Consider the following 57,671-nt stretch of genomic DNA (forward strand, 5'->3'; position numbering starts at 1 on the left):
CTAGCACATAGCTGTTCTCGTATGCGCCTGGTGTATTAATACCATAGTTTGGCGTGATGGTACCGCGGTATTCTTCACGATCCTTGCCATCTGGAACAGGCAGCCATTCTTTTTCACCCGTTGCTTTATCCTTGTATTTGAACATCGTTCCTTCAGGTCCATACGTCCAGAAGGAATACCCTTCTTCGCTAAATTGGTAATCAATCCAACGCATACTTGCCTCAGGATTCGGATTCGTATTTGAAATCGCGAAACCGCCGATTGTATTAATACCAGGATGCTTGCCATATACAGGTGTTCCAGCAATATCACTAGATACAGGCTGCATCATCGGGTTATCTTCACTCGGTTCACCACCAAGCGTGAAGTATGGGAAATAATCGGAGAATAAGGCCACTTGATTATTTTTACCTTTCGCTACCTTCTGATCATTGGTTTGTGAGAATGTCTCATGATCCAGTAACTTCTCGTTCCACAAGCGATTCAAGAAAGTTAAGTATTCTTTGTAGCCTGGTTCAGCTTGTGGAAAGTGTACTTTATTATCCTTATCTGTGTAGATATCCTCATTGTACATGCCCCAAAATCCGAAGAAGAACATCCGTAAATCATCTAATTTCACAGAGGCTAGAGGGATCTCATCATCTTTACCGTTACCGTTCGCATCTTCCTCTTTTACCTTCTTCAAATAGGTGTATAGCTCTTCTGTTGTCTGTGGCAATTTGTTCTCCATACCGAATTTCTTCAAGAACTTGCCGTTATACCACATCGGTCCACGGTACCATACTGCAGATGGTTGAATATTACGTAATGCATAGATATGTCCATCCGGTGTTGTCATTGATTTGCGAATATCCGGATTAGCATCAAGAATTTTTTTCAAATTTGGTGCAAAGCCCTCATCAATGTATTTTTCTAAAGGCAGCAACAATCCTTGACTTCCGTAAGTAACTTGATCCGATCCTTTTAGATCCGCCGCATAGAAAATATCGGGAAGCGTACCGCTTGCAAATACTAAATTCTTTTTCGTCTCAAAGCTGTCTTGTGGGGCGTTTTGAAGCTTTAACTTGATATTCGTCATCTTCTCGTATTCCTGAATAACAGGCATCTTGTTCCAATCCTGACGTCCTATATCCGGTGCCATAATGGATAGCTCAATCGGTTTATCCACGATAGGAAAGCCCGTCTTATGAACCTCTGCGGCTGTGTCTGAGCCTTCTGTGCTTGCTGTCCCCTTATCGCTACTTGATCCACATGCAGTAAGAATAGACATTGACATGGAAAGAACTAACAACATGAGTCCAGCTTTACGATAAATCGTCATACAAAAACCTCCCCTTTGTTATTTGTATCTTAAGATCAACCCTTAACAGAGCCAATCATGACACCTTGCACGAAATAACGTTGTAAGAATGGATAGACAACAATAATCGGAAGCGTAGATACGATAATGACCCCATACTTGACAAGTGAAGCAATTTCTGCCTTGTTGTTCTGGGCTGCAGCAGCTGTCGCATCGATAATGCCACCTACTTGAGATTGCATTTCCTGAAGCACGAGAATCTGACGAAGCACAAGCTGCAATGGATACTTCGCATCATCATTCAAGTAGATCATGGCGCCGAAATAGCTGTTCCAATGCCCTACACCGTAGAATAAGGCCATAACTGCGATAATTGGCATCGATAACGGGAGAACAATCCGCAGGAATAAGCGAATATTCGTCGCGCCATCGATTTGAGCCGCATCTTGAAGCTCAGCTGGAATGGAGTTCGCGAAGAAGGTACGAGAGACAATAATATTCCAGATTGACGCTGCGCCAGGAAGTACTAGTGCCCACATCGTGTTGACCATGCCTAGCCCTTTTACCAACATGTATGTAGGGACGAGACCCCCTCCAATGAACATCGTTACCATGAACATCCCCATGAAAAACCCACGGCCTACAAAGTCCTTACGACTGAGTGCATATGCCGCTGGCATCGTAACGACCAAGTTAATCGTTGTGCCTAGCAATGTATACAAAATCGTATTTCCATACCCCGTCCAAATCTTCGAGTTCTGAAATACAATTTCATACCCCTTAAAGGTAATACCTTTTGGAAGAAGCCACATTTCACCGGAAGCAACCATCTTCGGATCACTGATGGATGCGCTAATAATATATAAGATGGGATATGCGACTAACAACAATGCAATTGTCACATACGTATAGGTGCAAATTAGAAATATTCGATCTCGCTTAGATAGCTTTATACCTGATACCATAAATTCCAACCTCCTTCTACCATAGACTGTTCTCGCTCGTACGGCGGACAATTTGATTCACCGTAATAAGCAGGATGCAATTCACAATGGAGTTAAATAAACCAACAGCTGTTGAGAAGCTATATTGCGCATCGACAAGACCAGATCGATAGACAAAGGTTGAAATTACGTCAGAGCTTGACATATTCAATGAATTTTGCAGAAGTAATATTTTCTCAAAACCTACACTTAACAAGCCACCCATATTTAGAATTAATAGAATGGTCATGGTCGGTATAAGCGTTGGAATATTGATGTGGCGAACACGCTGGAAGCGAGAGGCTCCGTCAATAATTGCCGCTTCATGCAAGCCTGGGTCTACACCCGAGAGTGCCGCCAAATAAATAATCGTCCCCCACCCCGCACTCTGCCACACGCCTGAGAATACATACATCGTCTTAAACCAACCAGGGCTTGTCAGAAACTGCGGTGCACTAAAGCCTAAGCCTTCAATGGCATGAATAATCATTCCGTTCGATGGAGACAAGAAGGTAATAATCATCCCCGCCATAACAACGACAGAAATGAAATGAGGAGCATAAGTAACGGTCTGAACAAGTCGCTTGAAGAAGCCATCCTTCACTTCGTTAAACGCAAGCGCCAGAATAATTGGGATTGGGAATCCAATGGCTAATTCATACAAGCTAATACTAAGCGTGTTCCACAGCAAATCCCAGAAATAATACGAGTTAAAAAATCGAATGAAATGATCAAAGCCTACCCACTCACTGCCAAAATAGCCTTTTGACGGTATGTAATTCTTAAAAGCAATCTGAATCCCATACATCGGTCCATAGCTGAAAATGAGGAAGTAAAAAAATGCGGGTGCGATAAAAATGTAAAGCTCCCAATTCTGCCAAATCTTCTTCCATGTCTCGTTTCTTCCCTTACGCTTTTCTTTCGGTTCTGAATTCACAGTTCGCATGTGTACGCTTTCCGTTTCATGCATCGCGACATCCCCTCCTTGTAGGTAATGATGAGAACACCCAGATCATCGAGTGAGCATCATTATCTGTTGCATTGTTATCTATCGCATTGTTGTTAGCGCTTACATTTACAATATAAACAATTGACCCAATCGTAAATATGTCATTCTCGCTTGTCAAAAATTACGTGTTGTAGTGCGGGAATAACCGCGTCACAACGCTATGTGGGCATCATAACAGTATGTCATTCTTGTGCTTTCTCGTTGATCATTTCGTTGTATTACCATGCTCACCTGCACACAGGGCAATGTATGTAAATCTCCACAACATGTGTTTTTTTTGCGTAGTACAACTCAATTCACACATAATCTAACGTTTGTTGACTAATAAATCATGTTTGTTATCTGGATGATAATCGCATTGCTCTTATACAATGAACTTGCGTAAAGCGGTTTCAAGAGCGTGTGAATTTACAAATGACTTACATGAAGGAGTGAACGAGATGAGCGCAAAACCTGAACAACTGAAGCGTAGAAAGCGCTTTACTTGGAGGAAACAAGATTTTGAATTAACACTATTAGCCATTCCCACAACGATTTGGTACATTCTGTTCTGTTACTTACCCATGTTCGGCATTATCATCGCTTTCAAGCAGTTCAAAATTTCTGGGGGCTTTATTAGCAATGTAGTAAATAGTCCTTGGGTCGGTTTTAAAAACTTCGAATTTTTATTTAAATCCAATGATGCCTGGATTATTATCCGCAATACGATTGGGTATAACATCATTTTTATTATTACGGGCATCGTACTCCCAGTGTTGTTCGCGATCATGATTGGATTACTCCATAATCGCAAAGCCAGCAAAGTGTATCAAACGATGATGTTCCTCCCTTATTTCCTCTCTTGGGTCGTCATCTCTGCAGTCGGTTGGGCATTCTTCAGCTTTGACAAAGGGATCCTGAATCAATTTCTCGGTAACATCGGACATGATCCCGTGAATTGGTACATGCAGCCTGAGTATTGGCCTTACATTCTCGTTCTATTAAATATATGGAAAGGTATCGGCTATGGCATGATTATCTATCTCGCTACCATTACAGCGATCGATAGTTCGTATTATGAAGCCGCTGTCATTGATGGAGCCTCAATTTGGCAACAGACTCGCTTCATCACACTACCTTTACTCAAACTGGTGATCGTGATGATGTTCATCCTGTCGGTCGGACGGATATTCTATACCGACTTCGGTCTCTTCTTCCAGGTCACGCGTGATTCTAACTCCTTATATAATGTGGCCACGACCGTTGATGTCCTCGTCTATAAGCAACTGAAAAGCGCAACGATCGGTATGGCATCTGCTGCTGCATTTGTTCAATCCGTTTTGGGATGTATTACGATTCTGTCCGCCAACTGGATTGTGAAGAAGGTTGATCCAGATAGCGCAATGATTTAGGAGGTAAGAACATGGCAACAAAAACCTATGAATCCGGGCTTGATAAGTTTAATCGAACAAGTAAAGGAATTAACATCCTATTTAACTCCATTTTTCTGGTCATCGCACTTGCCTGTGTTGTGCCCGTTATCGTCGTATTATCGATTTCATTAACCAATGAATCTTATATCCGAGACGTTGGCTACAGTATCTTTCCAGCCGATTTTTCTTTTGAAGCTTACAGTTTTATTGCCAAGCAAGGAACGATGATTCTACGTGCTCTAGGCACCTCGACCCTTGTCACTGTAGTAGGTACTGTACTTGGCGTCCTTCTTACAACATCGATGGGTTATGTTATTTCACGCCCGTCATACAAGTTAAAAAGCTTTCTGACTTGGATCGTATTCATTCCGATGGTTTTCAATGGTGGTCTCGTATCCAGTTATTTCATCAATGCAAACTTACTAGGGCTGAAGGATAGTTTCTGGGCTCTGATCTTACCGCTTGCAGTCTCATCCTTTAACGTCATTATTTGTAAAACCTTTTTCACAAGCACGATTCCAGATGGTGTAATCGAATCGGCAGAAATTGATGGTGCTAATCAAATTAGGATCTTCTTCTCGATCATAATGCCTATATCGCTACCTGTTCTCGCAACGATAGGATTGTTCCTATGCTTCAGCTATTGGAACGACTGGTTCCAATCCATGTTGTATATTGATAACCCGAATCTCTACTCGTTACAGGCGTTGCTAAACAATCTAATGACCAATGCCGATGCACTTGCCAGAAATGCTTCAAGTATGGGCGTTAGTTCTGCAGAGCTCATCGCGAAAATGCCTAAAGAGTCCGCGCGTATGGCGGTCGCCATCCTCATCATCTTGCCTGTTGCTTGTGCATATCCATTCTTCCAGAGATATTTCATTTCTGGTCTGACAGTCGGCGCAGTCAAAGGCTAAATTACGAAGTAAGCCAAATTTATACTGGTTTATGATATAGCAAACAACCAATCCATAGGGGGAGTTAAAGTGAAGAAAATCTTCAAGATTGCCTCAACACTCTGTATTCTGACATTAATGGGATCCGCCTTAGCAGCATGCGGTAGTTCCAACAACTCGGCTTCATCGACGAATGAACCAACAAACAACTCTACATCAACAGAAGCAGCAGGTAAAAAGGATATTCCGACCCTGGTATGGTGGCAGATCGGTAATACGCCACTTCCTGCGAACTATAGTAAAGCGATTGACAAGATGAATGAATATACTGCGGAGAAAATCGGGGTAAAAGTTGATCTTCGCGTAGCCAGCTGGGGCGAATGGGATACGAAGATGAACACCATTGTGAACACAGGTGAACCATTCGACATGATGTTCACGAATAACACGAAGTACAGTAAACAAGTCGCGATGGGCGCTCTTACGGACATCACGGATTTAGTCCAAAGCGAAGCCCCTGATCTGTACAAATCCATTCCGTCCGAAGTATGGGATGGCACAAAAGTTGGCGGGAAATACTACGCAGTACCAACCTATAAAGACTCATCTGTTTCTCAATATTGGAGCTATGATGACAAGCTCGTACAGAAATACAACATCGATTACCAGAACATTACATCGATGCAAGATTTAGATAAGCCACTTCATGATATAAAAGCTGGTGAAGGAAAAAGCTTCTACCCACTACGACTTATTCAAAGTGAAGCCTTCTCCGGAATGTTCAATAACTATGATGATTTAACGCTAGGATTCTTCCCTGTAGGTGTAAAAGTAGATGATCCTTCTCGCAAGGTGATCTCCGTTTTTGAACAGCCTGATGTCATGGCAAATTTGAAATTGCTTCATAAATGGTATCAGGATGGAATCATCAACCCAGATGCTCCAACCAAAACAGAAAAAGAAAAATATAACCCATTTGGTACGCAACAAGCCTTCCCAGGTGCAGAGATCGCGATGCAAATCAATGCGGGCGTAGAAAAATTTGTTATGAACAAAACATTTGGTCCTCTTTATACGACAAGTACAATTCAAGGCTCCTTAAACGCAATCTCTGCGAATTCCAAGTACAAAAATGAAGCTTTGAAATATCTGCAATTAGTAAACACAGATTCAAAGCTCCGTAATATGCTAGCATTTGGTGAAGAAGGCGTTGATTTCAAATATGTAGATGGTAAAGATAACGTTATCGAGCGCACATCGGATACATGGCCGCTAGCTGCTTACTCACAAGGTACCTTCTTCAATATGGCTATAACCAAAGGCGCACCTGAAGATCAATGGGACCAAGTGAAGAAATTAAATGAACAAGCTGTAGCCTCCACTGTTCTAGGCTTCGCACTCGATATCAGCGAAATTCAGACAGAAGTTGCGAACGCACAATCTACATTTGATAAATATAAATACGAATTGCTAACAGGTGCTTCTGACCCAGAGAAGATTGTACCAAAAATGTTAGACGAATTGAAAAAAGCCGGACTGGATAAAATAATTCAAAAAGCGCAGGAAGAAATCGATAATTATTTCAAGTAAGCCATACACCAATACGACACATGGTATAGTTTGACAACTATACCATGTGCTTTTGTTGTAGAATAGGCAAGTTGTAATTGATTATATAGATCCTTTTGTACTATATTCAATTACAACCAACATGTATTGAGGTGCCACATGAATACGTTTCTGCGCATTAAAATTTATCGTAGTAAATTTTGGACCTATGTGATATTCATTCTGTTAATCGGACTGACGTTAGGGGCACTAACCAGTGCCATCGTCATCAATCAGTCCGTTGGTAATGCCCGCATCGAGGCTGCAAATGCCTTTTCTCGCACAGAGAACAACTTACAGAATGACGCAGATCGTATTGAAGCTTATATGCAGCGTATTTATTCAAATCAAGATTTGATGAACGATGCTAGCTATTTTCTGAGTCCAACCATTGATGAGTATCTTACTAAACGATTAAAGAACAGTACATTCAATCAACGACCGCTTATCTCTTTTCCTGAAGATGTGAAAACTTATCTGTACAATTGGGCGCAAGGAGATATTACACAAATTAGTGTTCATACAGTGAAGCAAGGCAATGTTATAGACTTTAATAGTAATGGCATTCCCCACTTCCAGTTTGGTCTATCCAATGATGATCTTATGTTTACTGAGAATAATCAACGGGGGTTTGTATATCGCAAAAAATTGCTTCAGCTTGCGGAGGGTTCCGCCGAAATTCGCTTTCAAATTAGCAGTGAGCGAATTTTTAGCATCGTTAATAATTATCAGCTTGGCCATGCAGCAGCGATTAATGAATCAGGAGAAGTGTATCTGATCGGCAACGACAATCCAATGTCTGAGCAGATTATTCAGCAGGCCATTGCCAATAAAAATACGCATGGTGTAATACTAAAAAACTGGATGTCTCCCATTTTCTATGTCACTTTCCCATCTACCAAATTTAATTATAAGTTTGTTAGCACCATTGAATTAAAGGTATTGGTTCAGCAGCATGCGTCTACGCTTATTTTATTATTTCTAGTTATTTTAACAGCCATGATCTGTGTTCTTTTACTCGTTGTCTATAACCTGCGAGATGACGCACGATTCCTGCACCGTATTATTCAGTCTATAAAACGCGTGAAGACAGCGAACTTCACTCCAAACAAACCTGCACGCTATCGTCGAAATGAATATGGTATGATTGCACGTGAAGTGGATGACATGATTCACAAGTTAGATAAACATATTCGTAATGAATATTTGCTAAAATTGAAACAGCAAGAAGCTGAAATGAAAGCGCTACAGCATCAAATTAATCCTCATTTTCTATATAACACCTTGGAGGTCATTCGTTCTACCGCATTAGTCAATCAAGATGCGCATACAGCCGATGCGATTGCTACCTTAGGTGCCCTTTATCGTGAAATGGTAAAAAAAGAGAACATTATCTCTATTGGAAGCGAGTTAGAGCTACTCGAAAAATATTTAAAAATTATGGAGTTCAAGTATCCTGACCACTTTTATTACCAGATTGATATGGAAGATTCGTTACTCCATGTACCCACCATTAAGTTTTGGATGCAGCCTTTGGCGGAGAACTTTTTCATTCATGGCTTTGACAAAGAGAAAGAATTTAATTTATTTGTCGTCAAGGGTAGCGAAGATGAGCATTACTACAGATTGGAATTTATTGATAACGGGGTGTGGATTGAGGAAGAACGCTTAGCCGATATACGACGAATACTGTCTAGTAAACATGAAATATCGACCAAGAGTATTGGTTTATATAATGTTTATGCAAGATTGAACTTTTACTATGATGAAGGTTTTTCAATGCACATTGAGAATAATGATGAAGCAGGCGTAAGGATTTCTGTACAGATTTCTAAAGAGGTGACTAGAGATGTACAAACTTTTAATCGTTGATGACGAGCCACAAATTTTAGAAGGCATGAAACGAATTCTAGATTGGAAGCACTATGGATTTGATTATGTCGAAACCTGTGTTTCGACGGATGCTGCTGTATCCAGAGCCGTACAATTAATTCCTGATATCGCTATTTTTGATGTATGTATTGGTAAAAATCTTGGTTATGATGCCATTCGACAACTCAATGAAGTTCAACTTCCTACGAAATATATAATTATGAGCGGGTATAGTGATTTTAGCTACGCTCAACAGGCTATCCGATGTGGGGTCAAAGATTATTTATTAAAGCCATTAGAGAAAGAAAAGCTCCAGCAAGTTATCGAGAAAATAATTGTTGACGATCTTCATGGTAGCATTGGGGATCCACAGACGAGCACTGCCCACTTGGATCCAGTCATGGGTGTTCCTTACGATTCGTTATCGAAGCTAGTAAATCGCATTTTGCTCATGGTCAGAGAAGATTTTAATCAGAATATTACCTTAAAATCTGTCGCCGATCGTTTTCAAATGAATAGCACCTATCTCGGGCAATTGTTCATTAAAGAAACGAATATGAAGCTTTCCGAATATTTAATGCTGTATCGCATGCAACGTGCTAAAGAGCTTATCCAGACCACGAATGAGAAAATCCATTGGATCGCATGTTCAGTCGGATATAATAATATGAATTATTTCTACACACATTTCCATAGCTATTACGGAAAATCTCCTTCCGATCTGCGCTAAAAAAGTTAGACAACGATTTGCTACCAAGAACGAGTCAAGGAGATGCATGTCATGTATAAACGTTGGTTTATCTTTGGCCTTTTTCTATTACTAATCATTCAATTAATCGGTTGCACCAAACATACAGAGGCTCCAATATCTAATAATGAAACGCCCGTTAACCTTATTTATTATACGATCGGCGAGCCGGACAATGATCTACGTAAGGTGAATGACAAAATAAATGAAGTCCTTTTGCGTAAAATCGGCATTACGATCACCTATAACAAAATTGGCTGGCAAGAATACGATAGCCGATTAAATACAATTATTTCATCCGATACCCCCTTTGATATTGCCTTTGCGCCGGATTACTCTACGTATGCAAAACAGGGAAAGTGGTTGAAGCTGAATGACTATTTAATGAACCAAGGCAAGGACATGTATAATGCAATTGATCCAATCTTCTGGAAAGGTGTCCGTTTACCTGATGGCAGCATTTACGGCATACCGACGAATAAAGAATTAGCCGTAGTTGAGCATTGGATGTATCCCGCTGACCTTGTAAAGAAATATCACATTGATATTACGAAATACAACACGCTAGAATCGCTAGAGCCACTGTTACGTATGATTCAAATAAATGAGCCCGATTACTTGCCCATGGAATTTAACCGGGATGCTCATAATTTCTTTAAGATGTATGGATATGAATATATAACGAACTATAAAATTCCATTAATGATTCAATCGACACAATCAAATGCTTCGATCGTCAATATTTTCGAAACGGATGTAGCCAAACAAATTTTAAAGACCGTTCGACGATACTATCAACTTGGTTTCATTAATAAAGATGCTGCGCTGCGTGAACCAAGTTCACTTCAACGCGGGTTGAAAGTTTTCTGGAAATCCGCAAGCGGAGGCCCGCTATCCGAGAGTGTTTGGAGTAAGGATCTGGGCTATCAAGTGGTCGCTCATCCGGTAACACAAGAAGTGGCAACGACAGAATCCGTTCTTGGCGGCATGATGACTGTAAATGCAAATACGAAGCATCCGGAGGAAAGTATTAAATTTCTAAATTTATTAAATACCGATCCCGAATTACGTAATTTATTCAACTATGGGATCGAAGGAGTCCATTACAATTTAAACAAAGTGGGCCAGGTTATCCTCATTTCACCAAATTATACTGGGATACAGTATACACAAGGCAATTGGTTTATCTTAAAAACACTTGGTGGAAAATATCCTGATCCGCTAGATAAATGGGAACAATACAGAGCGTACAATGCTAAAGTGGTGGAATCTAAAGTACTCGGCTTTAATCCAGACCTTTCCTCGCTATCTGAGCAAGTCGATGAGATCGAAATCGTCTGGAATAAATATTATCCGATTCTCATGACCGGCAGTGTCGATGTCGATACCTTTCTGCCTAAATTCAATCAAGAGTTACACGAAGCAGGTATTGACGACGTACGCAAAGCCATTCAAGCGCAGTTAAATACTTGGCAGAAGCATCAATCCAAGTAAGGTGAGGTTAGCATCTTTAACCGATGCTGAAGAACTTTCTAGACTAACGAATTGGTTGCCGTAGCAGAGATAAGTGGTAAAATCAATAGTATGAAGGTTCTGACTGGTAGAAGGAATAACGCTGCGATTAAAAAGTGTGAACAGTGCAATTATGTTAAAGACGATGAACAGATGTTAAAGAAAAGGTTGGAGGATTAAATTAAATAAAAATCGCTCCTTTGAAAATGGTTGGGTGGTACCTCCATTTTACCAAAACGAGCGATTTTTTTGTTAGGTTTTTTAGATTGAAGAGACTATTTCCGCTTAAACAGTGAAGAGAACGGACTGATTGTGGAAAAGCGGAGCGATGACGTTAATCCTAGTTAAAATCAAAGCTGTCCCAAGTAGCCATTTCTATGGCTTTTGGGACAGCCTCTTTTTCACATCCATATTCATCAAATACTCTACGGATACAGGACCATTCCACCATCAGCAAATATCGTAACTCCCGTCACATAGCTTGCTTCTTGAGACAGTAACCAAGCTACAGGTGCAGCAATTTGTTCCGGTGTTCCAATTTGACGTGAAGGAATTTTGTTCAATATTTGTTCAGTAATCTGCGGATCACTGAGTAATTTACCGTTCATAGGCGTATCAATCGCTCCAGGAGCAACGGCATTAATCCGAATTCCTCGATCGGCATATTCACGTGCTAATGATTCCGTTAATAGCTTTAACCCACCTTTGGACGAAGCATAATGTACATATTGAGACTTAGGAATCTGTTGATGCACGCTCGTTACATTCACAATACTTCCCTGCATATCTTTCTTCAGTAGATATTTGATCGTTTCTTGGCACCCTAGGAATGTTCCGCGCAGATTCACATCCATGATCCGATTCCACTCATCTATAGGTAATCGCTCTGATGGATATTGAGACTGTACCCCTGCATTATTAACAATTCCATGTAATGTTCCGAAATGACCTACCGCCACATCAACTAATTTATTGGCGGTATCCACTTGTCCTACATCACCTTGGCACGCAACAGCTTGCCCGCCTGAGGCTTCAATGAGCGCAATCGCTTCCTCGGCTAAAGCTTTACTTTGATCACTCGTAAAATTGATAACGACTTTACATTTTTCTTTGCCCAAGCGAAGCGCGATCCCTCTACCAATGCCTTGCGCTGCACCTGTGACAATAAATACCTTTCCCTGTAAATCGTCAAACATAGGAACATCTCCTTACACTACGTCGTATGACTTCCATTCATCGAGCTACTCCATGATAATTTCAATGCAAATGTCTTTGTCTGCTGCGCCTTGATCTCAATGGCTTCACCACGTTGGATCGATTCCTGTAACCCCGCTTCATGTGAAGCCGAATTTGGTTCTACACCCATGACATAACAGGCCCCGTAGAATGGATAGTCTTGAAGACCATTAAATTCTTGCCACAACCACAGGTTTGGCATCGTGTCTACATCCCATTTTACACGAACACGTAAATCCATTTTATCATTTATAATCGTATAGCATCCCATCGTCAACTCTTTTAGAATCGCAAAATCTGTAGCCTTTCCTGAAGGAACATGTCCTAGATCACAACTCATATCTTCGATCGGCCATGAAAATACACCTTTTTTCAAACGAGATAATTCCGAATCCCGCTCATACGATTCGACCGATCTCGCAGGTGCTTCAAGCCGTGTTCCAGGTCCAATGAATGGCGCACCGAACGCGATATGCTGTCCCCATTCGGCATACAAAGCTTGCTGCCCCTGATTCGTAACGGATTCCTTCAACTCAATGCACTGCTCTACTTCGTCTATCGTTACAATTCGCTCCATCGCAAAAGGTGATTTATAGAGTAGTGTGGAGAATATAATCTGAACCTTTGTATCCGTTACTTCTCCGAGCTTATATGTCCAGGGTACCTGACAAGCCTCGCCGTGAAAATTATGCATAACTCCATAGTTATAGCTATCATCCCCTGCATTGGGGAATAAAATTTGCCAGCCCCCCGGGTAGCTTTGTAACCAGCGCTCCTTGGACGTATGACAGAAATCGATGCGATTCCCTAGCTTGGAGATTCCCCAAGGGCTTTCCCATAATATATTCGTACGATCAATACAAATTTTATAGATATCTCCACCTTTCTCTGGCAGAAACTCTACAATTAATCCGTCTCCCACGACCTGTAACACGTCCATGTGACCAGGGTTTGAAATGGTCCGAATGTCCATATTACAGGATCCCGAACTTCTCAAATACCTCGGATACTTTCATCCCCTTCAAAATATGCTCACGAACCATATTCTCTCCGTTCACCTTCTCGAATGCTTTTGCAATGACTTCATCCTCGACATCCTTCGGAACGACAACAATACCATCTATATCTCCGAAAATAAGATCACCTGGCTGTATCTGTACGTCACCAATTTTGATCGGTACATCAAAATCAATCACCTCATTGCGGGCATAAGAATCGGTTGGACGCGTCCCTTTTACAAACACAGGGAAGCCTAGTTGTTTGATTTTCTTTACATCACGGCACAGGCCATCAATAACAGCACCTCTACCTCCAGCCACCTTCGTAGCTGCGGACATTAACTCACCGAAGAAGGCAGAGCGCTCGGAACCCCCGACATCACCAACAAAAACTTCACCAGGCTGCATACCATCTAGCACTTCAATTTGCTTTTTATAGGCTTGAGCCGGTTTTCGATAGACGTCTGCTACTTGGACTGTTTTGGCGTAACCGCATACGACCATATCCGGGTCTAGGGGACGAATATGCTGTGGTAATGCCTGATTACGTAGCTCTAGACTATCCAAAATATCAGATATGACGGCAGAATATAGTTTTTCTTGCAATTGATCTAAATAGGCTTGATTTTTCATAAGATTCATCCCTTTTCTATAATATTTATGCTCTTATTCTTGTTCAACTTGACGCATAATGGCACGCATATAACCTAACGCATACGCCATCCCCGCATGCCAAGGCGCATCACAAGTCATTAGTGGCGTATGGTCGGGTATAAGTACACCTGTAAACTGATGCTTCTTCAATACACGTAATGCTTTCAACATATCAATATCACCTTCATCGACAAAAACCTCTGTGTAATGAGGCACCTTCCCTTTAACATTACGAAAATGAACATATGAAATTTTATCCTGTGAAGCATATTGATCAATCGCTTCATACACATCTCCACTCACCATTTCTTGAATAGAGCCCATACAGAACTCAATCGAATTACTTTGGCTAGGAACAAGGTCTATCATTTTCTGATATTTATCAGGCTCATTCACTAATCGAGCATGCTGACGGATTTGCGGCATCGGCGGATCATCTGGATGTAATGCTAATTTAACCCCAGCTTCTTCCGCAACAGGTAGAACACGTTCTAGAAAATAGGCCAAACGATCCCATATTTCTTGCTCCGAGGTTGGTGAGAGATATCCCTTATCTAACAAACTCGCGTCATACGTCATATTCCATACCTGACCCAGTGGGATTGGATGATTTAACTCATTGCTGTCAGGATGAAACGTCGATGTTAGCGCTCCTCCTCGTGCAGATGGCTTTTGAATATGTCCCCACACACCAGCAATACTGAAGTTATATCCAATTACAGGAATCCCTGCTCGACCTACATTCCGGATGATCTGCTTAATCTGTTCAATTTGTTCTTCTCGTTTTGGGCCAGCAAGTAACACATCATACCAATCCGATGGATTAAAATTTTCAATCGCTGCGAATTCAAGTCCTTCTTGATTGAGCTCTTCTTTTAATTTCACAAGATTCTCATATTCCCAGATTGGGTCATTTAAGCGTGCTACACCATAATTTCGTTGCCCATCTGTTGAAGGAAGTCCCTCATCATCAATATCTCCATAATAATTTACGAGATGGACAACAACCGCCTCACAGCCTGCCTGTTTCGCAAATCGATAATAATCTGTATGTAACATATGACGATATAAACCAATACCTAATCGCATTTCTTTTGCTCCTTTACATGCTTGGTTAGATCCTCCAATCTAAAATCTGAAATATCAGTTTAAACAAGCATAAACGACTACGTCGTCCTTTTAGAAGCGAATAGCGTTTGTGCAGGAAATACCAGTCAGTTTAGATTGCCCCACCATTCTCTTCTATTAGAAACATCATGTGTTTCTTACTCTTCTCCAAGTGCGACACGAGTAAATGAGTCGCTTGTTCCAGGCGATCTTGCTTTATTTCCTCAATAATCTGCTCGTGCTCTAGCAAACCTTCATTAGATCGATCGAAGTTCTGGAAATGAAATATACGTGAAATATACAGAAAGCTATTTAAGAGCTCATATTGATTTAGAATTAACTGATTATGGCTCATCGTCACAATAGCTTTATGAAACAGAACATCTGCTTCTAGAAATTGTTCATACAAAAATTGGGGACTATTCAGATGGGTACTTGCACGCTCCACAAACTCTGTTAATTTCGTAACAAGATGCTCACGATCTTCCTGCGATAGGTGTTCTATGCACCATTTCTCAATCATGATGCGAGCATCCATCACTTCAGCGATTCGCCCACTCGTTAATTGACTCACATAGGTACCTGACCGTGATACGACTTCAATAAGTCCATCATTCGCCAATCGATGGATCGCAAGCTTCACAGGAGTTTTACTAACCCCCATCTTCTCACTTAAATCATTGAGATCCAGTCGTGCACCACCTTTATATTCCCGCGTAAGGATTTGATTCTTCAAAATTTGGTACACTTGCTCATTTAAATCTAGTCGTTCAATTTTTACATTCATAGGACAACTCCAATTGATTCAAGTTTAAACTGAAATATCAGATATTAGATTTAATCATTATAAGATGCATCTTACAGAAATTCAATACTTAATTGCAGACTTTCGAATGTGTGCGCCATGCCTTCGGCGTTACACCAATTAATTTCTTGAAGACCGTCGCGAAATGTTGGCTCGTCTTAAACCCAAGCTCCATAGCAACATCCGTTATGCTCACCTTCGATTCCTCTAACATACGACAAGCACAGTCCATTCGAATCCGATCCATAAACGCTGTTGGTGATTGTCCGTTCATTTCACGAAATATACGGTAAAAGTGCGACTCACTTAAACCAATCTCCGACGCAAGCTGTCCTATCGTATAGCGTTCAGATGGATTCTGTTCCAGTCTTGTCTTAAGCTCCAGCGTATACGCGTGCATATCATGCGACTGCGCTTTGAGTGGAGTGTTATGCAAAATGCGTTGTAGAATTTCCAGAACTCCATGACGAATCTGAAATTCCACAAGCTCTGTATCCTGCTGGTTAATTAACTGTTGGACCCTTTTGAAATAATCTACGATTTCCTTGCTAACCAACTGAATACGAGGACAGCGATGTATCCATTGTGCAAATACTTGGCGTTCAGCATCATCCAGTCCGAACCAATGACCATGCTGCAGCGGATCACGAACGATGATCCACCAGATCCTACATGGCCCAATATAATCAAAACTAGCACGGTGACGTTCACCAGGTCGTGTATAAATGATATGCTGTGCGCTCGTTGGGTGAAATTGTCCATTAACTTCCCACACTGCGGTTCCTTGCTCCATATATACAAACTCATAAGCATCTTCGTGCACGTGATTTGTCAAAGGCATGGCTCTACTGAAATGGTCGTATCCCAGAAGGATCAGATCTTTAACATGGGCTGCAGGACCCTCTTCCCAATCGATTAAATATACCCAGCGTTCACTCTTTATAGCGTCTGTCATCGTATACACGCTGCCTCTCTTCTGATCACATTAGCTTACTCCGAATCGTATATTTGCTCATTTATGTTTCTGATCCTATTAGATACAAATTGAAAAGTCAAATGATATAAATTGTTTTAAACTGAAAGCGTAAACACGAATAAGGAGTGATAAACGTGCCACACAGCACACCACAGATCCATGTTGTATTCAAGACACATTTAGATATCGGATATACCGATCTCGCTAAACATGTTACTGATCGTTATATGAAACTATTTTTCCCAAGTGCGATCACAACAGCACAGTACTTTGATGAACATCCTGATCAAGGTTCTTTTATTTGGACAACGGGTTCTTGGTTAATTCATCACTTACTCAAACATGGAACAACCGAGGAGAAACAGCAAGTAGAGGAAGCTATTGCAAAAGGTTATTTAAGATGGCATGGCCTCCCTTTCACGACCTATACCGAATTATACGATGCCGAGCTTCTAGATTACGGTATTCAAATGGCCACACGTCTTGACCAACGCTTTGGTATCCACACCATTGCAGCCAAAATGACGGATGTCCCTGGTCATACACGTGCGCTGATTACACATATGGCCAAGGCGGGTATGAAGTATCTTCATTTAGGTGTAAACCCATCAAGCCATGTTCCTCATGTTCCTGAGATGTTTTTGTGGAGAAATCCAGATGGTTCTGAAATCGTCGTTCAATATAGTAAAGATTATGGAACAACCTTCGAAACAGAAAGCTTGAATGATGTTTTATACTTTGCTCATACGCATGATAATCATGGTCCTTCCACCGTTGAACAAATTAAAGCGGAATTCACTCAACTTCGTGAGGCCTATCCACATGCGGATATCAGAGCATCCACGTTGGATCAATATGCCGAGAAGGTATGGGCCATTCGTGATACGTTACCGATCGTCGAAGAAGAGATTGGGGATAGCTGGATCCATGGATCTTCGACTGATCCCTACAAATTAGCTTGTTATCGTGAACTACTTCGCTTAAAGAGTAAATGGCTACTAGAAGGATCTCTTGCTGCAGCCGACGAGGAATATCACAACTTCTGCGATGAATTAATTATGATTCCTGAGCATACGTGGGGTGTAGATATTAAGCGTTATCTGGCAGATTACATTCATTATGATAAGGAAGATTTTCAGCAAGCACGAGCTCGAGACAAGGTTGATGTGAACTTAAACCCACTTGAATATCGTTTTTACGAAAAAAATTCACGCGCTGAAATGATCGAGATGTTCGGCGTGGAAGCCGTGGAGAAGCTTAGTGCCCGCTCATTTAGTCTCATGGAGCAGTCTTGGCAAGAGCAACGGGAATATTTAGAAAATGCCGTATCTACTCTGGGCGTAAAACGTCAGATCGAAGCACGAGCTGCTCTAGCCGCATTACGACCGGTTCGTCCACAGATTGCTAATGCGGATGCGACAATCCTGTACACGGATCAATCCTATACTTTAGGAGTCTTTGAGGTCGTGTTTGAGGATAACGGTTCTATTATCAGTTTGCTAGACCAACGTAATCGAGAGTGGGCTGGGCCGAACAACCCGATCGGATTATTCTCATATGAGACTTTCTCCCAAGCGGATTATGATCTTTGGTACCGTGAATATCACGTGCGATGGAAAAATACGCATGTATGGGCAACCGGAGATTTCGGGAAACCAGGTATGGATCTGACGAAAGAATGGATAATGCATACCGTGACGAAACCCAAACTATTATCCTTGCAAGCATTATGTGGAGAAGAACAGGATGTTGTCCTTGCTACGTTAAAGATGCCTAGAGCAGCTAGTGAAGGAATGGGTGCTCCACGAGAGTTGACCATCGAATATATATTTAAGAAGCACACTGCTACCGTAGAATGTAAGCTTCAATGGTTCCATAAGGATGCATATCGCCTCCCAGAAGCAGCATGGATGAGCTTCAATCCGATCGTCAATAATCCAAATCAATGGAAGCTTGATAAAATCGGACAACTCACTTCCCCACTAGACGTTGTTAAAGGGGGAAATCGCAATCTGCATGCGGTAGATCAGGGCATGTATTATGCGGCAGCGGACGGTCAAGTGGATATCACGACATTAGATGCCGCGCTTGTATCTCCTGGAGAACCACGGCTTGTGCAATTTGATCATACATTTGCTTCACTTACTGGAGGAATGCATGTCAATTTACACAACAATGTCTGGGGTACAAATTTCCAGGCTTGGTACGAAGAAGATGCGTTATTCCGCTTCAAGCTGAAATTCCAATCTCATCTCTAATCATAAAATACCTGAGAGGAGCTTTACAATGAACACCCACAAACCATGGAAAATTTACGTCATTCAACATTCCCATACGGATGTTGGCTATACAGAACGTCAAGAGAAAATCCGGCAGTATCATGTCAATTACATTCGGCAAGCGTTACAAATTGTACGTGACATCGAAAGCGGTGCTCGCCTGGATTGGAAGGACTACAAATGGGTATGCGAAACGTTCTGGCCTGTTGAATCCTTCCTCTTAAAAGCGACACCAACAGAAAAAGAAGAATTCGCGCAAGCGGTACAAAAAGGCTATATCGGTCTATCTGGAACCTATCTCAATTTCGGCGAGCAATTAAATCAAGAGATGCTCTCCGTCATGATTCAACGGATTACTGACTATGGTCAATCGATTCAATTCCCGGTACGTTCTGCTATGACTGCAGACATCACTGGCTTTGGTTGGGGATATAGTCAAGTCTTGGCCGATGCTGGTATCGAGAATTTAATAACCTGTATTCATACACATCACTCCATGTTTCCATTATGGAAGAAGCAAATTCCATTCTGGTGGGAAACACCAAAAGGTGATCGAATTCTAACGTGGAGTGGCGAGCATTATATGTTCGGAAATGACCTCGGCTTGATTCCTGGTATAGGAGGTTCCTATACGATTCGTGATGAGCATGACGTGCGAAAAGGCGTGTCCTTGGAAGTCGCTGAAGCGCGGTTTGATCGATATTTAGAGCAATTAGTTGAAGATGGCTATACCTTCCCGTTAGTACCTGTCATGGTATCTGGCCTTCCTACAGATAATGGCTCACCGAATGCCGCATTAATGGATTTTGTAAACCATTGGAATGCGTTGCATGGTGATCGGATCTTGATTCAACCAGCGACACTGGATGATTTCTTTACAGATTTAAGAGCATATGCGAACGAGCATCCGGATGAGATCGAGACCTTTCGAGGAGATTGGCCGGATTGGTGGACAGATGGCTCAGCTACTACTCCGATGCATGTTCAGATCTTCCGAGAGGCGCAACGCGTGTACACGAAAGTGAAGCAATTAGATCCTACCCGTGAGATTGTTGACCAAGAGCGGCTTGAGGCGATTGAGTACGAGTTGGCTTTATTTGCTGAACATACATGGGGATACCATTCCTCTGTGACAGAACCTTGGAACCCATTCGTACAAGAGCTGGGCTGTCGTAAAGAAGCTTATGCCGCAAATGCGAGTTCACTTGCCCATACCGCATTATACGATATCCTTGAGGCACAAGGAGATGCACTATTAGGACCAGATCGTCCTATGAAATTTGAATTGCATAACCCAAGTAAATTTATACAAACCGATTATGCCCAATTAATTATGGAGGGCTGGTACATTACAGAGCTTAAAAATGGCTTTGAAGTGATCGATGAAGTGACTGGAACCGTCTACGAAGCTCAAATGGTGACGGGACACCGCGGGGTCGTCATTACCATTCCAGTAACTTTGCAGCCTAATCAAAAGGTACAATTGACGATTAAGGCAATCGAAGAGCATCCGCCCGTAACAGCATATCGAACCGATTATGTTGGATCCGATCGCATGCTGGATATTATTCCTCCGGTTCCACCGAAGCTACATGTGACGCCTAAATTTATCGAGTCACCTTTCGTTCGAATCGAATGGGAACTCGGGGCAGGGATTACGAAGTGGTTTGACAAGAGCAGTCAACAAGATTTACTGCGGTCTGATCGTAATCACAATGCATTCTCCCCTGTCTACAACGTAACAGAAGCACCTAATGAATTTGGCATGTATGATGTACGCCGTAAGATGGGACGTAATCGTAGAGGCGCTGATGCAATAACCTCTGTCGGAGCATTAGTTGATGTCAATATCGTTGAAAAGGGTGCCCTTTATGGAAAAGTTCAATTGACATATCGCGTGAATGGTTGCAGTCACTATTCCTTACTCGTCACCGTATACGGTGATCGCGCACGTGCTGATGTAGCCGTACGCATGCATAAGGAAAGTGTATGGGATCCAGAAAATGTGTACATTTCACTTCCGTTTGGGAGTGCTCCCGCTGCTGGGCAAGATGCGCTGTGGATAGAAAAGACAGGCGCAGCCTTACGTCCACGAATTGATCAATTGCCTGGATCCTTAGCAGATTTCTATTGTGTCGATGAAGGTGTAGCTTTTGTCCGTGACACACGTGGTGTTGCCATTGCGATGCCAGATACACCGCTCATCCAACTCGGCTCCTTAGACTATGAGGATCGACTATTGAGCGGACACCCTGGACTCGCGCATGATCCAGCCCATCTCTATTCATGGCCCATGAATAATTATTGGGAAACGAACTTTAAGGCGACACTAGGTGGATTCTATGAATTCCGTTACTACATCGCTTGGGGAGATGAGCTTAATACGTCAGAAGTAGCATTAGAGGCTTGTAAGAGTATGAACGCGGGTATCCTTGCATGGAGAACAAGTAAGTAAGAGAATAATCATATTATCAGTTAGACGAATCACAAAGTCTTCCTCGAGAAGTACGGATTGAATAAGATTTGGAAGCATTTTAGACTTTCACATGAGGTCGCCTCTTTCTGTTACAGAGTCATTTGATGGTACAAATGATTCCACAAAAAAAGGCGTCCTTTTTGCTATGCTGTGATGTAATTTATTGGTTAATCAGCAGGGATGTTTTTATATAAATGTTCATTCTTTAGTAACCTCTGTAGAAAATAATAAATCTATTAAATCTCTTGCGTATACCCAACGTTAACTCTTAGTCCACCTGAGAAGTCAGGATAGAGAGAATCAGCCCATTCATAGACTTCTCGGGTAGAGTCCAATATTTTATTTGCTTCCTTGTAATGCTCATTAATCCATTCGATATCCATTCGGAAACCTCCTCTTTTTGGAGTTCGTGAAAGGGTTAAGGATCCTGCCCGGAGCTTGTCTTAACCATTCCTATTTATTGACTTTTTGTTGTTCTAATCTTTGCTCTTCTTCTTTAATTTGACTTATATCAATTCGTTCAAACAACAATTGCAAATCAGTTACCTGTTGATAAGGGGGAACCGAGCGGGGCTTCCAATTCGGTAGTTCAAGCGATAGGAATCCCCTGATCTTCTCACAAGAAAACGGTAGAAACGGATGCAGCAAATTCGCCAAATTAGCTATAATCTGCACGCATGTATATATTGTAGAACCACAGGACTCCTGATCTTCTTTTACCTGAATCCAAGGTTTTTGCCGATCAAAATACTGATTTGCCTTACGTACATAAAAGAAAATATACTCGAGCGCATCCTTCAAATCTCCCGCTTCAATTAGGCGTCCTGACTCCAGATACAAGAGGTCAATGTTGTCGCTCCACCCCTTATCTAACTTTCCACTTGGCACGATCCCTTCATAAAACTTCTCTACAAAAGCCAATGAGCGATTCACAAAGTTACCAAATGCTCCAAGCAGCTCACCATTATGACTATAAATAAACTCTCTCCAGGAAAAATCCGTATCCCGCTTCTCAGGCCCGTTGGCAATTAAGAAATAACGAATAGAGTCAGGATGATACCGCTCTAGAATATCAGGTACCCAGACTGCCCAATTACGGCTAGTGGAGAACTTCTGCCCTTCAAGGGTTAAATATTCGCTGGATATAATCCGATCCGGTAAATGTAGTTCTCTTGCTCCTAATAAGACGGCTGGCCATATCAGGGTGTGAAAAGGAATATTATCTTTACCATGGACATAATAAGCGGTGATGCCCTCTTGTTCCTCTGACCAAAAATCCTCCCAGCTCCGCCCAGACTGTGCAGCCCACTGCTTACTGGCTGATAAATAACCACTTACCGCCTCAATCCAAACATAAATCTTCTTGTCTTCAAATCCAGCTATAGGAACATCTACACCCCAAGATAAGTCTCTTGTTACCGCGCGGTCCTGCAGTTCTTCTTTTAAATAACGCTTGGTCAGTTTTATAGCGTTTTCTCTCCAAAATTGTGCTTCCTCTACATATTCCGTTAATTCAGATTGAAATTTAGATAAGCTAAGATAAAAATGTTCTGTCGGTCGTTCTGACGGTGTATTCCCACATAATTTACAGACTCTGTCCAATAAATCGGCAGGGTCTAGAATCGTAGAACAATAATCGCATTGATCTCCACGCGCCCGCTGGCCACATACTGGACAAGTCCCTTCCACGTATCTGTCTGGCAAAAAGCGCTGATCCACCTCACAGTAACATTGCGCAATGGTTTTTTTATATAAATGACCATTCTCTAGTAGCTTCGCAAACAACTCTTGCACAACCTTATGATGCTGCTGTTGATCCGTTCGAGTATAAAGATCATAACTAAATCCCAGCTGTTCAAAACACTGCAGAAACTCTTCGTGGAATCGACTGGCAAAAGCTTCGGGTGTGATCCCTTCATTAGCAGCCTGAACCGCTACAGGTGTGCCATGACAATCGCTGCCTGACACATATAAAACGTTATCCCCCTTGCTGCGAAAATAGCGTGCCAGCACATCCCCAGGCAACACACTTGATAATCTTCCAAGATGTAAAGATCCATTCGCATACGGCCAAGCACCACCAATAAACACATTACTCATTAACCTTCTCCTCCTTTTTTTAGACAACAAAAAAACTCCCATCCACAAAGGACGAGAGTTCTACTCACGTGTTACCACCTAATTTTATAAATGCCTCATGACATTTACCTCTTCAGGTACGACGTTAATAAACGTTTATACCCTAGCACTATAACGGATGCAGGTTCCGGCGCAGCCTACAACCCAAAAGGTTTCGATGCGCAGCTCTGAGACCATATTCCCAAGGTTTTTCTTTACTCCTTTTCAGCGACCGGAGCTCTCTGTAGAAAGAATTGCCGTGGTACTCTTTCTCTTCTTTGCCTTTGAATATTCAAGTTACTGGAAATGATACTTAATTTTCCGTTTATTGTCAATGTGAAACATCAAGCTCACTGTAACTTTTTCAATTAATTTTCGTCTTTTATATAAATAAGTTACAAGGAGGAGGTCCTTCAATGAAAAAAGTAAACTTGCTTATACTCTCTGTTCTTTTACTAGCAGGGGTATGGGGTTGTTCCGATAATAAGGTTAATTCTGTTCCCAAAAGTGAACCCTATACTTCCGAAAAAGCCATCAGTAGAGGGGATATTGTTTCTTTTGAAAAAGTGTACAACCTCGATAAATTTGAGCAATTTATAACTAATCTATCCAGCAAAAAAGCAGACAATATACGAGTTACAAGTTACACAGATGAGGGCGATCCCATATTTAAGGATTTGAAGTTTGATGGCAATGTAATTAGTTATAGCTACGATACTTCTAATGATGCATTCGGTGGAAGTAACACAGGAGTTAGAACCGATACCTGCTCCGAAGTGACGAGTAAAAAAAACACACAAGGTGAAATAATCTATTCGATCAGCGGTTGCACAAATAATGACTCTGAAATAGATTACTACCTTTTCCGCACAAAAAAAGCCACCCAATCGTAATACGATAGAATGGCTTTTCTAATATCTATTTCATGATTTTGCAAATATCATTAGTGAATTGAACAGGATCACTAACCTGTAGACCTTCGATCAGCAGAGCTTGGTTGTATAGCAGGTTCGTGTATAAACCGAGCTTCTCTTTATCGTTCTCAGCTGCTGCTTTCAAAGACTGGAAGACTTCGTGATGGATGTTGATTTCGAGTACCTTATCCGCTTGAACCTCTTGCCCATTCGGCATCGATTTCAGGATTTTTTCCATCTCGATTGTCAGTTCACCTTCAGCAGAGAGGCATACCGGATGAGTCTTCAAACGTTTGGAAGCTTTAACATTCTTCACTTTGCCGGACAAGATGTCCTTCATCGCTTCAAAAAGCTCCTTGTTTTCGTTCTCTTCCGCTTCCGTTGGCTTGTCCGCTTCGTCTGCTTCGATACCCAGATCACCACTGGATACGGATTTAAATTCTTTTTCTTTATAAGACATGATCATCTTGATCGCAAATTCATCAATATCATCAGTGAAGTAGAGAATTTCATACCCTTTATCCGATACAAGCTCGGTTTGTGGGAGCTTTTCGATTCTGTCGATCGACTCTCCGGATGCATAGTAGATGTACTTCTGATCTTCTGGCATTCTTGATACATATTCGTCCAGTGTTACCAGCTTCTTCTCCTTGGAGGAGTAGAACATCAGCAAATCTTGAAGTGTATCTTTGTGCATTCCATAATCGTTATACACACCAAACTTAAGCTGTCTGCCAAAAGCGTTATAGAACTGCTCGTATTTCTCTCTTTCATCCTTCAGCAAGCTTTGCAGTTGACTCTTCACTTTATTCTTAATGTTCTTAGCGATCAGAGTCAGCTGACGGTCATGCTGGAGCATTTCTCTGGAGATGTTTAGCGAAAGATCCTCTGAATCTACCATACCTTTTACAAAGCTAAAATAGTCAGGCAGCAGATCCGCACATTTGTTCATGATCAATACACCATTGGAATAGAGCTCAAGACCTTTTTCATATTCCTTTGTGTAATAATCAAATGGTGTATTTTCTGGGATAAACAAGATCGCATTATACACTACAGCACCATCTGCACTGATATGAATATGTTTAAGCGGCTTATCGAAGCCGTAACGTTTCTCTGCATAGAAGTTATCGTAATCTTCTGTAGTCAGCTCGTTTTTGTTCTTCCGCCAGATTGGCACCATACTGTTCACGGTTTGTTCTTGAACAACTTCCTCGAACTCGTTCTCTGTGCCTTCTTTTGGCTTCTGCTCCTTCACGTCCATTTTAATTGGGAAACGAATGAAGTCAGAATATTTTTTAATGATGGATTTCAGGCGATACTCTTCCAAATATTCATCGTATTGATCTTCTTCGGTATTCTCTTTAATCTTCAAAATCACTTCAGTACCTACAGAATCCTTCTCGACAGGCTCGATAGTATAGCCATCAGCGCCCTTAGACTCCCATTTAAAGGCCTCGTCGCTACCAAGCGCCTTACTGATCACAATTACGTCATCTGCTACCATAAACGCAGCATAGAAGCCAACACCGAACTGTCCGATGATATTGTGACCATCTTTGGCTTCGTTCTCTTTCTTAAATGCAAGAGATCCGCTCTTCGCGATTGTTCCTAAGTTATTCTCTAGCTCTTCTTGTGTCATCCCGATACCTGTATCGGAGATCGTCAAAGTTCTGTTCGCCTTATCGGCAGTCACTTTAATATAATAATCTTCTTTATTGAAGACCAGGCTTTCATCAGCTAATGCTTTGTAATAGATCTTATCAATTGCATCACTTGCATTGGAAATCAACTCGCGCAGAAAAATTTCCCGTTGTGTATAAATGGAGTTAATCATCATTTCCAGCAATCTTTTCGATTCGGCTTTAAACTCTTTTTTGGCCATGAATAAGTAAATCCCCTTTCAAAATAACATCTTGTCCAACATTTCGTGATTAGCACTCTTGTTAGATGAGTGCTAATTCTTCTTTTTATATAACATAAACTGATTTTGAATGTCAATATTTACAGCGACTTTCTTTAAAGAATGCTATCTTTTGCATACAAATTTAAGATTTTATTGATCATTAATGACCCACTTGCGCGTAGGCTGATTCTATGTTTTAAATAGACTAGATGCATAAATTCCAAATAAAGGGTTATCATTATCAGACCTAGGAGGAATTCGAATGAATAAACACGCGCAGTCCATTGTAAATTCTTCAGCAACAAGTCCCATTAAGAATTTGATTGGCAGTGTATTTATCCCCGTACACGATATTGAAAAAGCCCGTAGCTGGTATTGCCAAGTCCTAGGACTCCAGGAAGCAGATCATCCGATTATGAACGGTCATTTATGCCCGTTAACTATGCAAGGAAGCACTGGGATCATTCTGGACACCATGCCCATGTGGGGAGGTTTAGAGCCTGAAGGGGCTCCTCCAATTACAACACCTGCTCTTATGCTTATAACCGATGATTTGCAAGCCTCTTTCAACTATATGAAGGAGCTCGGTGTAGAGATAGTAACCGAAATTCAAGATCAACAATGGTTTGTGGTGAAAGACCCTGATGGGAATAAACTAATGATTTGCAAGTAACATTTGCGTTAGAAATTGCAATGGCTGAGACTTCCACTTCTTAGGATGCATCAAAAGCTGCAGATCAAAATGAATTTCTTGATGTGCGAATGGCAGCTCAGCCAAGTTCCCCCGCTCAATTTCTTCCTCTGCAACAATTTTAGGTAATAATGCAATCCCTAAACCATTCATAACACATCGTTTGATCGCTTCTAGATTCGAAAGCTCAAAACCTATGCGGAATATAATCCCGTGCTCTTTTAACAAATTCTCGAACAGACTCCGGTAAATACAGCTCTCTTCAGAAACAATTAATTCGCAGTTATTTAGATCCTGTAGCGTTACTGTATCCATCTGGGCAAGGGGATGGTTAATGGGGGCTATCAACACGAGTGGTTCATCTCTAATGATCGTACGATCAAGTAAAGAATCCGTAGTGGTACGATCGAGCATCAAACCAATGTCTACTTCCCCATCTTTTATTTTGGCCAAGAGGTTAGCTTCCTGCATCGTTTGTAGATGGATATCAAGTTTCGGAAATTTCGTCCTCAACTGCTGTAAGTAGGGTGGTAAGTAGAAAGCAGCTAATGAATCAATTGTACCAATCGTTAGCGTACCTCCAATTTGCTGGGCGATGGTTTCTTTAGAACGATCATACAGATCCAAAATCTCCACGAATAGCTTCAACAACTCTTCTCCAGGCGGGGTAAGACGCAGCTGTCGACCATGCCTTTCTATCAATGGCACTCCGTATTCCTTCTCTATTTTCTGTATTTGCATCGTAACGCTCGACTGCGCGTAACCCAGCTCTTCAGCAGCCCGTGTAAAGCTCTGACGTTTAGCTACCTCGCGGAATGTTCGTAAATAGGTTAAATCCATAACCTCACCCTAACATCAATATTTTTGATGATACACATCATTTATTATAGCTAACGACGATGCAACATTCCATGGTAAAGTGTATGTAGAGGAATTAAAATATTTTGGAGGCCGATAATTTATGCTTACAGAACAACAGATTTATGGAATTTATGTCCCCGTGGTCACCCCGTTCAATGCTGCTGGTGAAGTCGATCTGGATTCGTATCAGCGTTATGTAAAGAACATTATTAACAACAGCATACAAGGTCTGGTCGTTAATGGAACCACCGGTGAATCGCCAACTGTAACCGTAAATGAAATGCAGCTTCTAGTAAACACTTCTCGTGAGCTTTTACAATCTACATCTATCCCCTTAGTAGTCGGTACAGGAACCAATGACACAGCTTCTACGGTAGCACGCACAGAGATCGCAGCTAACCTTGGTGCAGATTGCGCACTAGTAGTCGTCCCTTATTATAGTCGTCCATCGCAAGAGGGCATCATTGCCCATTTCCGCAAAGCAGCAGAAGTAGGTATTCCAATCATGGCTTATGACATTCCAAGTCGTACTGGTACTGCTATGACCCTAGACACTGCACGCACAATCCTAGAAATGAATAATGTTGTCGGATTAAAAGACTGCTCAGGTAGCACCAAAATGGTTACTGAGCTAGTTCGTACAGGTAGCAAACCTGTGCTTGGCGGCGACGATTCACTCTTTTATGAAATGCTTAGCGCTGGAGCAGCTGGTGGCATGCTTGCTACTGCGAACGTTTATCCAGCAGAATGTATCCGTATATACGAAGCCTTCAAATCGGGTCAATTCGACTTGGCAAAAGAAAACTTTGAACAACTACTGCCGATCATCCGTCTCTTGTTCAAGGAATCGAACCCCGCTCCAATCAAATGGATGCTTAGCCAGAATGGCCTAATCAATTCGGATACGCTTCGCCTCCCAATGACTTCCATCAGCACAGCGCTTCAGCAAGAGCTTAGTTCTTATGTTCAGGACAATGCAATTGAAGCGACTGCATAAAGAGAAAATATAACAGCCGTTATACAGTGAGGAACTGTTTAGCGGCTATTTTTTTTGTGAATTTAAATTCTCTGTAACTAATGTTCTGATATTATCTATTCCTTAAATATTCATCAGCAATCATTCTGCAATTATCCCGCGGGTCATATTCATTCTCGATTTCATATTGTATAAATATATCCTCAACCTCAACGCTATCGATCGTGGCCAAGTAACCAAAAACATCTAACCATAAAATTCGCCAATTTGGATCTTTTAGAATCCTCCGAGATAAATTAAATGCTCTAGCAGGTTCAACTAACTGCAGCTTTTTCAGAACCATTTCAAGCCCAAATTCGGATTCATCCCCCCTCTTCATCATAAGTTCACTAATACGCCCTTCAGAAACATCTCCTGCCATATTTCCAAATGCGATGGCTAGATAATCAGGATAGTTTTTCCTGCCAAACATCTCACTTAAATCTTCTTGTTCGGTGAAAATAAAGTATTAGACTGGAGTTGTTGATTTAACGGGGGTTTTGAATTGGAGATTACTCAGTTTTTAAAAAATTAGTTTTAGACTGATTCATTAAAAGAAGCAGCGGCAGAACAAGACTTGATAAATAAAGTCTTAGACTCACGCTGTTATTGAACTAACGTTCCCCGTTAGTTTAATATTCTCCCTTACTTATACCTGCTTAATATTTCTTCTGGAATATGACAATAATCATTTGGACATTTAGCTAATCTATCTTGATGTTCTTCTGCACTTCTCACATAGTTTATGAGAGGTAATACTTCAACAACTATAAGGTCATAATCATTTCTCTCACTAAGAAACGCCTTCGCCTCTTTTAAGTGTTCAGGCTTTTCACTATATACTCCTGTTCTGTATTTCTCGCCAACGTCCTGTCCTTGTTTATTCAAACTGTATGGATCAATGATTTCAAATAAATACCCCATTAATTCACTGATCGTTACAACTGTCGGATCAAATCCTGTTTTTACAGATTCGGCGTACCCATCATAATCACCCTCAAGTGTATGACTTGTTCCATTAGCTCTTCCTGCTTCTGTAAACTTAACTCCAGGTAAAGTTTTTATAAAAGCTTGTACTCCCCATAAACATCCACCTGCAAAATATACTACTTCCATATTGACTCTCCTCTTCGTTTAAAAACCAAAAAATTCATTCCAACTAAATAGGAAGAAAAAACTGTAGTTACTAAGTCTACTACACATTAAAATAATGACAAATTTTCTTATTCCACATTATGTACCGATTGTTGAACACAAATTAAACAACACTGTTCAACTAACCTGCCTGTTAGCTTAATAAAAAGAGCAGGATACTGAAGCACCTGCTTATCAATGTGATGGATTATTCAACTATCTTGTCCCGTTAGCTTAATGACAAACTATCGTTACTTAATCTTTCGCATTGCACCTAGAACAATATTGTATCCGTCAGGATCAAGGATATGGGCATTCTTAAATTCCCAATCGCCGTGTGCCCCCGTAAACGGTTCTATTCCGATATTGCCACCATTCACACGCACTTCTTCGACAAATTGGTCTAGTTCCTCCCAACCGATGTGTAGGAAAGTATCCCAGCCGTAGTCAGGACCTATCCATTCTGTAGGATAATTCGGGCGCTTTGCAGAGACGACATTTGGTTTTACATCCTCGCTTGAAACAGCTTGCTGAAGTATGAAGGACACTTCATCGCGTTCCGCATGTCCCCAATCATCCACAGAACATCCGAGGCAATCACGGTAATAGGACTGCGATTTCTGCAGGTCGGAAACTAGACGAACCTGAATCAGTTTTCCCAGTATTATTCTGGACTTTTCTTTCTTTTCGATTACTTCATCATTCACACAAATCCCTCCATTTTTTTGGTAGAATTATGTAAAATCTTTCGGCATCATTTCGATATATCCTTCACGAGAAGTAAATACAATTATGTTTACGTTAAACTGCCCGTTAGCGTAACGAAAGGCTGTCTAGCGACAGCCCCTCTCAGTGTTGAACTATAGTGTCCCGTTAGCGGAATATAATTTTGCCTTCCTTCATGACAAATTTAACCCTTCGAAGATTATCTATATTAACTAAGAGGCTCTTTCCCGCAATTATAAATAAGAAGGGCATCATAGAATTGGACTGCTTGTGTATAAAAATTAAAAATCTTATTTTTTTGAGATCGAATCCTTTTTTATCCATATGTGGTAAAATATAAACCGAAAGTGTAAGCGGTTTAACTTTGAGGGAGGAGGAGTTCATTGTTTGTCAAAGCAATTCCCTATTGTCATTCCAAAAACTAAAAAGGAAGTGTAGCGATGATTACACGAAGCAAAATTATGGCTTTAAGTCTCTGCTTTTGTATGCTACTCGCTTTATTACCTACATCAGGCTTCGCTGAGGCAGAGGTTGAGGAAGAAACTGTGGCTGCTGCTGTACCGAATCCGTGGAAGCAAAAAAATATCGGTTCGCCAGCAATAACGGGCAGCGCTTCTTACGATCCGGCTGCTGACCAATTTTCTGTAAGCGGCGCGGGTACGGACATTTGGGGCAAATCAGATCAGTTCAATTATATGTATCAGCCCTGGACGGGAGACGGCGCCATTATTGCCCTTGTCTCTTCTCAGACCAATTCACACGATTTCGCGAAAGCGGGTATCATGATAAGGGAAACGCTGAATGCTGATTCCAAGCATGTCGATTTACTATTGACGCCTTCCAACGGGTTCACCTTCCAGTACCGGACTGAAACGGGCGGAACTTCCCAAAGCGTTAAAATTGCTTCGACGAGCCCGGCCTGGGTAAAGCTAGAACGCAAAGGCAACGTCATCAAAGGATATGTATCCAACAACGGTTTGAACTGGGGCGATTTGGGCAATTTGACTCTAAACATGAATGCTTCGTTGTATGTAGGATTGGCTGTCACCAGCCATAATGTATCCAGCTTAAGCACGGCCACCTTTGACAAGGTGAAAGTAAACGCCACCGGAGATGTATTCCCGCCTACCGAACCGACAAACTTGCAAGCAAACAGTGTAACGGATACAACAGCTAAAATATCCTGGACCGCATCGCTGGATGATGTTGGCGTGAAGGACTATGACTTGTACAAAGACAATGTATTGACGCAAGCGAATGTAACGGCTACTACCTACAACTTTACCGGCTTAACGCCGGATACCACATATAATTTCACTGTCAAGGCCAAAGATGCGGCAGGGAATATTTCCAATGCCAGCAGTCCTCTAACACTGAAAACGACAACCCAAACCGATACGCAGGCCCCAACTGCCCCGACAGCACTCATAAGCTCAAGCCAAACATCTTCGTCAGTCAATTTGAACTGGACGGCATCGACAGATAACGTAAGCGTCTATGAGTACGACATTTATAGAAATGACACATTAGCCGGTAGCACGACTACGACATCCTTCAATGTAACAGGGCTTACGGCAAATACCACGTACAACTTTACCGTAAAAGCAAGAGATTTAGCAGGAAACATATCCGCGGCAAGTAATACGTTGTCAGTCAAAACCAACCCTGCCTCTTCAGATCCTTATACACCAGAGGTTGTCGCAAACAACCTGGAAACACCATGGGCTATCGATTTTGCACCGGATGGACGGATCTTCTTCACGGAACGCAACAGCGGAAGAGTTCGTGTCGTTGTGAACGGGAATTTGAAATCAACGCCAGTCATTACTCTGGGCTCGCCTTTTTATTACATGCCCAAGAGCGAAGGCGGCTTATTGGGACTAGCGCTCGATCCTAATTTTTCCACCAATCATTACATCTATATCTATCATTCCTACAAAACCTCAGACAATAAAGTAGCCAATAGGGTCGTTCGCCTTAAAGAAAATAACAACATCGCTACAGTAGACAAGGTTCTTATCACTAATCTTCCTGGTGCGGTCTATCACAATGGCGGCCGTTTAAAAATAGGCCCAGACAACAAATTGTATTTCGGTGACGGCAACTACGGAAACAAAGACGATACGCTGACTTATCTCGGAGGAAAAATGTTCCGTCTGAATTTGGACGGCACCATTCCAAGCGACAATCCGTTTGGTGACTCTCCGATTTATAGCCGGGGACACCGCAATCCTCAAGGATTAGCATGGCAGCCTGGAACGAACCGTCTTTTTGTATCAGAGCATGGTGAATCCTCTAAGGACGAAATTAATTTCATTCAACCCGGTAACAATTACGGTTGGCCTAAATATGAGGGCGGGAATCAGAATCAACCAGGCATTACGCCTCCGCTTATTTATGCCAATGGCACAACCTGGGCACCCTCTGGCATAGCTTTTGTAACCCAAGGGCCGTGGGCAGGAAATCTTCTTGTTACCAATTTAAAAGGTAAACAGATCATTCGCATGGTAATTGGAGAACAAAACGGCAAGCCGACGATTAAAAGTAGTGAGCTTAATTATTTGTTTTTGAATAAATATGGCCGCATCCGCGACATTGTCGAAGCGCCAGACGGTTCGCTTTATTTCGTCACCAGTAATAATGGCGATAAAAACGGTGACGGCACTCCGGATAAACTTGTTCGATTGGCACCTAATTTCTAGCAAATATGAATAGATGAAAAAAGCTATGCAGCCAGCGCGTGCCGATGCTCAATCGGCGCGTTCTGTTTGTGTTTAGCCTGTCGTTCTTCCTCACTTCTGTTAATCAAAGTTGAAGAAGAACGAGGTTAAACTTGAAATGTATAAGGTGACGAGGATGTAAGTAAACCTTCTACTCCATCTGAATGATATGGCATTAATTCATTAGCTCTTTGTATGTCTATCCATTTTATTTCTGAAATTTCATCTTTATCTTGAATTGAAATTTCTCCATCTATGCTTTAAAGGTTATGAATAAAACGTGATGCCCCTTTTCCTAAAAAAATCGCTTCATTAGCAGCTACAATTTTCTAACTTCAATTGTTAAACCTGTTTCTTCTTTAGTCTCACGAATAACTGCCTGTTCTAAAGTTTCCCCTTGTTCAACTGCGCCACCAGGAAGTGACCAACTCCCCCCCTAGTTATTAACCATCAGGATTTTTTCATCTTCCTTATAAATAAAAGCATAAGCTACATCTACTCTGAGCATTTCTTACTATCACTTCTAAGTTTTAAGGTTCAATTAATTAAATCATAACAGAATTTTATTCAACTAAACTGCCCGTTAGCTTAATGAAGCGTCCGCTAGTCTAATACTTTTTTTCTCAGTCTACAACTTTATTTTCTCAGGACATCAATATATATAATAATTGGACCAAGCCTTTCATCGTCTTTAGTTTTTAAGGTAACTGCAACAAATTTATCTTTTATCTGATTTGAACAATTATTTTTTTATCCAATTAGCATTTCGTTCATCCTCAATTCCAAACAGTACAACAGATGCTTGCCCCACTGGATTTAACTCTATTTTTCGCACTTCTTCTGTAAGGCTATTCCAAGCTATTTAACTTATTGATGACATTCTGAAGTCCCTATTTTGTTGACTTCTTGAAACAGAAAATTTCAAAGTACTACTCCTAGTTTTGAGAGAACCCGATCCATTTCATCAAAATGTTCTTTGTCGCTTGAAGCATAAATCAAATCAAAACTATCGTCATTATTCATCACCGTTATTATGCTGTCATCGTAATTCCCATAAAATTCGATGCCAATCCAATGCCGAAAGGAAATACCTTTGTTTTTAAAATTTTCACGAATAAAATCCAAATCGGTTTGTTCAATGGAATAGAACGATTCACAGCCGTATTCAAGAGCGAATACGGTTTGCAAATAGGCCATCGCCTGAAAAAAATCGGTCAATGTTTCAAATTCCATTTTCCATACCTTTTCATCGTAACTCATATAGACAGGGGGATTGGACCTGGATAAATCGTTCCTATGGATTCCCCAGACACAGGCACGCTGATTCTCGCAATAAAAAATTAAATATTCGCTATGCTTGAAGTATTGGAATTGCTCGGGCTTGATCAAACTATCTTGCGTATGGTTCAGCCGCTCGTCTTTACCGAGTTCCAAATAATAATCTATAAACACCTGGGGCAATTCACCAAAATTATTTTTAATGGTTTGTATCTCGTCATGACTAAACCCGTTTCGTTTCGTAATATGAAACAGCTTTTTAATCATTGTAAAATCAGTCATCCGCATCACACCTTATCCTTGTATAATTTGCTATCGATTGACTTAAGAATATTCCAAGTCAGTCTCCTTAACCATCAAGGGGGCATGTTATATATTTTACCATATCTTTACTCCACTAATCTGCCCGTTAGTTGAACAAAGGGCTACCTCTCGGCAGCCCTCATTATTGAACTCTAGTTCCTCGTTAGCTTAACGACACGATAACATAAAAACCCCAATATATGGTACAATGTTGTTGGAAGTTTGAAAGTCATCAATCTAGCATTAAAAGGGGGCTGCTGAGAGTTGAGTAAAGAATTCAATTCCAAAACTCTCATAAATTTTACTTGCTACATTTACAGTAAGTAACAAGCCAATAGCCAAAAAAACAATTGATTCAAGCAATATAACAACATCTTTTTTTAAGCCTTAAATTACGTCCAATATTGCTCTTCAATCTTCAGATCCTTATGTCTCTTATCTACGTACTCATTCTCACTAATTATTTCTATTTCATTAGAATCAAAAAAACTAAGCAATCTCAATCCTTCATTTAACAATTCATCTTTATATTGTCGGGAAAACTCTGACCTTTTAACTGGGTCTGCAAGTTGATCATCGTAATCAAATACAATATATTTAAGGGCTATCATCCTAAAAAAGGAATATCCATTACAATACTCCCTGTAAATGTGTGAACAAGAACTAATGAATTCCTCCTCAATATAAACAAATCGATTTAATAGATCTCTGATCTTAAACTCTTCAACTGACCTATAATTAAGAATTTTTGTAAGTTGCCCTTCTAATTCATCCATCACATATTTAGAATTATAATTTAGATTAATCAATCTAAAATAGACATCTTTACCTAATGATTCTTCAAGTATCTCTTCTTTGTCATAAAGCCACTCTTCAAATTCCTTTGTTGAAAGTTTATTCCTCAAGACTGAGTGAAACCATTCTATAATTTCTTCATTGATCGGATCCATGATTTCAATCCTTTCCTTGCACCGCGGTTTCATATAACGCCTTATATACAAACTTCGTGAATTTTCTTATGTATGAAGTATTCGTCGAAATGCTTACGCTCTCCTGCCCGTTAGTTTAACGCAAAATAGTTATTCATTAGTCAAGTTTAATAAACTTATCAAAGCAGTATGAATCTTTGTCATAGCCATTATGTTCATAGAAAGCATGAGCCTCGGTTCGCTTCATCCCGGTGCATAGAATTATGCTGGATATTCCGCAATCTTTCGCATAATTTTCAGTGTATCTTAACAGTTTAGTGCCTACCTTATGTCGCTGAAAATCATTATGTACAGCAAGTCCGGTTATATGCAGATAATCATTCGCAGACCCTACAGCTAATGCATGAACGCTAGATATAAAACCAACAACATGGTTCTCAAGTAACGCTACAAACGTTTTGTAGTTGCCTGCCTTTCTCATCTGTTCCATCTTAACGCGAAAGTTCTCATCCGTAACAGTATGAACGCCAAGTACATTGTTCCATAAGAAAACAACTTCAGTATAATCGTTTGCTATAATTTCTCGTATTTTAATTTCCATACCCTGCCCCCGTTATTAAAATATTCACAATAAAGTATTCGTCAATTAAATGAAGCAATCCTGCCCTTTAGTTGAATAGCGGCAGATTTCTAAAAGGGATCTGCCGCTATTATATGCTAAAAAAATCGTCGATACATTTCTCTCCTGCGTTCGCCACGAAGTTGTGCGTATATTTGCGTGGTTGAGGCTTTCTCATGACCCAACATACCTTGGATGAAATTCCAAGGGAGCACCGTTATCAAGGAGTTGGCAAGCATAGGTATGTCGAAAGCGATGCGGATAAACATTCGTTTCAATCTCTCCTCGATCTGCAAGCCGTTTTAATGCCCACCTTATTGAAGGAATAGCCATGCGTTTAGTTGGGTTGGTATCCGTTACGAATAAGGCTTTACAGGTATCTCCACGACTGGTCAGGTACTTCCTTAACCATACTTTGCACTCTGTCGTAAAGTACACTTCTCTCTGCTTGGAGCCCTTACCGTTTACGACTATAGAGCAGTTTTCCCAATTGAGATCCTCGATGTTTATCCTCTCTACTTCCCCGACTCGACAGCCAGTACAATAGAGAAGCTCAAGCAGCGCTCTTTCTCTTAATGATTGGCACGAGATTTTAAGATGAATAACATCTTCCTCGACTAAAAACTTAGGAATTCGCTTGTCCAATTTGGGTTCTCTTAGTTTTAAAGAAGGATTTGAAGTCAGGTAAGTCTCTTCATACGCATAGCGAAATAGGGATCGGACGAAACGAATTCGATGCCCTAGGCTGCTTGGCTTCAAACGTTCTGCTTGTTTCGCCAAATATTGCTTCAGCATTGGCAATGTAATCTCCGCTATCTCGGGATCACCTAGTTCCGTCATTAGCATTTTGTTTTGGAGGACGTAGGCGTTCAATGTTCTCGGACTATATCCTTGAATTCGTTTATCAGCCTCATATAGATGCCACAACTCACTTAACTTCATAATAAAACCTCCCCTTAGAAGCTATTACAACTAGGTTTGCTTCTAAAGAGAGGTTTTAATCTTCTAACCTGCTTGAGCTAGCGTTTCCCGTTAGCGTAATGAATCATATGAATTTCATCGGTTATAATAGCCTTTACTAAAAACGATTACTGCCTCAGCAAGGGCTTCAGACAGTGTTTATATGCCCATGTCGTATAACGTTCTTGTATTCACGAAATGGACCATTCATAGATAGCTCTTATCTTAGGATGGTCCATTTGTTGTCTGAGTTTCATCCTTGATTGACATCTGACACCAAGGGGCGATAGCCCCGCAGCGTGAATACGGTGTTGTCTGATGCCCCTGGCTTCTTCGGATTGCCTTCAAAACATCTTCTCAAACTCTATATCTATCTTTTTTATCAGACTCTGTAAAATTATATTATTACAATGATTTTATAAACTCATAAGAAACGAACGACTTTCTTTATCCATTTTTTCTATCGCATATCTAAAAGAAACTCTTGGCATATTTTTGTGATTTTTAATAAGATAACCCATTACCTCTTCTTTATTTACTTGTGAAAAAGACTTAAGCATCCAACCATATCCTTTAAGAACTAATTCATGTTTATCATTTATTAACCTATCTGCAATGTAAAATGGCCTTAATCTGTTAAAATCATTTCGCATTATAGATTGAATAAGAATTACTGCAGATGCTCTTCGAACCCAAAAGTCATCATCTTCTGTCCATTCTAATACATTGGTAAATAGTTCTTTATATTGTAAAAGCAAATTTCCAAATGCATGGGTACAAAAATCATCACAATCTCCCCAGCCACGTACATATTTTTTTAACCACAAATAAAAAACAGAATATGTATTCTTAGTATATTGCTTATGTACCCTATTCGCCCAATCAAAAGCAATAACTCCCTTTTCCCAGTGACGTTCTTCCAGTAAACATTCACATAATGGCAAAATATGCTCTATCTTTTGATCAGGAAGCATTCTGAATACCTTGCCCGATAATTTTCGTATATCACCCGTTTTGATATGAGTCCCCATTGGTTTGTTCTCAATCAAGAATTCAATTTCGTTGTTAATATATTCGAATATATTATTCATCGAATTCTCCTTTTTTGGGTGAATATGGACCAGTGATTTCTATAATATTTCCATCTGGGTCTGTTAGTTGAAAGTAATAATATGGTCTAACATTATTAACATATTTGATACTGGTCAATTCACCGCTAATATCCAACTGTTCTATTCTTTCTCTTTCTTGTTCCAAATTTTCAGTCCAGAAATTTAGTACAAACTTGTGTGTATTTTCAGCTTCAACTATTGCAACTAAATTATCAAACTCCTCTACATATTCCCCTTTTTTCACAGTCAAATTTGGATTCAAAGCATCAAAATAACCATTCATAATAGAAATATTCTTCCCACCAAACTCAAACTGAGCAAATCGCTGCATATTTTGAGCACTTACTGACATTTCTAATAACTTCTCATAGAATTTAATTGACTTATTAAAATCCCTTACTATCAAATAAATTGAACCTAGATGCATATATACCTCCTCAGTGTTTAATATCAAAATAGTAAAAATAGTTTTCTATATAAATATGAGTAATCAAAAATGTCTTAATTGTTTTTGCAGACTTGGTTTGCAACCTTTTAAACCAAGGTAGTTTGATAGTGTACTTTCATTCTATCCTAAAACAAAAATGCAAACTAGCGTTCTTGTTTCTGTGTTTATATAATCAGGGGTTTCAGACAACGTCTTATTCGCGAACTTCGTGAATAATTCCGTATGTTGAGTATTCGCGAAATTACTGAGCTATCCTGCCCGTTAGCGCAGCAAGGCTGCCAATCGTGCTGGCAGCCTTGTCATGGTTGAACTATCGTTTCCCGTTAGCATTCCTGTAGAGCGTTATCTATCGTCACTTATCAAGCTGACAAATTTCACGAATAAATGAGCCTTCGTGAGAAAACTTAATAGCTCTTTGGCAATCGGTACATATTCTTGACATTGTACATTGACAAGAATATTTACCGATAAAACAATAAAACCACGATTTACGCGGTAATTAATCGGCTTATATTCTTGTCATTCGACAGAAAAATAAGGCCACGGTGTAAACCGTGACCTGCCTAAAACTAATTGGTTGTTGGTCTTGTAGATATTAGACCCACTAACATTTATAGGATAAAGTTTGATTTATGGTCATGCATCCGCATTGTATGAATAATGAGTAATTAAATTATTCTTTGTCAAAATAATCATCTGGCAAATTTAATTTTTTCAAACAACCTGTAAATTTTTCTCTGAAATTAATATTGCTTTTATATTCCGGCCATGCAACCTTATAATGACGCAATAACTTCTCATGAGGGATAACGCCCCAAAATAAAATAGTGTTTTTCACAACCTCCTTATCGCCACCCACTAACATCTGTTCAATGATTTCCCAACTTTCCGATTTGTCATTGCAATTGCGTGTGGCATAGATTGCGGCAGATTGAATATTCGAGTCGGTGTGGCACAAAAAGGACGCAAAGTTCTGAAGTGTAATCGCGCCGGAAGATTCCAAAACATACCCCACATGACGTAACGTTTCCGAATCGTGAACCCTGTCAAGACTTTGCAATATCACTTTTATAAATTCCGCTAAATCAAAAGATTTACTGTACCAATTCAGAATCATTAAAGCTTGTAAAAAATCTTCATTTCTTTCAGAATACAACAGCTCCAGAAGATAGTCTCTTCCCGCATCAAAAGAGGTTTTGCAGATTAGCTGAATGGCTGTGGTGCGATCATTTTGTCTTTGCTCAGCAACGCTCCTTAAAAAATCAATGGTTGGCTGCGAGATTTTCTTAAACTTGAACATTCCATCAAGCGCTTTTGATTTGATTTCTTCGTTTGGGGCTTTTTGATAAACCTGTATCAACGCATTTTCATCGCCCGGCATTCTACTGCCAAACCACGCGATATCATAATCCAGAATAATTTCGTCCAGCCAGCGCTCATACCAGTCCAGAAAGTTGTCTTCATAGACAAAGAAAAAGGGATGATCAGGGTAAAAAACTGCAGTGTAAATGATTTTCCCCCTGTGTTTCCCTTCAAGTACGAGATACATATCGTATTCACAGCCTTGTGTGCCAATGCACAACATGCCGCCCATCACCCTATCACGGGCGGCGTCGTATTCCGGGTCGGAGATGTCTTCATCACTGATCAGTGGCTCGATCAGATGGTTCCATTTTTCTTTTGTCATTCTCGGGTGTAGAACGCATTTTGTAGTGAATGCATTTCTTTCGGTATAGGAAGTTGCTTTTTCAATCGAATAAATCCCGTAATAAGGCCCGGCACCTCCATTTCCGACTTTCGTTAAAAACTGGGCATAAGGCTCCGGAAGTGTGACTTGATTCTTTGCTTGCCAGTCCGCAAGCTCTTTTGCTGTAAGCACTTCATAAACCTTGTATTTATGTGAAGATGCTCCAAACACCAAAAAAGCCGTATCTTTACGCATGGCCTTTTCGAGTTTGTTTTTTATTCGATCAAGTTGTGTTTCTTTCTTCCAAAACAACATATTGAATCCCCCCTGTTGATTATAGCCGGGCTTCCTTCGTTTGCTTATCCAGCAATTTCAGCAGATGCGGAAATCGGTATTCTCCGTACATACTCTGTATGTGCTCGGCAGCGACTGCTAGCTCCATGCCGACAGAGGTTATATACAAAGGCTTGGAGCTGTTGCCTCGGTAAAGCTTTTTGACAAAGGCTTCGTTGTCGTGAAAGGCATTTTTTTCAACACCGATCACTGGAATTTCCCCTGAAAAATTTGTGTAAACATAATGTCCGAGCCCGGGCTTTTTCTCATTGTTTAAGTACACATAGCCATCCACAACAATGGTATGTATTTTATTTATGTCAGTAAGTTTCAACAGTTCCTGTATGCAAGGGAGCTCTCGTTTATAGAAAAAACCCGTTTCGTATTTGTGAGGGTTTTCCGTATAAGACATGATGACTTCGAGTGGTTTAGAATCTTCCCAACATTGAAAAATAACCCCCACTGATTTCGCTTTATTTTCCTCATAATACACATCGACAGCGATGATCATTGATAGCGATTCCTTCCTTTAAGCTCATTTTAAGCTATAGATTATAGCCAATATATCACATTTTGCCGTGCAGGATGATCTATAGATTATCCCAATACCACCACTCCACCAATCTAACCTATCAAGGGGCGGGTAGTATTTATTCTGCCGCAGGCGCAGCACAGAAAAAATCTCCACCCTAAAACCCTTGACAGGCTGGATTTTTGACGTGCCATTTCGCCGCCGACAACGGGGAACAGGATTTTATCCTGCCCCCGGCCTCCTCCAAAGAATAGGATAGGGTGTAAATGATTGAATCTAAATGTACAGTTTCGCTTGGATAAGATTGTACAAAACGCTTGTATAATAACAGAGAATTAAGAATCTTTGCCTCTAACTAACGCCTTCCGCTCACGCTTCAGTTGTTGGCATATATAGAGTTGGAATGGTTTTGTTTCACAAACCATTCACTTCTATACATGTAATATTCACAGAAAACTATATACAAGAAGCTCACTTGTACGCATATAATCCTAGAAAAGCGCTTAGCAGCTGTTTTTAAGGATTATACCAATCATTTTAGAACATTCTTACACAAGCAAATATGTACATCCTTATATCAGCATTTACAAACTATCCTCCGTTAACTTAACGAAGAAAGGAGCAGCTGCCGTAACAAACTGCTCCTTATTTGTTGAACTATCGTTTCCCGTAAGCTTAGCGACCTTTAACGTTAAGCAGTATGTGCCCGTTAATATAATGAAGATACAGATTTAACCAGCAACCTCGGATAATTTGTGGACCTTAAACGTACTCTATCTCTTCTCGGCCTTCTGTACGCTCGTAACGGATCCAGCTCATCTCTTGGATACCGAGCAACTCCTTAAACTTCTCTACTGCAACGAACTCCCCCACATCGAACGCGAGATTACCAGCAAATAGTTTTTCAATGGATTTTATTTTCTCTTCCTTCAGTTCGAAAACCCTAAAGGCCTCGGCACGAGGATTTTGTTTCATGTATCCATCCAAAACTGAGGCATCAGCTTCCTCATATTCATCCAGCAGTTCTTCGATTTCACCGGCCATTAATTCATACAACACCTGAGCTTTTTAAGGTGTTTTTCATTACTCGAGAGATCCCCGTAAAATTCCTTCATTAACGTAACCTGCCAGTTAGCGGGGAAAAGGCAGCTGATAACAATGGTTGCCTTTTCCTGATGGTGTATTGAGGTATAGTTTCAATATACCTATCGGTTTTAACTACATTTGCTACAATTACTGCACACGACAAATCGCAATCATCTGGGCACATTAGAACTGGCAAAACAACCTCTTTACTTGCTGAATTGAACCTTCCTTTAATACATTATTTCTCTTTCGAGTCGCAGACCCAATCAATAATTGTTGGGATCATTCCCAGAAGATTATTTGAAGGATAATACTTGTGAAGCAATCTATCCAGAGGAGTACCATCAACAACGATAGTGTGATGTTCAACTTTACAGTACTCACTCTTCATCGGTTCGACTTCAATTTTATTCAACAGTCCCATTGATTAGACACCTCACTTTGAGCAATTAGCACACCTATATCGTATCTCGATTTACTCCGTTATCCTGCCCGCTCAATGAAACAGGGGAGCAGCTGCCGCGTTATTGTCGGATGACAAGAATATGAGCCGATTAATTACCGCTTAACCTATAGAATAAATCTCCCAATGAAAACAGTTGAAGATATGTTATTCTGCCAGTTAGCGTAACGAAAAGCTGCCTAGCGACAGCCTCTCTCAGTGTTGAACTATAGTTTCCCGTTAGCCATATATGCAGCGCAAGTGCCGCATCACAGATGATGAAAATGGATAAAATCAGTCAATACTGCTACTACGGCTGGCGAAGAAGGTCGATGAGCTATGGTGCCTTAGAGCCCATCCGTTAGTCTGACTCCAACGACCCCGGTGCATCACAGATTGTCGCTCCCTTTCGGGAAGCACTCATGGGAGATTAATCCTACTCTGGTTTTTGCACCAGCCTAGTCTTTAGTGATTGTAGAACGAAGTTTGTTGTTTTTCTGTCTGCCTAACTTTATTTAAGTACACATAAGGCTCAGCCTTTTTTTAAAAAAGTGTTTTTCTGGGTTTTCTTTCTTATGTTCTTTTACTAGTTTTGAGCTATTTTAATTTTCATGGGAGCTTAACGGAACTTCGATATTATTGTTATTATCTGATTTAGGATGATGACGATTTTCTATTACAAAAAAATGATTGAAAATACCTACTACTCGTATTTTATTATCTGCCTCTCCAAAAATTTTTGTTTCTGCTGTCATAAAAATAATCTCATGTGTGAGACTTGATGATTTCAAGTCATTAATAGTATGAAAGCAATTTGAGCTTTCGGAACTGTAACATTTAAGACCGTGAACCTTTTGGAGGTAATTATCATAATCTTGACTACTTGGTTTTGTATAAGCCATCACAAATAATAATTATGGAAACTATTAGAAAAGCATATTTCTTCTTGATAAAGGCACCTCATCTCTTATGGATAATCGTACCAGATAATACCGCATTTAACTGCCTAATAGTTCAACAAGGCAACACCACGCTATACTGCCCTATAGCTTAACGACAGAATGAGCAGCTGCCGCGGTGGCAAACTGCTCCCAGGATCTCTAGACTAACGTTCCCCGTTAGTTCAATACGTCGTTTTTTTCTAGATGGAGGGTTCTAGGAGACTAATTTAGTAATGAAATTAGTAAATTCTCTACAACTTTAATTGAATTTAATGATGCAGTTTTCACGTTGCACTCAAAAGTTTCCGGCGCTTCACTATCAGCATTATCCGATATTGCTCGAATCACAATAAATGGAACATTATTTACGTAACACACTTGGGCGACACTGGCACTTTCCATGTCTACACACATAGCTTGATGTTTCTCAATCAATATATTTCTTTGTTGATGGGTAATAAATGTTTCACCAGTTATGATTCTTCCGAAATGGCATGTAAAACCGAGTCTTTCAGATTTAATTATCCTAATACATTTTCCTTTTAGTGCTTCATTAGCTTTTATGTATTGATCCTCTAACCAAGGATGATATTCAGTAATAATCTCAGGAACCACATCATGATGAGCGACTTCAGTTGATACGACTACATCACCAAATTTAAGATTATCGTTTAATGAACCCGCTACACCAGTTAAAATGATTAAATCCACCTGGAATTTATCGATCAATACTTGGGTAGCTATTGCAGCATTTACTTTACAAACCCCACAAAAAGCACCTACTACCGACACATCATGATATTGCCCTGAATAAAAATTTAGCATGATATGCTTTGTGATTGTCTGATTTTTTAGTTTATCGATAAACGGATTAATTTCATCTTCAGAAGGACCCAGTATACCTATCTTCATTGAAATTACCACCTTTTATTTTCAATAACACCTAATCATACACACAAATTCCAACGGATCAACACATAGTATTCGTTGATTTAGGGGGATTTTCCTTTTTATGCAACTAAACTGCCCGATAGTTAAACAGGTAGCCACTAATACCGACTGCTTGTTCTTCATGATGCTAACCATTCCCCGTTTGCGTAATGATCACTTGAATTATTTGTGACTTAAAAAATACATTCAAACCGCTCTACTCCTGGGTATTTTTCTCCCAAACTTGTTATCGAGAAACCAATTTTTTTATAGAAGCCAACAGTATCTTTATCGGTTTCTGCCTTTATTCTCACATTCTTTTTAGTTTTTATGAACTCATTTATCATTTCACTGCCTATACCTTTACCACGATAATTGGCTTTAATTGCAATATGCTTAAGTTCTATTTCATTAGTTGATTCGTATATGAATCCAATTAGCCCTACTAGTTCATCATTATTTAAACTCCCAACTAATTCCCGTGAATGATTGTCTATGTATGTTTTAAGTTCATTATCAATTCTTTCATCATTAGCCCACATACACTCAGCCATTAAAAGCTTCAATTCACCTAAGTCTTCATAATTTTTTAAACTAATCATAAGAAGCACCACTCCTTATTTAGATGATCTTACAGATGTTACGTATTCTTGACACATGTTAAGCTATCCTGCCGTTGAATAAAGGCAGCCGATCGAGTTGACTGACGTCTGGCTTATCGTGTTTGAGCTAACGTTCCCCGTTAGATCAACAACTAAGAATAAAATGATTTAGCGTATTGGCTCACCATAAATCACATGAAAATGAAGATGCTTTGAGTCTTGGTATTTTCCTAAATTAGTCGATACCCTACAAGCCCCATACTCAGACTGCACTTTAGATGCTACTTTTTTAACAACGTCCATCAATTCAATTAAGAGGGCGTTGTCACTCTCATCTAGTGTTAAAAGAGATGAGATATGCCTCTTTGGAATTGTAATAATGTGAACGGGATAAAAAGGGCGAGTGTGATGGTACGCAAGAACGTTATCAGTTTCAAGTACTTTCTTTACATAAGTACGACCACTTAACACCTCATCGCAATAAAAATCCTCAGTCATCAAATCTCCTCCTTCTTACTTTTCTCATTTTAACATTCGTCATTATTTGTAACTATCCTGCCCGTTAGTTCAATGAAAAAAGCAGGATACCGTAGCTCCTGCAAATCAATTTGTATTATTCAACTATCGTTCCCAGTTAGCGCAACGACTTACTCTGTTGAATTTCGTGTTCCTCAACATAAAGCGGCATCAGAGAAGGCGAATCGTACCTTATCGCGGCCTTTAAACGACAAAATGGTGCCGATAGCCATAGCCCCATAGCTGCAACGAAATAATGAGCCTAATCCGACAGTGCTCGCATGATGTTGGATTTCGCCTCTGCCGCAATCGCTTCATTCCCGTCATCGACCGCTTGCATCAAGATCAGTACGGGGATGTATACCGCGATCAGCCGCGCCAGCAGCTTCGTTTCCTCGTCCGCTCCTCCGTAAGTTTCGAAAAACACGCCGCGGGCGTAAGGTGGTAAAAAGCTGTAAGCAACGCTCAAATCGCAAGCCGGATGGCCTACGCTCAGATCGCCCCAATCAATGATGCCGGAAACGATCCCGTTCTCATTCACAAGCATATTTTTGAAATGAAGATCGCCATGTAGCAGTGCATTCACCGCCTCGACATGGTCCGTTTGCAGCCTGCTAATATACGCTTCGATCACACCGGACTCCTCCGGCGACAAGTGTTCAACCACCTTCGATAGAAAGCCCTCCAATTTCACTTTGCGCGATGCTATGTCCGTCAAGCTTCGATGATCTTGCTGAACTCCGCAGTTCAGCGCCGCCTGCACCGGAAACTCATGCAATCTCCGCAAAAATTTCGCCAGCGTCTCTGCCGATAAAGCCCGGCGTTCTTCCGTCAAACCGATGGGGAAATCTCCTGGCACGTAGGCATAGCCAAGAAATGGTGCCGGGTATTCGTCACTTGCTTCGCCATAAAACAACGGTTTCGGATAGGAGATGGTCATATATGCCTCCAGCTTCGGCAGCAGCTTCCCTTCCATACGAATCGAGCCAACTGCAATCGTTCTTCTTGGAAACCGGAACACGTACTCGTCACCGATGAGAAAAACCGTATTGTCCCAGCCCCAGCCCAATCGCTTCACTTGCTTCGATGACAGCTGAGGGAATTGTCTGCCGATCAGCGTCCGCGCCTGCTCTTCGTTAACCTCCCACTCCGCATCCCATACATTCGTTCCTCCCATGAATTGTCTGCCTCCTCGTTCCTTACGTTATTTAGATGTTTACATTCCCTGGAAGTTACGCATAACTGCCCGTTAGCTTAATAACGCAGTGTCAGTCTAATACTTTATTTGCCGAGTCTAACACTTTATTTTTCAGTCTAGAACTCTATTTTCATTTGACACTTCTCTCTCACATTTAATTTTCTCGCAGTCTTCAATAATGAACTGAATCTCTTCCGCTGTAAGCTTAGCTTTTTTCGAAGAAAAATCCTTTTTTAAATTGTTGTAGACTTTCTTATTATTTTTGAGAAATTTGAACTCATATCCCATACTACTAACATAAAAATGTTTTGGCTCATGACTATCAATTCCATAACCCGAAACTTTAAGTATAGTTAGATATTCTAAAGTTTTATTTTCTATGTATGCAGCAGTGGACCTATGATGTCCGTCAATTAATGTACTCATAAAACCTTCATAATAATATGCGAGCCCAGTCATGATCTCCCCATTTTTAATTTGCTCCCTATATTCATAACTCTTTCAATGTTTAAACAATCGATTCGTTGAGAAGGTAAAAGGAATTTTGGAATCCCCGTGCTTGAATGGTACTTGTAAAAAAAATCAGCGGATGCATTATACGTTCTTTGCTTAGTAGATAAGTTCCAAAAAAACTCACCTTCTCCATTAGTTAGTATCATTTCTATATAAGACACCAAATAATATCCATTTTCTAGAATACTCAGCAGAGGTTTAACCTTTTCAAATGCAGTACTAAGGTCATTCCCTACCTCTTGTGAATCTTTAACTTTATCAATCAAACTGGTAGTCGCATTTCCTCTTCCTAATCCAATACTTAATACCTTGGCACAAGTAGGGCAATACAGTTCATACCCAAAACTGTTGATTAAAGGTTTATTATCCAGCATAAGAACATTAAACGGCTCACCAGAGTTATCCACCCCAAATTTAGTTATTAACTTTCCACTCCCATTATTTACTCGAAGTAACAAAGCATCCTTGTCCCATGAGTTAAAAATACTCGGAATGATTTCTTCGCATACGATCGAATTAGGTGCCTTAAATATCTTCTTCATAACTTCCACCCCACCCTAATATTACAAAAACTATACCATATCTTGAATTCACCTTATCATCAACTAACAAAAAAACCATCAGATTTCACTGATGGTTTTGAAGTCTTACTATAAAAAACGTACAGCGTTCAAAGTACTTATCTGCTGCTCGTTTGTCTTCCTTTAGTGAACCACTCGGACTTTGGCTTTAGTGGAGGGTTAGACTTAGGTTTTGCTTTGGCAGGTTTTGATGCCGCTGGTTTAGCTGTTGATGGTCTGGAAGTCGATGGTTTAGAAGATGCAGATCTCGAACCTGATGGTTTCGAAGATCTTTCTGTCTTCATCTGCGTTTTACGAGACATCGGATACGGATGATCCTTCACTTCTGGAATCGATTTTCCGATCAATTTCTCAATATCCTTAAGGAATGGAAGCTCTTCAGATTCGCAAAAAGATATTGCAGTCCCGCTTAATCCAGCTCTACCCGTACGACCGATCCGGTGCACATAGGTTTCTGGAATATTCGGCAAGTTGAAGTTGATTACATGAGACAACTCATCAATATCAATTCCTCGCGCGGCGATATCCGTAGCTACAAGAACGCGGGTTGCACCACTTTTAAAATTCCGCAATGCATTCTGACGATCATTCTGCGACTTATTGCCGTGAATGGCTTGTGCAGAAATGTTCACTTTCGCTAGATCGCGTGTAACACGGTCCGCACCACGTTTTGTACGAGTAAACACCAGCGCAGAAATGATTGATTTATCCTGTAACAAAAGATTCAATTGATTCTGCTTATTTCCATTCTCTAATAAATAGATCGATTGATCGATTCTATCCGCAGTAGATGACACGGGTGTGATTTCTACTTTTACTGGATTCACAAGCAAAGTTTTGATCAATTTGGAGATCTCAGTAGGCATCGTTGCCGAGAAGAACAGTGTTTGTTTCTTCGTTGGCATTTTGGCGATAATTCGCTTCACATCATGGATGAAGCCCATATCTAGCATACGGTCAGCTTCATCCAAGACAAGAATTTGGACATACTGTAAATCCACACGTTTTTGATTGATCAGGTCGATAAGTCTTCCTGGTGTAGCAATTAAGATATCAGCACCTTGATTCAGGGCACGCTCTTGTACTTTCTGTGATACACCGCCAACGATGGCAGCAGAGCGGATATCTGTGAATTGGCTATACGCTTTTATGTTATCAGCAATTTGAATCGCTAGTTCTCTTGTCGGTGTTAAGATCAGCGAGCGAATGCGTCGCACATTGTTTGATTTATTGGGACTTGTTTGTTCGCTTAATAATTGAATAATAGGTACAGAAAATGCAGCTGTCTTTCCTGTTCCCGTTTGAGCACATCCAAGTAAATCTCTACCTGCTAATACAGCTGGGATCGATTGCTCCTGTATAGGTGTAGGTGATGTATAGTTTTCTTTGGTTAAAGCCTTTAAAATCGCAGGCATAATATTCAGTTCGTTAAATGTCATTGGGTCTCCTTAATTTCTAATACATATATTCTTAACATTAAATCCATTTGTCACGTCATAAACAATAATCATAACACAATTAGTCACATAATAATAGATATTCTTTATCATCACACCAATTTTCATTAAAAATCCATTTCAGGATACCAGTACAATTAATAACTAATAAGAGCTATGCAGTCCGATACCTTAGCAAAACACATCACATTACCGAAATAGCTGCTATACAGTCCGAAAAATGTTTAAGTATGCGTATCAGCAAATAACGTTTCCCAACACACAACAAAAAAAGCGGAGGATTTCTCCCCCGCTTCTTATCATTCGTATGAAGACTATTCTACGATTTCAGCAGTGTCGCCATTGTTGGCACCAGCAGCATTAGCTTCGTCAGTATCAATATGCATATCAAGTTTGAAGCTGTCGGATACACGAGCAATTACGTTCTCCAATACGAGACCGCGGTCGCCACCGAGACGAACTTTAAGCAATTGCTTATCCGCAATGCCCCAAGCTTCAGCTTCAGAAGTGTGGAAGTGAATGTGACGAGCTGCGATGATAACGCCTTGTTCTAATTCAACTTCACCAGCAGGTCCTTTAAGCGTAATGCCAGGTGTTCCTTCAATATTTCCAGATTCGCGAACTGGAGCTTTCACGCCAAGTGCGAAGGAGTCAGTACGGGAAATTTCTAATTGGGAAGCCGGACGAGCAGGTCCCAAAATTCTTACCTTGTCAAATTTACCTTTGCTACCGATAACTGCTACTTGTTCATTTGCTGCAAATTGTCCTGGTTGGGAAAGTGGTTTGAACTCAGTTAATTGATATCCTGGGCCAAACAGAGCCTCCACGTGCTCTTGCGTAAGGTGAATATGTCTAGCCGACACACCTACGGGTACAGTCTTACTCATTGTAAAGTCACTCCTTGTATTTTCTCTAGTATCTGTACAAGCCATTAATCATTATACATCTTCTTACCCAAAAATAAAAAGGGCTGCATCATAAGGAAGCCCCTTTTTTCGACAATTTATGTTTTTTGCACAAGATTGTCATGGTTTAGACACCTGAGAGGGCAGATTTGCGCTTAAAAAAGAGGTCGCATTCTCATACATCCAGCCTTTCACAGTATCCTCTGGATAATAACGAAGGAGCTGCTCTATAAGATCAGGGTATTTTCCCGGATGCTCCAACTTCTCTACCCAAGTATCAATGCCGTCAAAATCCGAGCCAAACATCATATGCTTCTCACCGCCGAGACTACATACATGTTCAATGTGCTTTAACAAATCATCCATACGAGCCTTCCCATCATCACTTACAAACCACGGATAAAAGGTCAGGCCCATTCTTCCATCCATTGCAATCAAAGCTTTGATCTGTTCATCATTTAAATTTCTAACATGCCCACATATAGCTGAGGCATTCGAATGGGAAGCAATAAACGGAAGATTGCTTAAATCAGCCAACTCCCAGAACCCCGCTTGTGACAAATGCGACACATCAAGCAGCATTCCACTTTCGTTGCACCATTCTATCAGCTTTCTCCCTTTTTCCGTAAATCCACCATTACGTTGCTCTAGCACACCATCTGCTGCCCAGTTCGCATAATTCCAAGTCACACCAAGAAACCGTACTCCAAGTTCGAAACAGAGCTGAGCATAAAACAAGTTCCCTTCTAAGCCATCTACGCCCTCCAGAGAGAGCATTGCTTGTGGAGGTGCGCCTACTAATCGATTCCCTACTTGCTCCTTCCACTGTAACCACTGAAGCCCATCTGTGTTCACTATCTTTTGCCTAAAGAGATCAATTTGCCCTAGAACATGTTCAAAGCTTGGTTTTCCTCTGTTAGTTGAAAGAAATATTGCAAAACATTGCAACTCCACTCCGCCAGAAGCCAGCCGCTCTGCAGTAACATCTAATCGAGGATCATTGTCAAAATTTATTTCCGGGGAGGCTTGCATTTTGCTTAGCACATCACAATGGAAATCTGCTACTTTAAACTTATCAGCCCTCATTTTACAACCCCACTTTCTCACAGTCCCAGCCGTTCATTTCATTTCCAAATGCCTATTTCAGATACTATGCAAAAAAACGCCAGACTATAAATCAAAAGCAAAAAACCTGTTTACAAAAGTAAACAGGCTCAATCATTCTATAGGTCTATTATCTGGGTTCAACAATCAGTTTAATAGCGGTTCGATCTTCCCCATCAATCACTATATCAGTGAACGCAGGAATGCAGATCAAATCTACTCCGCTTGGTGCAACAAATCCCCGGGCAATGGCAACTGCTTTGACTGCTTGATTCAGTGCTCCAGCTCCAATAGCTTGTAACTCGGCCGATCCACGTTCACGAAGAACACCCGCTAATGCGCCGGCGACGGAATTTGGATTGGATTTAGCTGATACTTTTAATACATCCATAGTAAGTACCTCCCCTGGGAAAATAATGGTGTTCTTCCACTACTTTAGATGTTATTCGCGAGAGAAGAAATAATTCCTTCTTTTTACGGACCACGTCTTCCAAAAACGGTATTAAAGATACTCTTTTATGATATTAAAAATATCACACTTTACCCTAACTCAGCGAAATTACCCGGATTAAACCATACTCTGTTCTACGTTTAGCTCATAACCCATTCACCTTCACGTAACCGTATCTTCTCCAGACGAGTTGCCGCACCAGTATTTTCATCTAATTCTGCAAATAAACCGTGAAGCTGCCACTTGCCTTCATCGACAACAAATCGTGCTGGAAGCTGAGTTGTGAACTTATAAAGTACTGCATCTCTTTCCATACCCAGAATTCCTTCGCTTGAACCAACCATTCCCGCATCGGTCAAATACGCAGTTCCTCCTGGTAAAATCACATCATCATTTGTCTGAACATGAGTATGTGTCCCAACAACAATCGATGCGCGACCATCCATAAAATATCCCATGGCGATTTTCTCAGAGGTTACCTCTGCATGGAAATCGACTAAAATACATTTGTGATCTCTACGAAGCTCTTCCACAATTTCTTCCCCAACACGGAAAGGACAATCGATAGCAGGTAAGAATGTCCGGCCTTGCAAATTTACTATGGCCAGTTCTTTACCGTTCCCTTTAACGACTGTATAACCTCTTCCCGGTGTTCCTGGCGGAAAATTAGCGGGACGAATAATCCGAGCCTCATCATCGATGAACTCAAAAATATCTTTGTTGTCCCATGTGTGGTTTCCCATAGTTATACCGTGAACGCCCCAGTTAAAAAACTCATTAGCGATCGCCTTGGTGATCCCTCTACCGGCAGCAGAATTTTCACCATTAACAATAATGATATGTGGCTGATATTTACTTTTTAGTGAGGGCAACATCTCACGAAGAGCCTTTCTGCCAACATTTCCAACGATATCTCCAATAAATAGTACTTTAATGATTCTCTCCTCCTAATCTTAACCGCTATATCTAATGGATAAGACCTTATATTCAAAAGAAAAAAGGCCCCGCTTAGGGGCCAATTCTCAACAAATATAAGAAAGTATAAGTTACATCTTATCCCTTAACCTTATATTCCACCTATTTAGCGTATTCAACAGCCCGTGTCTCACGAATAACGGTAACTTTGATATGTCCTGGATAATCCAGTTCACTTTCAATCATTTTCGTAATATCGCGAGCTAGACGGAATGCCTCTGCATCGTCAATCTTCTCTGGCTGTACCATCACGCGTACCTCACGGCCCGCCTGAATAGCAAATGATTTCTCAACGCCTTCGAATGACTCTGAGATTTCTTCCAGTTTTTCTAGACGTTTAATATACGTTTCCAGTGTTTCACGGCGAGCGCCAGGTCTTGCTGCTGACAATGCATCAGCTGCACCAACCAACATAGCAATAACCGAGGTAGCTTCGCAATCTCCATGATGAGACGCGATACTGTTGATAACAACCGGATGTTCCTTATATTTCTTCGCTAGTTCAACGCCGATCTCAACATGCGATCCTTCTACTTCATGATCCAGCGCTTTGCCGATATCATGGAGCAATCCTGCACGTTTTGCAAGCACGATGTCTTCCCCAAGCTCACCGGCCATCAGTCCAGTTAAATAAGCAACCTCCATGGAGTGCTTCAATACATTTTGACCATAGCTTGTACGGAATTTCAGACGACCCAGAATCTTGATCAAATCTGGATGCAATCCGTGAACACCCACTTCGAAAGTAGCTTGTTCACCATATTCGCGAATTCGTTCGTCCACTTCTTTGCGGGATTTCTCCACCATCTCTTCAATTCGAGCGGGATGGATACGTCCATCTGCCACAAGCTTCTCAAGTGCCGTACGGGCCACTTCACGGCGGATCGGATCAAATCCCGACAAAATAACTGCTTCCGGCGTATCATCAATAATGAGGTCGATACCTGTAAGAGTTTCGAGTGCACGAATATTACGGCCTTCACGACCGATAATCCGCCCCTTCATCTCTTCGTTCGGCAGGGTAACAACTGAAACTGTTGTCTCCGCTACGTGATCAGCTGCACAGCGTTGGATAGCGAGTGTGATGATTTCGCGGGATTTCTTATCCGCTTCCTCTTTCGCCTGCTGTTCAATCTCTTTGATCATTTGAGCCGTTTCATGGCGAACTTCTTGCTCAACATTGCTAAGAATAATACTTCTTGCATCTTCGATGCTTAAATTGGAGATTCGTTCCAATTCAGTGACTTGGTTTTTGTAAATAACATCAATTTGTTGTTGGGTTTCATCAATTCGTTTCTCTTTGTTAGCTACTTGTTCTTCTTTTCTTTCAAGCGATTCCATTTTTTTATCCAGAGATTCTTCCTTTTGCAGCAAACGTCTCTCTTGCCGTTGGATTTCATTCCGACGTTCACGAGTTTCTTTCTCAGCTTCAGTACGGATTCTATGGACTTCGTCCTTAGCTTCCAATACCGTTTCTTTCTTCAGCGCTTCAGCGTCCTTCTTCGCATTTTCTACGATGACAACAGCTTCTCTTTCTGCGCTTTGAATTTTAGCTTCTGCAAGGGATTTACGAATAAAATAACCGAACCCAAAGAATATTGCAGCTACAACGAGAACGATAATGACCCAGATCCATGATTCCAGCATCTGTTCACCTCCTCGTTGGTTCCTCTCCAAGGTATACCCCTGGGAATTGTGCAGTTGTTAAACTATCCGTTCATCACCATACAAAAAACCGGTAAACAACCGATTGCCATACTGCACATGCTGCACATGCACACTGCCCGCCTTATCCGGCGATTACATTTCATATGAGTTGTACGCGAACCGTTTTAAAAAGTCACCTTTTTGGGAAGGAAAAAGGATTCTTACTTTATGCCGATTCATGTTATATTTTATTATTTATAAAAAGACATTGTCAAGAGAGTCGATATACGCATTAATGTCAAGAGAATCAGTGAGTCTAGTAAAATTCCTCATCTTCACCCTCATAATTGTCTTCCTCAAGTAAAGTATTGATCACTTGTCGCACCATATCACCCGAGAATCCACGCCGCATTAAGAAGGCTCCAGTCTTTCTACGCTTATCTGCGGCTTCACCACGAATAAGATTCCATTTCTTACGACCAATCTGAAGTGCACTCTCTAGTTCTTGTTCAGGACTGACATTCTCCAGTGCTTCCGAGATCAAGGTTTTGTCGATTCCTTTCTCACGTAGCTCTTGGCGAATCCACATTTTCCCTTTTCGCTGGTTCGTAATGCGTTGCTCCGCCCATTGCTTTGCATACAAGGGGTCATCAAGAAATCTTTCCTGCTGTAGCCGTTGCACCACTTCCGCAATAATAGTCTCCCCTATTTCCTTCTGCCGTAAACGGCGAGTCATTTCCATAGCGGTACGTGGCTTACGTTCTAGATAACGAAGTCCTTCTACATAAGCTCGTTGTCGCTCATCAGCAACAACAATTTCCTCCAAATCGGCTTTCATAAAAGAATTTCCAGTAATCATCCGATATTTAATCATGACGTCTTCGTGTACAGTCATGTTATAGGCTCCGAAATGTATGATGTAGCGGTGGTCCGACTTCTTCTGACGTTCTACCTTAGTAATTTCTAAAAGTTCTCCATCAGGAAAATCAGATAGGACCTGTACGTCCTGCTCATCCGATTCAAAATCCATATCCAGCTGTATTACCATAGTCGCTTGTCACCTCATAGCAATAAAATATCCCCACAAAGTGCGGCTTAACTTCGGTGCGTACTCAGGTACTTTGGGGGGACCCCAAATATATATGTTCTTACACTGTTAAGAAAAGACACCCTGCAACAATGAATCACAGGGCGTCCTATTCCTTAGTAAATTCTATTGTTCGATTTCGAGAAGTAGCTTTTCTTCTTCCTCTTGCTCTGCAATGATTTCCGCTTCATTTGGTGCAGCAACAATAGTGGACAGGTTACTTGCTTCACGGATCTTGTTCTCAATGATGAGTGCAATATCTTGATGTTCTTTCAAGAACTGTTTGGCATTCTCACGTCCTTGGCCGAGACGCTCACCCTCATAGGAATACCATGCACCACTCTTATTCACGATGTCCATTTCAGTACCGATGTCTACAAGACTTCCTTCTCTGGAAATCCCTTCACCATACATGATATCAACATCAGCTTGTTTAAATGGAGGTGCTACCTTATTCTTCACAATCTTGATCTTGGTGCGGTTACCTACAACGTCGTTACCCATCTTAATACTTTCGACACGACGAACATCCAACCGTACGGAAGAGTAGAATTTCAACGCCCGACCACCCGGGGTTGTCTCAGGGTTACCGAACATAACACCAATTTTCTCACGAAGCTGGTTAATAAAGATAGCAATTGTATTCGATTTACTAATGGCACCAGATAGCTTCCGAAGCGCTTGAGACATCAAACGAGCCTGTAGGCCGACGTGAGAATCACCCATATCGCCTTCGATTTCCGCTTTAGGAACCAACGCAGCTACGGAGTCAACGACAATAATGTCTACTGCACCACTACGGACAAGTGCTTCAGCAATCTCAAGTGCCTGTTCACCCGTATCTGGCTGAGATAGCAACAATTCATCAATGTTTACGCCCAAGTTACGTGCATACTTCGGATCGAGCGCATGCTCAGCATCGATAAATGCAGCTTGTCCTCCTTGTTTTTGCACTTCTGCAATAGCATGAAGAGCAACAGTCGTTTTACCGGAGGATTCAGGTCCGTATACTTCAATAATACGACCCTTTGGAAGTCCGCCTATACCTAACGCAATATCAAGTGCCAAAGATCCGCTAG

Annotated in this window: 52 protein-coding genes, 1 pseudogene and 1 other annotated feature (2 of these 54 running past the window's edge); of the genes and pseudogenes, 12 read left to right on the forward strand and 41 right to left on the reverse strand. The window is 40.9% G+C overall.

Going from position 1 to position 57,671, the window contains the following annotated elements; all coding sequences use genetic code 11:
- The 3 genes in view from PAENI_RS16820 to PAENI_RS16830 are tightly spaced (at most 35 nt apart) and all read right to left on the reverse strand, a layout consistent with a single transcriptional unit that may run on beyond the window.
- A protein-coding gene (locus tag PAENI_RS16820; protein ID WP_149646089.1) for an extracellular solute-binding protein crosses the window boundary here: on the reverse strand, nt 1-1,321 show its 5' portion. It extends 293 nt beyond the left edge of the window; only the first 1,321 of its 1,614 coding nucleotides appear in the window; the start codon lies at nt 1,319-1,321; its stop codon lies beyond the left edge, outside the window.
- A gap of 35 nt (nt 1,322-1,356) precedes the next feature.
- Nucleotides 1,357-2,265, reverse strand: a complete 909-nt coding sequence (locus tag PAENI_RS16825) for a carbohydrate ABC transporter permease (RefSeq protein ID WP_076286257.1) — start codon at nt 2,263-2,265, stop codon at nt 1,357-1,359.
- Nucleotides 2,266-2,281: 16 nt separating this feature from the next.
- Nucleotides 2,282-3,229 carry an ABC transporter permease gene (locus PAENI_RS16830; protein WP_149646179.1) on the reverse strand — a complete coding sequence of 316 codons (948 nt, stop codon included), beginning with the start codon at nt 3,227-3,229 and terminating at the stop codon, nt 2,282-2,284.
- A 503-nt stretch (nt 3,230-3,732) separates the two neighbouring features.
- On the opposite strand from PAENI_RS16830, the gene PAENI_RS16835 reads away from it, so the two are divergent.
- From PAENI_RS16835 to PAENI_RS16860, 6 genes are all read left to right on the forward strand, one after another.
- Entirely contained in the window at nt 3,733-4,683 is a 951-nt protein-coding gene (locus PAENI_RS16835; RefSeq protein ID WP_149646090.1) for an ABC transporter permease, read from the forward strand.
- Between the two features lie 11 nt (nt 4,684-4,694).
- On the forward strand, nt 4,695-5,621 hold the full coding sequence (locus PAENI_RS16840; RefSeq protein WP_149646091.1) for a carbohydrate ABC transporter permease: 927 nt from the start codon (nt 4,695-4,697) through the stop codon (nt 5,619-5,621).
- 69 nt (nt 5,622-5,690) lie between these two features.
- Complete coding sequence (locus PAENI_RS16845) at nt 5,691-7,190, forward strand: ABC transporter substrate-binding protein (RefSeq protein WP_149646092.1); 1,500 nt, start codon at nt 5,691-5,693, stop codon at nt 7,188-7,190.
- A gap of 138 nt (nt 7,191-7,328) precedes the next feature.
- Nucleotides 7,329-9,080 (forward strand): sensor histidine kinase, encoded by a 1,752-nt coding sequence (locus PAENI_RS16850; protein ID WP_149646093.1) that lies wholly within the window; start codon nt 7,329-7,331, stop codon nt 9,078-9,080.
- Nucleotides 9,058-9,810, forward strand: coding sequence for a response regulator transcription factor (locus PAENI_RS16855; RefSeq protein WP_076286262.1), 753 nt, complete (start codon nt 9,058-9,060; stop codon nt 9,808-9,810). Before PAENI_RS16850 ends, PAENI_RS16855 begins: the two co-directional genes overlap by 23 nt.
- Nucleotides 9,811-9,861: 51 nt before the next feature.
- Nucleotides 9,862-11,322 carry an ABC transporter substrate-binding protein gene (locus PAENI_RS16860; protein ID WP_262495634.1) on the forward strand — a complete coding sequence of 487 codons (1,461 nt, stop codon included), beginning with the start codon at nt 9,862-9,864 and terminating at the stop codon, nt 11,320-11,322.
- A gap of 443 nt (nt 11,323-11,765) precedes the next feature.
- On the opposite strand, the gene PAENI_RS16865 is transcribed toward PAENI_RS16860, so the two are convergent.
- The 6 genes from PAENI_RS16865 to PAENI_RS16890 all read right to left on the reverse strand — a co-directional run bounded on the left by PAENI_RS16865 (nt 11,766) and on the right by PAENI_RS16890 (nt 17,095).
- The gene (locus tag PAENI_RS16865) at nt 11,766-12,536 is read right to left on the reverse strand and encodes a glucose 1-dehydrogenase (RefSeq protein WP_149646095.1); all 771 of its coding nucleotides are present in this window, start codon (nt 12,534-12,536) and stop codon (nt 11,766-11,768) included.
- Nucleotides 12,537-12,553: 17 nt separating this feature from the next.
- Entirely contained in the window at nt 12,554-13,549 is a 996-nt protein-coding gene (locus PAENI_RS16870) for a DUF4432 family protein (RefSeq protein WP_149646096.1), read from the reverse strand.
- Between the two features lies 1 nt (nt 13,550).
- Complete coding sequence (locus tag PAENI_RS16875) at nt 13,551-14,207, reverse strand: RraA family protein (protein WP_179086738.1); 657 nt, start codon at nt 14,205-14,207, stop codon at nt 13,551-13,553.
- Nucleotides 14,208-14,240: 33 nt separating this feature from the next.
- Nucleotides 14,241-15,317: a mannonate dehydratase gene (locus PAENI_RS16880; RefSeq protein WP_149646097.1), complete on the reverse strand. Its 1,077-nt coding sequence runs from the start codon at nt 15,315-15,317 to the stop codon at nt 14,241-14,243.
- A gap of 130 nt (nt 15,318-15,447) precedes the next feature.
- Entirely contained in the window at nt 15,448-16,122 is a 675-nt protein-coding gene (locus PAENI_RS16885) for a GntR family transcriptional regulator (protein WP_076286268.1), read from the reverse strand.
- 88 nt (nt 16,123-16,210) lie between these two features.
- A complete protein-coding gene (locus PAENI_RS16890; RefSeq protein WP_076300565.1) occupies nt 16,211-17,095 on the reverse strand; it encodes an AraC family transcriptional regulator in 885 nt (294 codons plus the stop codon).
- A 155-nt stretch (nt 17,096-17,250) separates the two neighbouring features.
- On the opposite strand from PAENI_RS16890, the gene PAENI_RS16895 reads away from it, so the two are divergent.
- Together PAENI_RS16895 and PAENI_RS16900 are read left to right on the forward strand one after the other, a co-directional pair.
- The gene (locus tag PAENI_RS16895; RefSeq protein WP_188114604.1) at nt 17,251-19,374 is read left to right on the forward strand and encodes a DUF5054 domain-containing protein; all 2,124 of its coding nucleotides are present in this window, start codon (nt 17,251-17,253) and stop codon (nt 19,372-19,374) included.
- A gap of 28 nt (nt 19,375-19,402) precedes the next feature.
- A complete protein-coding gene (locus PAENI_RS16900) occupies nt 19,403-21,850 on the forward strand; it encodes a glycoside hydrolase family 38 N-terminal domain-containing protein (RefSeq protein WP_149646099.1) in 2,448 nt (815 codons plus the stop codon).
- A 257-nt stretch (nt 21,851-22,107) separates the two neighbouring features.
- On the opposite strand, the gene PAENI_RS31865 is transcribed toward PAENI_RS16900, so the two are convergent.
- On the reverse strand, nt 22,108-22,254 hold the full coding sequence (locus PAENI_RS31865) for a hypothetical protein (RefSeq protein WP_179085846.1): 147 nt from the start codon (nt 22,252-22,254) through the stop codon (nt 22,108-22,110).
- Nucleotides 22,255-22,324: 70 nt separating this feature from the next.
- Entirely contained in the window at nt 22,325-23,971 is a 1,647-nt protein-coding gene (gene metG / locus PAENI_RS16905; protein WP_149646100.1) for a methionine--tRNA ligase, read from the reverse strand.
- 44 nt (nt 23,972-24,015) lie between these two features.
- Nucleotides 24,016-24,277: a binding site (T-box leader), on the reverse strand.
- Nucleotides 24,278-24,405: 128 nt separating this feature from the next.
- On the opposite strand from metG, the gene PAENI_RS16910 reads away from it, so the two are divergent.
- A complete protein-coding gene (locus PAENI_RS16910; RefSeq protein ID WP_076286273.1) occupies nt 24,406-24,882 on the forward strand; it encodes a DUF4362 domain-containing protein in 477 nt (158 codons plus the stop codon).
- A 25-nt stretch (nt 24,883-24,907) separates the two neighbouring features.
- Here the strand turns inward: PAENI_RS16910 and htpG are convergent, their stop codons facing one another.
- Entirely contained in the window at nt 24,908-26,788 is a 1,881-nt protein-coding gene (gene htpG, locus PAENI_RS16915) for a molecular chaperone HtpG (protein ID WP_076286274.1), read from the reverse strand.
- 283 nt (nt 26,789-27,071) lie between these two features.
- On the opposite strand from htpG, the gene PAENI_RS16920 reads away from it, so the two are divergent.
- Nucleotides 27,072-27,482, forward strand: a complete 411-nt coding sequence (locus tag PAENI_RS16920) for a VOC family protein (protein WP_076300561.1) — start codon at nt 27,072-27,074, stop codon at nt 27,480-27,482.
- Here the strand turns inward: PAENI_RS16920 and PAENI_RS16925 are convergent.
- Nucleotides 27,465-28,340 (reverse strand): LysR family transcriptional regulator, encoded by an 876-nt coding sequence (locus PAENI_RS16925; protein WP_042189369.1) that lies wholly within the window; start codon nt 28,338-28,340, stop codon nt 27,465-27,467. The genes PAENI_RS16920 and PAENI_RS16925 overlap by 18 nt on opposite strands.
- A 121-nt stretch (nt 28,341-28,461) precedes the next feature.
- Between PAENI_RS16925 and dapA the strand changes: the two genes are divergently transcribed.
- Nucleotides 28,462-29,358, forward strand: a complete 897-nt coding sequence (gene dapA, locus PAENI_RS16930) for a 4-hydroxy-tetrahydrodipicolinate synthase (RefSeq protein WP_076300560.1) — start codon at nt 28,462-28,464, stop codon at nt 29,356-29,358.
- Between the two features lie 91 nt (nt 29,359-29,449).
- Here the strand turns inward: dapA and PAENI_RS16935 are convergent, their stop codons facing one another.
- From PAENI_RS16935 to PAENI_RS16945, 3 genes are all read right to left on the reverse strand, one after another.
- A complete protein-coding gene (locus PAENI_RS16935) occupies nt 29,450-29,809 on the reverse strand; it encodes a hypothetical protein (protein WP_149646101.1) in 360 nt (119 codons plus the stop codon).
- Between the two features lie 212 nt (nt 29,810-30,021).
- On the reverse strand, nt 30,022-30,492 hold the full coding sequence (locus PAENI_RS16940; RefSeq protein ID WP_042189217.1) for a peptide-methionine (S)-S-oxide reductase: 471 nt from the start codon (nt 30,490-30,492) through the stop codon (nt 30,022-30,024).
- 269 nt (nt 30,493-30,761) lie between these two features.
- Nucleotides 30,762-31,217: a VOC family protein gene (locus PAENI_RS16945; RefSeq protein WP_076286277.1), complete on the reverse strand. Its 456-nt coding sequence runs from the start codon at nt 31,215-31,217 to the stop codon at nt 30,762-30,764.
- A gap of 459 nt (nt 31,218-31,676) precedes the next feature.
- On the opposite strand from PAENI_RS16945, the gene PAENI_RS16950 reads away from it, so the two are divergent.
- Nucleotides 31,677-33,938, forward strand: a complete 2,262-nt coding sequence (locus PAENI_RS16950; RefSeq protein WP_149646102.1) for a PQQ-dependent sugar dehydrogenase — start codon at nt 31,677-31,679, stop codon at nt 33,936-33,938.
- Nucleotides 33,939-34,063: 125 nt separating this feature from the next.
- Here the strand turns inward: PAENI_RS16950 and PAENI_RS16955 are convergent.
- The 25 genes and pseudogenes from PAENI_RS16955 to recA form a co-directional block, all read right to left on the reverse strand.
- Nucleotides 34,064-34,464, reverse strand: a pseudogene (locus PAENI_RS16955) (NUDIX hydrolase).
- Between the two features lie 413 nt (nt 34,465-34,877).
- Complete coding sequence (locus PAENI_RS16960; protein WP_262495635.1) at nt 34,878-35,501, reverse strand: hypothetical protein; 624 nt, start codon at nt 35,499-35,501, stop codon at nt 34,878-34,880.
- A gap of 428 nt (nt 35,502-35,929) precedes the next feature.
- The gene (locus tag PAENI_RS16965) at nt 35,930-36,487 is read right to left on the reverse strand and encodes a hypothetical protein (RefSeq protein WP_149646103.1); all 558 of its coding nucleotides are present in this window, start codon (nt 36,485-36,487) and stop codon (nt 35,930-35,932) included.
- 136 nt (nt 36,488-36,623) lie between these two features.
- The gene (locus PAENI_RS16970) at nt 36,624-37,067 is read right to left on the reverse strand and encodes a GNAT family N-acetyltransferase (protein WP_149646104.1); all 444 of its coding nucleotides are present in this window, start codon (nt 37,065-37,067) and stop codon (nt 36,624-36,626) included.
- A 192-nt stretch (nt 37,068-37,259) separates the two neighbouring features.
- Nucleotides 37,260-38,027 carry a tyrosine-type recombinase/integrase gene (locus PAENI_RS16975; RefSeq protein ID WP_262495636.1) on the reverse strand — a complete coding sequence of 256 codons (768 nt, stop codon included), beginning with the start codon at nt 38,025-38,027 and terminating at the stop codon, nt 37,260-37,262.
- Nucleotides 38,028-38,461: 434 nt separating this feature from the next.
- Nucleotides 38,462-39,136 carry a DNA alkylation repair protein gene (locus tag PAENI_RS16980; RefSeq protein WP_223178966.1) on the reverse strand — a complete coding sequence of 225 codons (675 nt, stop codon included), beginning with the start codon at nt 39,134-39,136 and terminating at the stop codon, nt 38,462-38,464.
- Nucleotides 39,129-39,584 (reverse strand): VOC family protein, encoded by a 456-nt coding sequence (locus PAENI_RS16985; RefSeq protein ID WP_149646105.1) that lies wholly within the window; start codon nt 39,582-39,584, stop codon nt 39,129-39,131. Before PAENI_RS16985 ends, PAENI_RS16980 begins: the two co-directional genes overlap by 8 nt.
- A gap of 694 nt (nt 39,585-40,278) precedes the next feature.
- A complete protein-coding gene (locus PAENI_RS16990; protein WP_149646106.1) occupies nt 40,279-41,607 on the reverse strand; it encodes an SMI1/KNR4 family protein in 1,329 nt (442 codons plus the stop codon).
- 19 nt (nt 41,608-41,626) lie between these two features.
- Entirely contained in the window at nt 41,627-42,136 is a 510-nt protein-coding gene (locus PAENI_RS16995) for an endonuclease V (RefSeq protein WP_149646107.1), read from the reverse strand.
- A 783-nt stretch (nt 42,137-42,919) separates the two neighbouring features.
- Nucleotides 42,920-43,201 carry a hypothetical protein gene (locus PAENI_RS17000; RefSeq protein WP_149646108.1) on the reverse strand — a complete coding sequence of 94 codons (282 nt, stop codon included), beginning with the start codon at nt 43,199-43,201 and terminating at the stop codon, nt 42,920-42,922.
- 1,086 nt (nt 43,202-44,287) lie between these two features.
- Nucleotides 44,288-44,440: a hypothetical protein gene (locus PAENI_RS31870; protein WP_188114605.1), complete on the reverse strand. Its 153-nt coding sequence runs from the start codon at nt 44,438-44,440 to the stop codon at nt 44,288-44,290.
- A gap of 408 nt (nt 44,441-44,848) precedes the next feature.
- A complete protein-coding gene (locus tag PAENI_RS17005) occupies nt 44,849-45,538 on the reverse strand; it encodes a 5'-methylthioadenosine/adenosylhomocysteine nucleosidase (protein ID WP_149646109.1) in 690 nt (229 codons plus the stop codon).
- A 212-nt stretch (nt 45,539-45,750) separates the two neighbouring features.
- Nucleotides 45,751-46,158, reverse strand: a complete 408-nt coding sequence (locus tag PAENI_RS17010; RefSeq protein ID WP_149646110.1) for a GNAT family N-acetyltransferase — start codon at nt 46,156-46,158, stop codon at nt 45,751-45,753.
- 168 nt (nt 46,159-46,326) lie between these two features.
- On the reverse strand, nt 46,327-46,656 hold the full coding sequence (locus PAENI_RS17015; RefSeq protein WP_149646112.1) for an HIT domain-containing protein: 330 nt from the start codon (nt 46,654-46,656) through the stop codon (nt 46,327-46,329).
- 280 nt (nt 46,657-46,936) lie between these two features.
- A complete protein-coding gene (locus tag PAENI_RS17020) occupies nt 46,937-47,851 on the reverse strand; it encodes a phosphotransferase (RefSeq protein WP_149646113.1) in 915 nt (304 codons plus the stop codon).
- A 132-nt stretch (nt 47,852-47,983) separates the two neighbouring features.
- Complete coding sequence (locus PAENI_RS17025) at nt 47,984-48,298, reverse strand: hypothetical protein (protein ID WP_149646114.1); 315 nt, start codon at nt 48,296-48,298, stop codon at nt 47,984-47,986.
- A gap of 29 nt (nt 48,299-48,327) precedes the next feature.
- Complete coding sequence (locus tag PAENI_RS17030; protein ID WP_149646116.1) at nt 48,328-48,927, reverse strand: hypothetical protein; 600 nt, start codon at nt 48,925-48,927, stop codon at nt 48,328-48,330.
- 137 nt (nt 48,928-49,064) lie between these two features.
- On the reverse strand, nt 49,065-50,405 hold the full coding sequence (locus PAENI_RS17035; protein WP_149646117.1) for a DEAD/DEAH box helicase: 1,341 nt from the start codon (nt 50,403-50,405) through the stop codon (nt 49,065-49,067).
- Nucleotides 50,406-50,737: 332 nt separating this feature from the next.
- Nucleotides 50,738-51,310: a phosphate propanoyltransferase gene (gene pduL, locus PAENI_RS17040; RefSeq protein WP_149646118.1), complete on the reverse strand. Its 573-nt coding sequence runs from the start codon at nt 51,308-51,310 to the stop codon at nt 50,738-50,740.
- Between the two features lie 138 nt (nt 51,311-51,448).
- A complete protein-coding gene (locus PAENI_RS17045) occupies nt 51,449-52,414 on the reverse strand; it encodes a dipeptidase (RefSeq protein WP_149646119.1) in 966 nt (321 codons plus the stop codon).
- 148 nt (nt 52,415-52,562) lie between these two features.
- Nucleotides 52,563-52,823, reverse strand: coding sequence for a stage V sporulation protein S (locus PAENI_RS17050; protein WP_019910496.1), 261 nt, complete (start codon nt 52,821-52,823; stop codon nt 52,563-52,565).
- 200 nt (nt 52,824-53,023) lie between these two features.
- Nucleotides 53,024-53,818 carry a TIGR00282 family metallophosphoesterase gene (locus tag PAENI_RS17055; protein ID WP_076285442.1) on the reverse strand — a complete coding sequence of 265 codons (795 nt, stop codon included), beginning with the start codon at nt 53,816-53,818 and terminating at the stop codon, nt 53,024-53,026.
- Nucleotides 53,819-53,960: 142 nt separating this feature from the next.
- Complete coding sequence (gene rny, locus PAENI_RS17060) at nt 53,961-55,505, reverse strand: ribonuclease Y (RefSeq protein ID WP_370510565.1); 1,545 nt, start codon at nt 55,503-55,505, stop codon at nt 53,961-53,963.
- A 316-nt stretch (nt 55,506-55,821) separates the two neighbouring features.
- On the reverse strand, nt 55,822-56,553 hold the full coding sequence (locus tag PAENI_RS17065) for a regulatory protein RecX (RefSeq protein WP_149646120.1): 732 nt from the start codon (nt 56,551-56,553) through the stop codon (nt 55,822-55,824).
- A gap of 165 nt (nt 56,554-56,718) precedes the next feature.
- Nucleotides 56,719-57,671 carry the 3' portion of a recombinase RecA gene (gene recA, locus PAENI_RS17070; RefSeq protein ID WP_042128809.1) on the reverse strand. It continues 115 nt past the right edge of the window, so the window shows 953 of its 1,068 coding nt (coding positions 116-1,068); its start codon lies beyond the right edge, outside the window; its stop codon occupies nt 56,719-56,721.

The organism is Paenibacillus sp. B2(2019) (genome assembly GCF_008370385.1).
In the GTDB taxonomy this organism is placed as follows: Bacteria; Bacillota; Bacilli; order Paenibacillales; family Paenibacillaceae; genus Paenibacillus_AQ.

What these genes read in the sequence shown, in the direction of transcription:
- PAENI_RS16975 (WP_262495636.1), bottom strand. Translation starts at nt 38,027, where the DNA reads ATGAAGTTAAGTGAGTTGTGGCATCTATATGAGGCTGATAAACGAATT.
- PAENI_RS16885 (WP_076286268.1), bottom strand. Translation starts at nt 16,122, where the DNA reads ATGAATGTAAAAATTGAACGACTAGATTTAAATGAGCAAGTGTACCAA.
- PAENI_RS16850 (WP_149646093.1), top strand. Translation starts at nt 7,329, where the DNA reads ATGAATACGTTTCTGCGCATTAAAATTTATCGTAGTAAATTTTGGACC.
- PAENI_RS17015 (WP_149646112.1), bottom strand. Translation starts at nt 46,656, where the DNA reads ATGACTGAGGATTTTTATTGCGATGAGGTGTTAAGTGGTCGTACTTAT.
- pduL (WP_149646118.1), bottom strand. Translation starts at nt 51,310, where the DNA reads ATGAGTAAGACTGTACCCGTAGGTGTGTCGGCTAGACATATTCACCTT.
- PAENI_RS16880 (WP_149646097.1), bottom strand. Translation starts at nt 15,317, where the DNA reads ATGCGATTAGGTATTGGTTTATATCGTCATATGTTACATACAGATTAT.
- PAENI_RS17005 (WP_149646109.1), bottom strand. Translation starts at nt 45,538, where the DNA reads ATGAAGATAGGTATACTGGGTCCTTCTGAAGATGAAATTAATCCGTTT.
- PAENI_RS16825 (WP_076286257.1), bottom strand. Translation starts at nt 2,265, where the DNA reads ATGGTATCAGGTATAAAGCTATCTAAGCGAGATCGAATATTTCTAATT.
- PAENI_RS16960 (WP_262495635.1), bottom strand. Translation starts at nt 35,501, where the DNA reads ATGATTAAAAAGCTGTTTCATATTACGAAACGAAACGGGTTTAGTCAT.
- PAENI_RS17065 (WP_149646120.1), bottom strand. Translation starts at nt 56,553, where the DNA reads ATGGTAATACAGCTGGATATGGATTTTGAATCGGATGAGCAGGACGTA.
- PAENI_RS31865 (WP_179085846.1), bottom strand. Translation starts at nt 22,254, where the DNA reads ATGGATATCGAATGGATTAATGAGCATTACAAGGAAGCAAATAAAATA.
- PAENI_RS16985 (WP_149646105.1), bottom strand. Translation starts at nt 39,584, where the DNA reads ATGCATCTAGGTTCAATTTATTTGATAGTAAGGGATTTTAATAAGTCA.
- PAENI_RS16935 (WP_149646101.1), bottom strand. Translation starts at nt 29,809, where the DNA reads ATGTTTGGCAGGAAAAACTATCCTGATTATCTAGCCATCGCATTTGGA.
- PAENI_RS17020 (WP_149646113.1), bottom strand. Translation starts at nt 47,851, where the DNA reads ATGGGAGGAACGAATGTATGGGATGCGGAGTGGGAGGTTAACGAAGAG.
- PAENI_RS17050 (WP_019910496.1), bottom strand. Translation starts at nt 52,823, where the DNA reads ATGGATGTATTAAAAGTATCAGCTAAATCCAATCCAAATTCCGTCGCC.
- rny (WP_370510565.1), bottom strand. Translation starts at nt 55,505, where the DNA reads ATGCTGGAATCATGGATCTGGGTCATTATCGTTCTCGTTGTAGCTGCA.
- PAENI_RS16860 (WP_262495634.1), top strand. Translation starts at nt 9,862, where the DNA reads ATGTATAAACGTTGGTTTATCTTTGGCCTTTTTCTATTACTAATCATT.
- PAENI_RS17010 (WP_149646110.1), bottom strand. Translation starts at nt 46,158, where the DNA reads ATGATTAGTTTAAAAAATTATGAAGACTTAGGTGAATTGAAGCTTTTA.
- metG (WP_149646100.1), bottom strand. Translation starts at nt 23,971, where the DNA reads ATGAGTAATGTGTTTATTGGTGGTGCTTGGCCGTATGCGAATGGATCT.
- PAENI_RS16830 (WP_149646179.1), bottom strand. Translation starts at nt 3,229, where the DNA reads ATGCGAACTGTGAATTCAGAACCGAAAGAAAAGCGTAAGGGAAGAAAC.
- PAENI_RS16875 (WP_179086738.1), bottom strand. Translation starts at nt 14,207, where the DNA reads ATGAAAAATCAAGCCTATTTAGATCAATTGCAAGAAAAACTATATTCT.
- PAENI_RS31870 (WP_188114605.1), bottom strand. Translation starts at nt 44,440, where the DNA reads ATGACAGCAGAAACAAAAATTTTTGGAGAGGCAGATAATAAAATACGA.
- PAENI_RS16925 (WP_042189369.1), bottom strand. Translation starts at nt 28,340, where the DNA reads ATGGATTTAACCTATTTACGAACATTCCGCGAGGTAGCTAAACGTCAG.
- PAENI_RS16965 (WP_149646103.1), bottom strand. Translation starts at nt 36,487, where the DNA reads ATGGATCCGATCAATGAAGAAATTATAGAATGGTTTCACTCAGTCTTG.
- PAENI_RS17000 (WP_149646108.1), bottom strand. Translation starts at nt 43,201, where the DNA reads ATGGCCGGTGAAATCGAAGAACTGCTGGATGAATATGAGGAAGCTGAT.
- PAENI_RS16835 (WP_149646090.1), top strand. Translation starts at nt 3,733, where the DNA reads ATGAGCGCAAAACCTGAACAACTGAAGCGTAGAAAGCGCTTTACTTGG.
- PAENI_RS17030 (WP_149646116.1), bottom strand. Translation starts at nt 48,927, where the DNA reads ATGAAGAAGATATTTAAGGCACCTAATTCGATCGTATGCGAAGAAATC.
- PAENI_RS16970 (WP_149646104.1), bottom strand. Translation starts at nt 37,067, where the DNA reads ATGGAAATTAAAATACGAGAAATTATAGCAAACGATTATACTGAAGTT.
- PAENI_RS16910 (WP_076286273.1), top strand. Translation starts at nt 24,406, where the DNA reads ATGAAAAAAGTAAACTTGCTTATACTCTCTGTTCTTTTACTAGCAGGG.
- PAENI_RS17035 (WP_149646117.1), bottom strand. Translation starts at nt 50,405, where the DNA reads ATGACATTTAACGAACTGAATATTATGCCTGCGATTTTAAAGGCTTTA.
- PAENI_RS16990 (WP_149646106.1), bottom strand. Translation starts at nt 41,607, where the DNA reads ATGTTGTTTTGGAAGAAAGAAACACAACTTGATCGAATAAAAAACAAA.
- PAENI_RS16950 (WP_149646102.1), top strand. Translation starts at nt 31,677, where the DNA reads ATGATTACACGAAGCAAAATTATGGCTTTAAGTCTCTGCTTTTGTATG.
- PAENI_RS16870 (WP_149646096.1), bottom strand. Translation starts at nt 13,549, where the DNA reads ATGGACATTCGGACCATTTCAAACCCTGGTCACATGGACGTGTTACAG.
- PAENI_RS16920 (WP_076300561.1), top strand. Translation starts at nt 27,072, where the DNA reads ATGAATAAACACGCGCAGTCCATTGTAAATTCTTCAGCAACAAGTCCC.
- PAENI_RS16980 (WP_223178966.1), bottom strand. Translation starts at nt 39,136, where the DNA reads ATGAATAATATATTCGAATATATTAACAACGAAATTGAATTCTTGATT.
- PAENI_RS17025 (WP_149646114.1), bottom strand. Translation starts at nt 48,298, where the DNA reads ATGAGTACATTAATTGACGGACATCATAGGTCCACTGCTGCATACATA.
- PAENI_RS16890 (WP_076300565.1), bottom strand. Translation starts at nt 17,095, where the DNA reads ATGACAGACGCTATAAAGAGTGAACGCTGGGTATATTTAATCGATTGG.
- htpG (WP_076286274.1), bottom strand. Translation starts at nt 26,788, where the DNA reads ATGGCCAAAAAAGAGTTTAAAGCCGAATCGAAAAGATTGCTGGAAATG.
- PAENI_RS16840 (WP_149646091.1), top strand. Translation starts at nt 4,695, where the DNA reads ATGGCAACAAAAACCTATGAATCCGGGCTTGATAAGTTTAATCGAACA.
- PAENI_RS17045 (WP_149646119.1), bottom strand. Translation starts at nt 52,414, where the DNA reads ATGAGGGCTGATAAGTTTAAAGTAGCAGATTTCCATTGTGATGTGCTA.
- PAENI_RS16900 (WP_149646099.1), top strand. Translation starts at nt 19,403, where the DNA reads ATGAACACCCACAAACCATGGAAAATTTACGTCATTCAACATTCCCAT.
- dapA (WP_076300560.1), top strand. Translation starts at nt 28,462, where the DNA reads ATGCTTACAGAACAACAGATTTATGGAATTTATGTCCCCGTGGTCACC.
- PAENI_RS16855 (WP_076286262.1), top strand. Translation starts at nt 9,058, where the DNA reads ATGTACAAACTTTTAATCGTTGATGACGAGCCACAAATTTTAGAAGGC.
- PAENI_RS16995 (WP_149646107.1), bottom strand. Translation starts at nt 42,136, where the DNA reads ATGATCATCGCTGTCGATGTGTATTATGAGGAAAATAAAGCGAAATCA.
- PAENI_RS16940 (WP_042189217.1), bottom strand. Translation starts at nt 30,492, where the DNA reads ATGGAAGTAGTATATTTTGCAGGTGGATGTTTATGGGGAGTACAAGCT.
- PAENI_RS16865 (WP_149646095.1), bottom strand. Translation starts at nt 12,536, where the DNA reads ATGTTTGACGATTTACAGGGAAAGGTATTTATTGTCACAGGTGCAGCG.